This window comes from Kitasatospora sp. NPDC041917 (assembly GCF_055589745.1).
Genome location: NZ_JBVJBI010000014.1, coordinates 115,650 through 158,218, shown reverse-complemented (window position 1 = coordinate 158,218; position 42,569 = coordinate 115,650). Strand labels below are relative to the sequence as shown.

General features: G+C 73.4%; 35 protein-coding genes (1 of these 35 only partly in view). 15 read left to right on the top strand and 20 right to left on the bottom strand.

Annotated features, from left to right (window positions below):
- The coding region (locus tag ACZ6EM_RS19615; RefSeq protein ID WP_465772849.1) for a hypothetical protein at positions 1–221 on the bottom strand (221 nt) is incomplete at its 3' end.
- 357 nt (positions 222–578) lie between these two features.
- Between ACZ6EM_RS19615 and ACZ6EM_RS19610 the strand changes: the two genes are divergently transcribed.
- Entirely contained in the window at positions 579–1,859 is a 1,281-nt protein-coding gene (locus ACZ6EM_RS19610; protein ID WP_465772848.1) for a threonine aldolase family protein, read from the top strand.
- A 100-nt stretch (positions 1,860–1,959) separates the two neighbouring features.
- On the opposite strand, the gene ACZ6EM_RS19605 is transcribed toward ACZ6EM_RS19610, so the two are convergent.
- The 8 genes from ACZ6EM_RS19605 to ACZ6EM_RS19570 form a co-directional block, all read right to left on the bottom strand.
- Complete coding sequence (locus tag ACZ6EM_RS19605; RefSeq protein WP_452184134.1) at positions 1,960–4,305, bottom strand: immune inhibitor A domain-containing protein; 2,346 nt, start codon at positions 4,303–4,305, stop codon at positions 1,960–1,962.
- 344 nt (positions 4,306–4,649) lie between these two features.
- A complete protein-coding gene (locus ACZ6EM_RS19600) occupies positions 4,650–7,169 on the bottom strand; it encodes an ATP-dependent Clp protease ATP-binding subunit (protein ID WP_359910468.1) in 2,520 nt (839 codons plus the stop codon).
- Positions 7,170–7,818: 649 nt separating this feature from the next.
- Positions 7,819–8,172, bottom strand: a complete 354-nt coding sequence (locus tag ACZ6EM_RS19595) for a histone-like nucleoid-structuring protein Lsr2 (protein ID WP_359910471.1) — start codon at positions 8,170–8,172, stop codon at positions 7,819–7,821.
- A 91-nt stretch (positions 8,173–8,263) separates the two neighbouring features.
- A complete protein-coding gene (locus ACZ6EM_RS19590; protein WP_359910474.1) occupies positions 8,264–8,800 on the bottom strand; it encodes an amino-acid N-acetyltransferase in 537 nt (178 codons plus the stop codon).
- 11 nt (positions 8,801–8,811) lie between these two features.
- Positions 8,812–9,249, bottom strand: coding sequence for a BlaI/MecI/CopY family transcriptional regulator (locus ACZ6EM_RS19585; RefSeq protein WP_359910476.1), 438 nt, complete (start codon positions 9,247–9,249; stop codon positions 8,812–8,814).
- A 297-nt stretch (positions 9,250–9,546) separates the two neighbouring features.
- Complete coding sequence (gene lysX, locus ACZ6EM_RS19580) at positions 9,547–11,103, bottom strand: bifunctional lysylphosphatidylglycerol synthetase/lysine--tRNA ligase LysX (protein ID WP_359910479.1); 1,557 nt, start codon at positions 11,101–11,103, stop codon at positions 9,547–9,549.
- A gap of 96 nt (positions 11,104–11,199) precedes the next feature.
- The gene (locus ACZ6EM_RS19575) at positions 11,200–12,993 is read right to left on the bottom strand and encodes a hypothetical protein (RefSeq protein ID WP_465772847.1); all 1,794 of its coding nucleotides are present in this window, start codon (positions 12,991–12,993) and stop codon (positions 11,200–11,202) included.
- A 266-nt stretch (positions 12,994–13,259) separates the two neighbouring features.
- Positions 13,260–14,006 (bottom strand): hypothetical protein, encoded by a 747-nt coding sequence (locus ACZ6EM_RS19570; RefSeq protein ID WP_465772846.1) that lies wholly within the window; start codon positions 14,004–14,006, stop codon positions 13,260–13,262.
- A gap of 162 nt (positions 14,007–14,168) precedes the next feature.
- Between ACZ6EM_RS19570 and ACZ6EM_RS19565 the strand changes: the two genes are divergently transcribed.
- Together ACZ6EM_RS19565 and ACZ6EM_RS19560 are read left to right on the top strand one after the other, a co-directional pair.
- Positions 14,169–14,723, top strand: a complete 555-nt coding sequence (locus ACZ6EM_RS19565; protein ID WP_359910488.1) for a SigE family RNA polymerase sigma factor — start codon at positions 14,169–14,171, stop codon at positions 14,721–14,723.
- Positions 14,724–14,795: 72 nt separating this feature from the next.
- Complete coding sequence (locus tag ACZ6EM_RS19560; protein ID WP_401046971.1) at positions 14,796–15,719, top strand: hypothetical protein; 924 nt, start codon at positions 14,796–14,798, stop codon at positions 15,717–15,719.
- 7 nt (positions 15,720–15,726) lie between these two features.
- On the opposite strand, the gene ACZ6EM_RS19555 is transcribed toward ACZ6EM_RS19560, so the two are convergent.
- The 8 genes from ACZ6EM_RS19555 to ACZ6EM_RS19520 form a co-directional block, all read right to left on the bottom strand.
- Entirely contained in the window at positions 15,727–16,515 is a 789-nt protein-coding gene (locus ACZ6EM_RS19555) for a type III pantothenate kinase (protein ID WP_401046968.1), read from the bottom strand.
- A gap of 46 nt (positions 16,516–16,561) precedes the next feature.
- Positions 16,562–17,530: a carboxylating nicotinate-nucleotide diphosphorylase gene (gene nadC, locus ACZ6EM_RS19550; RefSeq protein ID WP_359910497.1), complete on the bottom strand. Its 969-nt coding sequence runs from the start codon at positions 17,528–17,530 to the stop codon at positions 16,562–16,564.
- Positions 17,531–17,534: 4 nt separating this feature from the next.
- On the bottom strand, positions 17,535–19,205 hold the full coding sequence (locus ACZ6EM_RS19545) for an L-aspartate oxidase (RefSeq protein WP_401046966.1): 1,671 nt from the start codon (positions 19,203–19,205) through the stop codon (positions 17,535–17,537).
- A gap of 15 nt (positions 19,206–19,220) precedes the next feature.
- Positions 19,221–19,670, bottom strand: coding sequence for an aspartate 1-decarboxylase (gene panD, locus ACZ6EM_RS19540; protein ID WP_465772845.1), 450 nt, complete (start codon positions 19,668–19,670; stop codon positions 19,221–19,223).
- Between the two features lie 78 nt (positions 19,671–19,748).
- Positions 19,749–20,654: a pantoate--beta-alanine ligase gene (panC, locus tag ACZ6EM_RS19535; protein WP_401046962.1), complete on the bottom strand. Its 906-nt coding sequence runs from the start codon at positions 20,652–20,654 to the stop codon at positions 19,749–19,751.
- Complete coding sequence (locus ACZ6EM_RS19530) at positions 20,655–21,632, bottom strand: Rossmann-like and DUF2520 domain-containing protein (RefSeq protein WP_359910508.1); 978 nt, start codon at positions 21,630–21,632, stop codon at positions 20,655–20,657.
- A gap of 111 nt (positions 21,633–21,743) precedes the next feature.
- Positions 21,744–22,433 (bottom strand): response regulator transcription factor, encoded by a 690-nt coding sequence (locus tag ACZ6EM_RS19525; RefSeq protein ID WP_359910511.1) that lies wholly within the window; start codon positions 22,431–22,433, stop codon positions 21,744–21,746.
- An 81-nt stretch (positions 22,434–22,514) separates the two neighbouring features.
- The gene (locus ACZ6EM_RS19520; protein ID WP_452178835.1) at positions 22,515–23,747 is read right to left on the bottom strand and encodes a sensor histidine kinase; all 1,233 of its coding nucleotides are present in this window, start codon (positions 23,745–23,747) and stop codon (positions 22,515–22,517) included.
- 129 nt (positions 23,748–23,876) lie between these two features.
- On the opposite strand from ACZ6EM_RS19520, the gene ACZ6EM_RS19515 reads away from it, so the two are divergent.
- Positions 23,877–24,893: an SAM-dependent methyltransferase gene (locus tag ACZ6EM_RS19515; RefSeq protein ID WP_380357496.1), complete on the top strand. Its 1,017-nt coding sequence runs from the start codon at positions 23,877–23,879 to the stop codon at positions 24,891–24,893.
- Entirely contained in the window at positions 24,890–26,059 is a 1,170-nt protein-coding gene (locus tag ACZ6EM_RS19510) for an NADH-quinone oxidoreductase subunit D (protein WP_465772844.1), read from the top strand. The genes ACZ6EM_RS19515 and ACZ6EM_RS19510 overlap by 4 nt, the downstream gene beginning before the upstream one ends.
- A gap of 53 nt (positions 26,060–26,112) precedes the next feature.
- Here the strand turns inward: ACZ6EM_RS19510 and ACZ6EM_RS19505 are convergent, their stop codons facing one another.
- Positions 26,113–26,949, bottom strand: a complete 837-nt coding sequence (locus tag ACZ6EM_RS19505; RefSeq protein WP_401055375.1) for a DUF3109 family protein — start codon at positions 26,947–26,949, stop codon at positions 26,113–26,115.
- Between the two features lie 298 nt (positions 26,950–27,247).
- Between ACZ6EM_RS19505 and ACZ6EM_RS19500 the strand changes: the two genes are divergently transcribed.
- The 8 genes from ACZ6EM_RS19500 (at position 27,248) to ACZ6EM_RS19465 (ending at position 38,605) form a co-directional block, all read left to right on the top strand.
- Positions 27,248–27,769, top strand: coding sequence for a hypothetical protein (locus ACZ6EM_RS19500; RefSeq protein WP_465772843.1), 522 nt, complete (start codon positions 27,248–27,250; stop codon positions 27,767–27,769).
- Between the two features lie 26 nt (positions 27,770–27,795).
- Complete coding sequence (locus ACZ6EM_RS19495) at positions 27,796–30,528, top strand: toxin glutamine deamidase domain-containing protein (RefSeq protein ID WP_465772842.1); 2,733 nt, start codon at positions 27,796–27,798, stop codon at positions 30,526–30,528.
- A gap of 735 nt (positions 30,529–31,263) precedes the next feature.
- The gene (locus tag ACZ6EM_RS19490; protein WP_401049491.1) at positions 31,264–32,490 is read left to right on the top strand and encodes an SUKH-4 family immunity protein; all 1,227 of its coding nucleotides are present in this window, start codon (positions 31,264–31,266) and stop codon (positions 32,488–32,490) included.
- 239 nt (positions 32,491–32,729) lie between these two features.
- On the top strand, positions 32,730–33,692 hold the full coding sequence (locus ACZ6EM_RS19485) for a Ppx/GppA family phosphatase (RefSeq protein ID WP_401049489.1): 963 nt from the start codon (positions 32,730–32,732) through the stop codon (positions 33,690–33,692).
- 606 nt (positions 33,693–34,298) lie between these two features.
- Positions 34,299–35,102: a sugar phosphate isomerase/epimerase family protein gene (locus ACZ6EM_RS19480; protein ID WP_380542246.1), complete on the top strand. Its 804-nt coding sequence runs from the start codon at positions 34,299–34,301 to the stop codon at positions 35,100–35,102.
- 46 nt (positions 35,103–35,148) lie between these two features.
- Positions 35,149–35,955: a class I SAM-dependent methyltransferase gene (locus tag ACZ6EM_RS19475; RefSeq protein ID WP_401049488.1), complete on the top strand. Its 807-nt coding sequence runs from the start codon at positions 35,149–35,151 to the stop codon at positions 35,953–35,955.
- Between the two features lie 140 nt (positions 35,956–36,095).
- On the top strand, positions 36,096–37,940 hold the full coding sequence (gene ilvD / locus ACZ6EM_RS19470; RefSeq protein ID WP_401049486.1) for a dihydroxy-acid dehydratase: 1,845 nt from the start codon (positions 36,096–36,098) through the stop codon (positions 37,938–37,940).
- 134 nt (positions 37,941–38,074) lie between these two features.
- Positions 38,075–38,605, top strand: coding sequence for a hypothetical protein (locus ACZ6EM_RS19465; RefSeq protein WP_359902722.1), 531 nt, complete (start codon positions 38,075–38,077; stop codon positions 38,603–38,605).
- Positions 38,606–38,622: 17 nt separating this feature from the next.
- On the opposite strand, the gene ACZ6EM_RS19460 is transcribed toward ACZ6EM_RS19465, so the two are convergent.
- Both ACZ6EM_RS19460 and ACZ6EM_RS19455 read right to left on the bottom strand, forming a co-directional pair.
- Positions 38,623–39,909 carry an SCO2583/SCO2584 N-terminal domain-containing protein gene (locus ACZ6EM_RS19460; RefSeq protein WP_465772841.1) on the bottom strand — a complete coding sequence of 429 codons (1,287 nt, stop codon included), beginning with the start codon at positions 39,907–39,909 and terminating at the stop codon, positions 38,623–38,625.
- 124 nt (positions 39,910–40,033) lie between these two features.
- Positions 40,034–40,483, bottom strand: a complete 450-nt coding sequence (locus ACZ6EM_RS19455; RefSeq protein ID WP_380542175.1) for a hypothetical protein — start codon at positions 40,481–40,483, stop codon at positions 40,034–40,036.
- Between the two features lie 168 nt (positions 40,484–40,651).
- On the opposite strand from ACZ6EM_RS19455, the gene proC reads away from it, so the two are divergent.
- Positions 40,652–41,479, top strand: coding sequence for a pyrroline-5-carboxylate reductase (proC, locus tag ACZ6EM_RS19450; protein ID WP_359902730.1), 828 nt, complete (start codon positions 40,652–40,654; stop codon positions 41,477–41,479).
- Between the two features lie 115 nt (positions 41,480–41,594).
- Positions 41,595–42,569, top strand: the 5' portion of a protein-coding gene (locus ACZ6EM_RS19445; RefSeq protein ID WP_401055143.1) for an MFS transporter. 252 nt of this gene lie beyond the right edge of the window; the window shows 975 of its 1,227 coding nt (coding positions 1–975); it begins with the start codon at positions 41,595–41,597; its stop codon lies off the right edge, out of view.

Below are 42,569 nucleotides of genomic sequence, written 5' to 3'. Positions count from 1 at the left end.
GCGGCGAGTGTGTGCAGCGGTGCGGCGTGGGTGCGGACGGCGTGGTCGAGCCGGGGCTGCCAGGCCGCGGCCTGGGCCGCCGCACGGGCGGCGAGTGTGTGCAGCGGTGCGGCGTGGGTACGGACGGCGTGGTCGAGCCGGGGCTGCCAGGCCGCGGCCTGGGCCGCCGCACGGGCGGCGAGCCGGCGCAGGGCCGGCGCCAAGGGCGGGACGTTGGACATCGCTTGCCGTACCTCACGGGTCGTACGAGGGCAGCACGAAGGGCCCGTTCGGGCGCGTGCTGAGCGGGGGACCACTCAGGTGTAACGGTCACCGAGCGGAGTCCCAAACGGGGTGACGTACTACGGCGTGTAGTCGGCGTGGCGCCGGAGATTCAAACCGATGGAGTACCGATCATGAGATCCGATCGTCCAGGCCCGTTCCGGCGCGCCCGCCGGTTCCCCCGGGCGCGCTACTACCGTCGGTCGTACCGGGCCGCGGGCCTGTGACCAGCGCCACGCGCGGCCCGGGTTTGGCGGGCTCGAACCGCTTTCGTGCGGACCGCTGACCGGTCCGGCCCGCTGCGGCACCATCGAGCCATGTATGGCAACAGGAGCGAAGACCCCGACGCCAGTGACCGCCCGAGCCTGCCGGACCGCCGCTTCGCCGCCCTGCGCGGCTGCGAGCGGCTGCTGTCCGGCGTCCGGCCGCAGAGCATCCGCGAACGCCTCGCCGACCTGGCCGGCCCGCTCCCGGAAGCCGGCCCCGGACCGGACACCGCTCCCGGACCGGACACCGCTCCCGGACCGGACACCGCTCCCGGGCCGGACACCGCTCCCGGGCCGGACACCGCCGCCGGGCCGGACGCCGTCCCCGACCTGGACGGCCGCCCGGACCAGTACGGCGACGGCGTGGTCCGCGCCCTGGAGCACCGGGTCGCCGGGCTGCTCGGCACCGAGGACGCGGCCTTCTTCCCGACCGGCACCATGGCCCAGCAGATCGCCCTGCGGATCCACGCCGAGGCGGCCGGCCCGCGCACCGTGGTCACCCACCCGCTGGCCCACACCGACCGGCACGAGCGGCACGCGCTCGGCGTCCTGTCCGGCCTGCGCAGCCTCTGGCCGACGACCGAGCCGCGCCAGCCCACCGCCGAGGAGCTGCGCGCCCTGGACGAGCCGTACGCCGCGCTCAGCCTGGAGCTGCCGCTGCGCGACGCCGGGTTCGTGCTGCCGGGCTGGGCGGAGCTGGTGGAGCTGGCCGCGGTGGTGCGGGAGGAGCACGGTGCGGCGCTGCACCTGGACGGCGCCCGGATCTGGGAGTCCGCGGTCGCCCTCGGCCGGCCGCTGCCGGAGGTCGCCGCCCTGGCCGACTCGGTCTACGTCTCCTTCTACAAGACGCTCGGCGGGATCAGCGGCGCCGCGCTGGCGGGTCCGGGCGGCTTCGTCCGCACCGCCCGGGCCTGGCGGCACCGCTACGGCGGGCAGCTCTACCAGCAGTGGCCGTTCGCGCTGGCCGCGCTGACCGGACTGGAGCGCGAACTGCCGCGGCTGCCCGGGTACGTGGCGCATGCCCGGACGGTCGCCGCGGCGCTGGCCCGGGCGTTCGCCGCCGTCCCCGGCGCCCGGGTGCACCCGGCCCCGCCGCACACCCACCAGTTCCAGCTCTGGCTGCCCCACCCGGTCGGCGAGTTGGAGGAGGCCGGACTGGGGCTGGCCGAGGACACCGGGATCGGGCTGTTCGGCGCCTGGCGCGCGGGCGGGCCGCCCGGGCTGTCGATGACCGAGGTCACGGTCGCGGCGCCCGCCCTCGACTGGACCGCCGCGGACGTCACGGTGGCGGCCGCCGCCTTCCTGGACCGGCTGGCGGCCGTCCGGGCCTGACAAAGCGTCCGGCCCGCCCCCGCGCGTTGCGGGGACGGGCCGGACGTGGAGTTGTCAGAGCTGCCTGGTCACAGGCCGATCGCTACCCGGGGGGTGACGATCAGTTGTCGACCGGGCGGACCCGGATCCAGGTCTCCAGGTAGTTCGAGGACTCGTTCTCGACCTCGATGCTGGTGCCCGTCTTCGGGACGTCGACACCGGCGTACTGGTTGTCCTTGCTCCACCACGACTTCAGGTCGTTGAACTCGTCGACGCCCTTGGCCTTCGGGATGACGGTCTCGACGCCGGCCTTGTGCAGGGTCAGCGGGGAGACGCGACGGGAACCGAAGGTGGAGTCGAAGCCCTGGACGCGCGGCTTCATCAGGGCGCCGTCGGACCACTTCAGCGGGGTCGGGTGCGAGTCGACCGGCAGGACCAGGCCGTGGCCCGGGTGGGCGCTGACGTTGTTGTCGGTCTGCGACTCGTCCCAGAACCAGATCAGCAGGCCGGGCTGGTACGAGTAGTGCTCGACCCAGCCCGGCTTGTCGGCGAAGCCGAAGTTGTACGGGCCGGTCTTCAGGGTCTGGTCGAAGGACACGTACTGCCGGTTCTCCGCGATGTAGTACTGCGCGTAGTCCTTGGTGTACGAGCCGCTGAAGCGGGAGAACCCGTCGGCCACCCAGCCGTTGTCACCGTTCTCGACGTCGTCGCTGAACACGGTGGCGCCGTCGGCGACGACCGCGACGTTGTCCAGGGTCAGGCCGCGGAAGTGCAGGCCGCCGTCGCTGGTGTGGCGGTAGCGGAACTTGATCTTCTGGCCCGCGAAGGCGTCCAGGTTGAACGACAGGTCGCCCCAGGCGGCCACCTGGCCGCTGAGGGCCGGACGGCCGTTCTCGCGCGGCAGGGCGGTGCCGTTCCAGGTGCCGTCCACGACGGTCCAGTTCTTGCCGCCGTCGGTGGAGACCTCGCCGAACGCGTAGTCGAAGTCCTGCTCCAGCTCGTACCAGGCCTTGGCGTTGATGCTGGCCTTGGCCTTGCCGGTCAGGTCGATGTCGCGGGTGAGCGTGACGTTCAGGTTGTCGGCGCTGCCGCTCCACCACTCACCGGTGCCGCCGAACGGCTTGTTGATGTCGGTGGTGATGCTCTTCTTCGGCAGGTCGACGATCAGACCCTGCGGCAGGTTGCTGTTGTACTCCGCCGGGCCGATGTGGTGGGTCGACTCGGTGCCGGCCTTGGCACGGTCCACCTTCAGCCAGCCGAGCTGGTACTTGCTCCAGCCGTCGAGGTCGTTCGGCATGTCGCCGATGCTGTTCTTGCCCTCGCCGAGCCAGGAACCGGAGGACATCAGCGACCAGAAGCCGACCGAGTTGTCGATGCCCTTGCCGGCGGTGTCGTAGAGGTCCGGCAGACCGAGGTCGTGGCCGTACTCGTGGGCGAAGACGCCGAGGCCGCCGTTCTCGGGCTGCATCGTGTAGTCGCCGATCCACAGGCCGCTGCTGCCGACCTGGACGCCGCCGAGCTTGTTGCCCTCGGGACCGGCCGAGCCCTGCAGGTTGCCGTAGACGTACGAGCGGTGCGCCCACAGGGCCTTGGTGCCCTGCTTGCCGCCACCGGCCGACTTGTCCTCGCCGGCGTGCACGATCTGGAAGTGGTCGATGTACCCGTCGGGCTGGTTGAAGTTCCCGTCGTGGTGCGAACCGTAGCGGTCCCACTGGTCGTACGAGGCCAGGGTCGCCTTGATCTGCGCCTCGGTCTGACCCTTGGCCTGCTGGTCCTTGTACCAGATGTCCACGGCGTCGCGGATCAGGTCCTGGGCGCTGGCGCAGACGTTGGAGCCGCAGTAGTCGGAGCCGTACCGGGCCTCGTTCCACGGGACGCGGACCCAGTCCTGGACCACGCCGTCGACCGAGTAGCGGCCCGAGGACTGCTTCTCGTAGTAGGTCTTCAGCGAGGGCTTGTCCTTGGCGAAGTACAGGTCCTGGTAGTGCTGCTGGTTGTAGTCGGCCTGCCACTGGGTCGAGTTGTTGGTGGCCGGGTCCGGCTTCTCGATCTCGTTGTGCTTGGGGCCGGCCTCGCCGCCGTACTTGACCTTGCCGTCCGGCGTCTTGGTGGTGTTGTCCACCTGGTCACCGAAGTCGACCAGGATGGTGAAGATCTTGTCCGTGCGCTCGCGGGCGAGCTCCACGTACTTGTCCTTGCCGAGCTTCACGCTGGTGCTGCCGTTGTGCTGCTCGACCTCGGCGGTGCCGTTGAGCAGCTTCTCGGTGGCGGCCTTCTGCTCCGCCTCCACCTTCGCCGTCAGCGGGCCCGGAAGGTTGTGCTCGGTGTTCTGGACGGCCTCGGCCGGGTCCCGCGGGACCGGGGCCGAGCCGGCGGCGACGGCGGTGCCCGGGAACAGGCCCGCGCCGAGCGTGACTATGACCGCTGCGGCCGTGGCAGCCGCAGCGGTTCTCCTGGTGCTCTTCAACGTTGTGACGTCCTCCCCGACCGGGGCCCAGCTCTTGGCCAAAGCCCGGCAAACCAAAATGAAAGACAGGTGGACGTCATTTGATACAAGCGTGCACAGAAAAGATAGACCTTGACCGTGACATGGTCACGGCGCTATGCTCCGCGACTCCCTATCACCTGACCGTCTGTCAACCGTATGTTGGTTAAAGCTCGCTGAGAAACCGAGCGCACCCGTACCAGCCCATGCGGAAGCCGCCGTCCCGGTCCGTACCGGTGCCGACCGCGGAGGGGCCGGAACGCACCGAGCCCCCGGCGCGAACGCCGGGGGCTCGGTGGCTGTGAAGTTGTCTGTTAAAAGTTGGGCTACTTCGTCAGGTCCGGACCGGACGAGGCGACCGCGGCCGGGGTGTCCGCGACGGCCGACTTCTCCTCGCCGCGGAAGGTGAACTTGGCCTCCTTGCCCTCACCGTCGACGTCGACGACGACGATGTGGCCGGCCCGCAGCTCACCGAAGAGGATCTTCTCGGAGAGGTGGTCCTCGATCTCGCGCTGGATGGTGCGGCGCAGCGGACGGGCACCCAGGATCGGGTCGTAGCCGCGCTTGGCCAGCAGCTTCTTGGCCTCGACGCTGAGCTCCAGGCCCATGTCCTTGTCCTTGAGCCGCTCGTCCACCTTGTCGATCATGAGGTCGACGATCTGGATGATGTCGTCCTCGGACAGCTGGTGGAACACCACGATGTCGTCGACGCGGTTCAGGAACTCGGGGCGGAAGTGCTGCTTGAGCTCCTCGCCGACCTTCGCCTTCATCCGCTCGTACCCGGTCTGGGTGTCACCCGTGGCCGCGAAGCCCAGGTTGAAGCCCTTGGAGATGTCCCGGGTGCCGAGGTTGGTCGTCATGATGATGACGGTGTTCTTGAAGTCGACCACGCGGCCCTGGGAGTCGGTCAGGCGACCGTCCTCCAGGATCTGCAGCAGCGAGTTGAAGATGTCCGGGTGGGCCTTCTCGACCTCGTCGAAGAGGACGACGGAGAACGGCTTGCGGCGGACCTTCTCGGTCAGCTGGCCGCCCTCCTCGTAGCCCACGTAGCCGGGCGGGGAGCCGAACAGCCGGGAGACGGTGTGCTTCTCGGAGAACTCGGACATGTCGAGCGCGATCAGCGCGTCCTCGTCGCCGAAGAGGAACTCCGCCAGCGTCTTGGACAGCTCGGTCTTACCGACGCCGGACGGGCCGGCGAAGATGAACGAACCGCCGGGGCGCTTCGGGTCCTTGAGGCCCGCACGGGTGCGCCGGATCGCCTGGGAGAGCGCCTTGATGGCGTCCTTCTGGCCGATGACGCGCTTGTGCAGCTCGTCCTCCATGCGCAGCAGGCGGGACGTCTCCTCCTCGGTCAGCTTGAAGACCGGGATGCCGGTGGCGGTGGCCAGGACCTCGGCGATGAGCTCCTCGTTGACCTCCGCGACGACGTCCATGTCGCCGGCCTTCCACTCCTTCTCGCGCTTGGCCTTGGCCTGCAGGAGCTGCTTCTCGTCGTCGCGCAGGGACGCGGCCTTCTCGAAGTCCTGCGCGTCGATCGCGCTCTCCTTCTCGCGGCGCACGTCGGCGATCTTCTCGTCGAACTCGCGCAGGTCCGGCGGCGCGGTCATCCGGCGGATGCGCATCCGGGAGCCGGCCTCGTCGATCAGGTCGATCGCCTTGTCCGGCAGGAAGCGGTCCGAGATGTACCGGTCGGCCAGGGTGGCGGCGGCGACCAGGGCGGCGTCCGTGATGGAGACCCGGTGGTGGGCCTCGTAGCGGTCGCGCAGACCCTTGAGGATCTCGATGGTGTGCGGCAGCGAGGGCTCGGCGACCTGGATCGGCTGGAAGCGGCGCTCCAGCGCGGCGTCCTTCTCCAGGTGCTTGCGGTACTCGTCCAGGGTGGTGGCACCGATGGTCTGCAGCTCGCCGCGGGCCAGCATCGGCTTGAGGATGCTGGCGGCGTCGATGGCGCCCTCGGCGGCGCCCGCGCCGACCAGGGTGTGCAGCTCGTCGATGAACAGGATGATGTCGCCGCGGGTGCGGATCTCCTTGAGCACCTTCTTCAGGCGCTCCTCGAAGTCACCGCGGTAGCGCGAGCCGGCCACCAGGGCGCCCAGGTCCAGCGTGTAGAGCTGCTTGTCCTTGAGCGTCTCCGGGACCTCGCCCTTGACGATCGCCTGGGCCAGGCCCTCGACCACGGCGGTCTTGCCGACGCCGGGCTCACCGATCAGCACCGGGTTGTTCTTGGTGCGGCGGGACAGCACCTGCATGACCCGCTCGATCTCCTTCTCGCGCCCGATGACCGGGTCGAGCTTGGCCTCGCGGGCGGCCTGGGTGAGGTTGCGGCCGAACTGGTCCAGGACCAGGGAGGTCGACGGGGTGCCCTCGGCGGGCCCGCCGGCCGTGGCCGACTCCTTGCCGCCGCCGGTCTGGTAGCCGGAGAGCAGCTGGATGACCTGCTGGCGCACCCGGTTGAGGTCGGCGCCCAGCTTCACCAGGACCTGGGCGGCGACGCCCTCGCCCTCGCGGATCAGGCCGAGCAGGATGTGCTCGGTGCCGATGTAGTTGTGGCCGAGCTGAAGGGCCTCGCGGAGCGACAGCTCCAGCACCTTCTTCGCCCGGGGGGTGAAGGGAATGTGACCGGACGGGGCCTGCTGGCCCTGGCCGATGATCTCCTCGACCTGCTGGCGAACGGCCTCAAGAGAAATCCCGAGGCTCTCCAGGGCCTTGGCGGCGACGCCCTCGCCCTCGTGGATCAGACCCAGGAGGATGTGCTCGGTGCCGATGTAGTTGTGGTTGAGCATCCGGGCTTCTTCCTGAGCCAGGACGACAACCCGCCGCGCGCGGTCGGTGAACCTCTCGAACATCGTTTATCGCTCCTCAGAGCGGTCGGGCAGTTCGGGGTCCGTCCCCGCCCTGTCCTTCCGCATGCTAGTCCCGCTCAGCGGCGCGGCCCACGGATTCACTCCCCGGTAGAGGAGCGAGATGCTGCGCGACCAGCCGACACCAATCCCAACCTGATGCTGGGAAACGGTGTTCCCGCAGGCGGGCCGGATGCACCGGATTCCGCTACGCCATCGGCGAACACGCGCCGCCGGGGCGCGGCCGGAACCGTCAGGCCGGTCGCACATACTGCCCCTGGACGGGCCGAAGAACCCGTCCACCTGCATTCATACCCGGTATCGGGGCGGTTCTCGCGCAGTTTCCGCGGTGGCGGTGTTCGCCTGGCGAGAAGTCGGGCCGTGGTGACGGCGGTTCAACGGCGGCCGGGGCCGGGTACGCCGTCCCGGGTGTCCTCGTTACCGCTTCGCCCTTACAGCGTTGCACAGCCCGTGATTGTTCCGCCGCCCGAGCCCGTGCCCGAGCCCGCGCCCCGCAGGCCCCCGGTACCGCGGCCCAGCGGGCACGCGCCGCGGGGCGCGGAGGAGACTCCTCCGCGCCCCGTGCGTGTGATGGCGGCGCCGCCTCCGGCCGCCGGGGCCCCGCACCCGCTCCGGCGGGCCTGCGGTGCCGGGATCAGGACGCGTTGGCCTTCTCGTAGGCCTCGCGGACGTTGCTCGGAACGCGGCCGCGGTCGTTGACCTCCAGGCCCTGCTCCTTGGCCCACGCGCGGATCTTGGCGGTGTCCGGGGCACCGCCGCCGGACGGCCGCGCCGCGGCGCTGCGGCCCGGACGACGGGCACCGGCGAGCCGGCCGCTCTGCTTGCGGCCCTTCTCCACGTACGGCGCCAGCAGACCGCGCAGCTTGTCCGCGTTGGCGCTCTTCAGGTCGATCTCGTAGGCAACGCCGTCGAGCGCGAACGTCACCGTCTCGTCCGCCGAACCGCCGTCGAGATCGTCTTCAAGAATGACCTGCACCCTCTGTGCCACGGGCTTCCCTTTCCGCTAAACGACCCATTGCCTAAGGAAAGGAAAGCGCCTTTCTCCGGAAAACACAAACCCTTGACCCGGGTGGAGCGGCTCAGAGGTGCAGCAGCATGCGCGAGTTGCCCAGTGTGTTGGGCTTCACCCGCTCCAGGTCGAGGAACTCGGCGACGCCTTCATCGTACGAGCGGAGGAGTTCTTCATAGACATCCGTAGCGATCGCCGCCGGGTCTGTCGTACCATCATCGGTTTCCTGGAGCTCGCCGATCTCGACGAAACCGTGTTTCGCGAAGAACGCGACCTCGAACGTCAAGCAGAAAATCCGACGGACGCCCAGCCAGCGTGCCGTCTGCACCAGCTTCTCCAACAGCAGGTGCCCGATCCCGGTGCCCCGGACGACCGGATCCACCGCGAGCGTGCGGACCTCGGCGAGGTCCTCCCACATCACGTGCAGCGCGCCGCAGGCCACCACCACGCCGTTGTCGTCGCGTTCCGCGACCCAGAACTCCTGGACGGATTCGAACAGTGTGACTGTGGGCTTGTCCAGCAGAATGCCGTCGCGCGAGTAGGTGTCGATGAGCCTGCGCACTGCCCGCACGTCCGTGGTCCGCGCCCGGCGGATGGTGACCTCCATGGTCCCGGACGTTATCGCGCCGCTCCCGGTTCCGTCGCACCGGTATCGGGTCCGTCGTCCGCGGAATCCGCCCCGGTCGGATCGGGCGGGAACAGAGCGGCCACCCGCAAGGCGTCCCGGAGCGCTTCGCGTTGCTCGGGGGACATCAGGCCGAAGAAGTGCACCAGGGCCGCCGCCGGATTGTCGCTGGTGGCCCAGGCGTCGTTCATCAGTGCCGCCGTGTACGCCTCACGCGAGGAGACCGGTTCATATCGATAGGCCCGGCCGACCCGCTCGCGGCGCAGCCAGCCCTTTCTGTGGAGCTTGTCCAGGACGGTCATCACCGTGGTGTACGCGATTTCGCGTTCCGACCGCAGATCCAGGAGAACCTCGCGAACCGTGACCGGTCGGTTCCACTGCCACACCCGGGTCATGATGGCGTTCTCAAGTTCGCCGAGTTGCCGGACCATAGTGCGGCCAGGATAGGGAGTGAATGGGGCAAATCTTGTGAAGTACGCCAAACCGGCGCGCCGCCACCCCCGGGAATCGGGAATGGCGGCGCGCCGGTCGTTCGGGGCGGCTGACGGCGTCGGTCGCGGGTTCCGCCCGCCGGTCCTCACGGGGCCTGCCGGCCCGCGCGGGATCAGTCGACGTCTTCCTTGGCCCGCTGGGCCCCGCCCTGGCTGCGGACGATGGCCCGCACCAGGAATCCGAAGCCGATCGCCATGACCAGCGGCGGCACGATCGCGCTGACGTAGTCCATCAGGTCACTCCTCCTCGGTCTTCTCCGCCGTCGCGGCGGAAGCCTTCGGCTCCGGCTTCACCAGCGGGAAGAGCACCGTCTCCCGGATGTTCTTGCCGGTCAGCAGCATGATCAGGCGGTCCACGCCGAGGCCGAGGCCACCGGTCGGGGGCATCGCGTACTCCAGGGCGCGCAGGAAGTCCTCGTCCACCTGCATCGCCTCGACGTCGCCGCCGGCCGCCAGCAGCGACTGGGCGGTCAGGCGGGCGCGCTGCTCGACCGGGTCGACCAGCTCGGAGTAGGCGGTGCCGATCTCGGTCCCGAAGATCACCAGGTCCCACTTCTCGGCCACGCCGGGCTGCGAGCGGTGCTGGCGGGTCAGCGGGGAGACCTCGGTCGGGTAGTCCTTGATGAAGGTCGGCCGGACGGCGTTCTCCTCCAGCAGGCGCTCGACCATCTCCAGCACGATCTGGCCGTGGCCCCAGTCCTTCTCGAACGGGATGCCGTGCTCGGCGGCCAGCTTGCGCAGCTCCTCGACGCCGGTCTCCGGGGTGACCTCCACGCCCAGGTGGGCGGAGATGCCCGGGTAGACCGCGACCTCCTCCCACGGCTCGGCCAGGTCGATCTCGTGCTCGACGCCGTGCGCGTCCACGCCCTTGATGACCGTGGTGCCCAGTGCGTCCCGGGCCGCGTTGACGATCGTCTCGCGGATCAGCTCGGCCTGGGTGTCGTAGTCGCCGTACGCCTCGTACGACTCCAGCGAGGTGAACTCCGGGTTGTGGGTGGAGTCCGCGCCCTCGTTGCGGAAGTTGCGGTTGATCTCGAAGACCTTCTCGGCGCCGCCGACCACCAGCCGCTTGAGGTACAGCTCGGGGGCGATGCGCATGTAGAGGTCGATGTCGTACGCGTTGATGTGCGTCTTGAACGGACGGGCGTTGGCGCCGCCGTGCACCGGCTGCAGCATCGGGGTCTCGACCTCGATGTAGCCGCGGTCCTCGTAGGTGCGGCGGATCGAGCGGACGACCTTGCTGCGCAGGTGCAGGATCTCGCGGGCCTCGGGGTTGACGATCAGGTCCACGTAGCGCTGGCGGACCCGGGCCTCCGGGTCGGTCAGGCCCTTGTGCTTGTCCGGCAGCGGGCGCAGGCACTTGGCGGTGAGCTCCCAGCGGTCCACCATCACGGACAGCTCGCCGCGCTTGGAGGTGATCACCTCGCCCTCGACGCCGACCTGGTCGCCGAGGTCGATGTCGGTCTTCCAGGCCGCCAGCCGCTCGGCGCCCAGCTTGTCCAGCGAGAACATCACCTGGAGGTCGCCGGTGCCGTCCCGCAGGGTGGCGAAGCAGAGCTTGCCGCCGGTGCGGGAGAGGATCACGCGGCCGGTGACACCGGCCCGTTCGCCGGTCGCGGTGTCCGGCTCCAGGTCCGGGTGCTTGGCACGCAGGTCCGCGATGGTGGTGGTGCGGGGGAATCCGACCGGGTACGGGTCGACGCCGGCCGCCCGGAGCCGGTCCAGCTTCTCGCGCCGGACGCGCATCTGCTCGGGAAGGTCGTCGGTCGCGGGAACAAGGCTCTGATCGCTCACCCCACAAGGGTAGCCAGCCACACACGGTGCTCCGCGCCGGGATTCCCGCGGGGGAGGCCGTGACGGCGGCCTCCCCCGGGGAACGGACCGCTCGGGTCAGCCGTTGCGGCGGGCCCGGAGCCGGCGGGCGGTGACCAGACCGGCGGCGCCGAGCACCACGGCGGCGGCGCTCGTCGCGGCCAGCGGCAGGGCGGCGGAGCTGCCGGTGGCGGCCAGCGGGCCGTCGGAGGTCCGGACGCTCCCGGTGCCGCCGGTGCCAGTGCCGCCGGTGCCGCCGGTGCCCGTGCCGGTCTCCCGGGCGGGGCTCGCGGAGTCCTTGTCGCTGAGGCCGGCCGGGACGACCGCGGTGGTCGGCGCGGGGGAGGGGTCGGTGACGGGCGCGGTGGTGGGCGTCCCGGTCGGGGCCGGGGCGGGGGTGCCGCCGGTGCCGGGGGTGGTGGCCGGGGTGGCCCGCAGGGCGACCTTCAGCAGGTCGTTGGCGGGGTTGCGGTCCCAGCTCATGACGGCGCTGGGGTGGCCCGGCTCGTAGGCGCTCGCCATGTTCTGCAGCGAGACCGTCGCGGTGAGCTCATCGGTGCCCGCGGGGACCGAGAGGGTCAGCTTGTGGGAGTTGGTGGCACCGGCCGGGATGAAGAACCCGCCCAGCCCCTCGCAGTTGAACTTGTTGAGCGGCTTGTCGGACTTCTGGCCGAGGACGTAGTCGTACGGCTGGCAGGTCGACGGCAGGCCGGTGACGGTGACCCCCTCCGGGAACTGCACCTGGAGTTCGGGCGCGCTCTCGCCGCCGCTGCGGTCCATGATCGAGGCCGGGCCGCCGCTGACGGCGCCGAGGGTGAAGGTGCCGGTGGTGCCGGAGGCGTCCGGTGCCCAGGAGCCGTTCACCGCGAAGTCGGCGCCGTTGTCGGCGAGGACCTCCTGCTCGGTGGAGTAGGCGTTCGAGTCGAGGCCGTCCGGGATCCCCTCGCCGGAGGTCGGCACCAGGGCGGCGGGAGCGCCGGTGCCGCGCTGGAACGACATCCGCCGGCGCAGGTCCGCAGCGCTGCTGCCGCTCGCTCCCTCGGCGGGGAAGACGGAGTAGCCGGCGAAGGCGTAGCGGGCGTCCGCGCCCACGGTGAGGTCGAGGCCGTTCAGCTTGACGGCCTGGCCGGGGGCGATCTCGCCGTCGATGGTGCAGATGCCGTGCACGGTGGGCATCGGGGAACCGAAGCCGTGGCCCGCCCAGTCGCCCTTGTCCTTCGCGTACTCGCAGTTGGAGGGCCAGGTGGCCACGTCGAGGCCCGGGGTCAGGTAGACCTCGACGACCGCCCGCCGGGCCGCGACCTCGCCGTGGTTGGCGAAGGCGAGAGTCGACGGGAGCGTGCTGCCGACCTTGACGTCACGCTGCTCCGAGGGCTCCTTGGGGCGGAAGCCGGCACCGCCGATCTCCACCCGGATGTCGGCCTCGGCGGTCTCGGCGCCGGGGGCGCTGAGGGTGGCGTGGACGGTGCCGGTGGAACCGGGGCGGACGCCCGCGACGGCGCTCAGCCACGGGTGGCTGGTGATGTTGATGTTCTCCAGGTCGAGGCGCCAGATGTCGCAGGTGATCACCTTGCCCGCGGTGGCGCAGCCCGGGACGCCGAGCGTGGCCAGCCCGTCGATGCCGGTGGTGTCGAACGCGAGTTTGGCGCCGGTCACGACGTCGGTGCCGGTCCGGCCGATCCGCAGGTGGATGTTCTCGCCGAACTGGGGCTGAGGGGCCGGCTGGGTCGAGATCTGGATCGTGCCGGTCGGGAAGATCCGGAGCTGGGTGCCGGCGGCGTGCGCCGGGACGGCCGCGGTGCCGGAGGCCAGGGCGGCCACGATCGTGGCCGTGCCCGCGCCGAGGATCCGGCGCGTGCGAGTCGAAAGCATGTGAATCCCCCGCGGTTGGAGTGGTGAGGCTCCGCACCCTAGGGATTGTTGAACGGGCGTCAACCCGGTTGATCAGCGGCCAATTCGCCCAGGACGGGATCGAACGGCCTGGTCATCGGGGTGAAGGTTATGAAGACGTGATCGACGGCGGCCGGCGGGATCGCGGCATTGTCGACACATGGACCGGCCTGCGGGCGATGGGCCGGCGCACGAACGGAGGGGAGACCGCGGTGGCGGTCTCCCCTCCGTTCGGCGGACGGGCCGGTTCAGCCGGTGCCGGTGGCGAGTTCGACGTCCTCGGTCTCCTCGGGGGACAGGTCGGCGGGCGGGGCGGGCCGGGCCGGGGGCTTGGGGCGGCGGCCGAACAGCTCGGCGGGGGTGGGCATCCGGTGCGGACGGGGCGGGGTCTTCGCGGCGGCGGGCTGCTCCGGGCGGGACTCGGTGCTGCTCATGGTGGTCCGTCCTCCTACGGGGGTGGGGTGACTGTGCGGCGGTGCGGCGGGGCTCGGTACGGCCACCAGGTGGCGGGGCTGCCCGGTGTGGAGGGCGAGCCGTTCGCGGACGGCGGCCTCGGCCAGCGCGTGGCAGCGCCCGGCCAGCCGGGAGCGGCGGGCCCGCTCGCCCTGGCCGCAGGGCTGGCGGCTCAGCCCGCGCAGCGCGGTGAGGTCCTCGGGGCCGGGCAGGTACCCGTCGGACACCGCGTCCTCCAGCCGTTCCAGGTAGCCGGGGGCGCTGCCGGGCAGGGCGGAGCGGTAGCGTCCGAGGTCGGCGAGCAGGAAGGCGCGCAGTCGGCCGCCCTCCTGGACGGCCTCGTCGATCGCCTCCGTCAGGCGCAGGGCGTCCTGGACGTCCTCCGCCCAGAGTTCGGCGCCCGGCCCGGCGAGGGCCGGCCGGTCGGGCCGGAGGTGGACGGGGACGGCGGGGTGCAGGGCTTGGGCGAGGGCTCGGCGCAACACGCGGACTTCGTCGGCGCTGAAGGCCATACCGCCGCGCGATCCGTGTGGCGTAGGCATGGGCTGACACTACGTGAGGAATATCCGATTTGTCGGTAACGTCGCGCCGAACCATCCATGTTCGGCCTGGTGAAAAAACCTTTCGCCGCCACCTGTAACGCCATCCGGGGGCCAGCTGGTCATCCAGGTGTCAGGGGAGAACGAGCGAGGGGGCCGGGCAGGATGCAACCGGACGGTCAGGGGAAGGCGTCCCGGGGCGGGCGGCGGGACGAGGACTTCCAGGCCTTCGCGGCCGCCCGCGCCAGACCGCTCTACCGGTCGGCCTGCCTGCTCGCCGGCGGGGACACCCACCTCGCCGAGGACCTGGTGCAGGAGGCGTTCGGGCGGATCTACGTCCAGTGGCACCGCACCTTCCCCTTCGGGGCCAAGCGCCGGATCGACAACCCGGCCGGGTACGCGCACACCGTGCTGGTGCGGGTCTTCCTCTCGCACCGCGGCCGCCGCTCCAGCGGCGAGCGGCCGGTCGACGCGGTGCCGGACGGCGAGGCCCCGCAGGGCGACCCGGAACTGCGGCTGGCCCTGGTGGACGCGCTCGGCCGGCTCGCGCCGCGCGACCGCGCGGTGCTGGTCCTGCGCTACTGGGAGGACCGCAGCGTCGAGGAGACCGCGGCGATCCTCCAGCTCACCCCGGGGGCCGTCCGGACCCAGTCCTTCCGGGCGCTCGGCCGGATCCGCGCGTTGCTCGGCGGCAGCCTCGACGAGCTGGCCGAGCGCTGAGCCGGCCGGCACGGCACGGCGACGTCTCCGCACTACTCACGTCAACTCGATTGGTAGAGAGGTTGGTTCAGCATGTCCGCTGAGCACGACGGGCCCGACGAGCGGTTCGAGCAGTCCTTCACCGAGGCCCTCGGCCGGGCGGGCGGGTCCTACGACGCCGAGGCCACCCGGCTGGTCGACACCGGCTGGTCGTACGGGCGCCGGCTGCGCCGCAGGCGGCGGATCGGCACCGTGGCGGGCGTCGCCGCGCTGGCCCTGGCCGGGGTGGGCGCGGCCGGGATCGGCAGCCTGCTGCCCGGGCCCGGCCCCGTGCCGAGCGGCCCGGCGTCCGCCGGCTCGGCCTCCTCCGGTGCGGCGGCGGGCCCGCCGGTCTCCGGCCCGGAGTTCCAGCAGATGCTCACCGAGCTGCTCCCGCCGGGGACGGTGCAGGTGGGCGAGGCGCGGGGGACCGAGAGCGACACCCCGCAGCTGCGGCTGGTGCTGGACGACGGGAACGGCCCGGTCCAGTACCTGTTCTGGATCATGCGCCGGGTCGGCGACACCACCTGCCCGCCCACGACGACCCCGGACGACACCTGCACCGAGGCCGACCTCCCGGGCGGTGAGCACCTGCGCATCTACCAGGCCGGGACACGCAGCGGTGAGCCGGCCGGCTCCAAGACCTGGTCCGCCAAGCTGTCCGGGACCGGGTACGAGCTGATGCTCCAGGAGTGGAACCGCAAGCCGCTGGACCAGGGCACGCCGATCACCCGCACCGACCCGCCGCTGACGCCGGACCAGCTCGCCGCGGTGGTGAAGGACCCGCGCTGGAAGAAGGTCGTGGCGGCCATCCCGAAGGACCCGCGGGCGGGCAAGCCGCTCCCGACCCCGCAGCCGGGAACGACTCGGCTCACCATCCCGGCGCCCGCGCCGACCGGCCTGACCACCCTGCTGCCCTCCGACGCGGTGGCGGGGGCCGCGTCGGCCCTGCCGGGCTTCCCGACCCCCGGCCGCTGAGCGCCGCTCAGCTCGCGGGGCGGTTGCGCTCGTACACCAGGCGCAGGCCGATCAGGGTCAGCCAGGGCTCGTGCACGTCGATGCTGGTGGCCTCGCCGAGGACCAGGGAGGCGAGACCGCCGGTGGCGATCACCTGGACGTCGTCCGGGTCCTTGGAGAGCTCCCGGGCCATCCGCTCGACCAGGCCGTCGACCTGCCCGGCGAAGCCGTAGAGGATGCCGGACTGCATGCCCTCGACGGTGTTCTTGCCGATCACGTTGCGCGGGCGGGCCAGCTCGATCTTGCGCAGCTGGGCGCCGCGGACGCCGAGCGCCTCGACCGAGATCTCGATGCCGGGGGCGATCGCGCCGCCGACGTAGTCGCCGCGCGCGTTGACGGCGTCGAAGGTGGTCGCGGTGCCGAAGTCGACCACGATGCACGGGCCGCCGTACAGGTGGTTGGCGGCCAGCGCGTTGACGATCCGGTCGGCGCCGACCTCCTTGGGGTTGTCCATCAGGACGTGCACCCCGGTTTTCACGCCGGGCTCCACGATCACCGCGGGGACGTCGCCGTAGTAGCGGCGGGTCACCTCGCGGAGCTCGTGGAGCACGGCGGGGACGGACGAGCAGATCGCCAGGCCCTCCACCGCGGCCTCCTTGACCGCGGTGTGGTTGCCCATCAACCCCTGCAGCAGCACCGCCAGTTCATCGGCCGTGCGGCGCGGATCGGTGGAGATCCGCCAGTGTTCCACCACGTCCTCGCCGTCGAACAGGCCGAGCGTGGTCTGGGTGTTGCCGACGTCGATGGTGAGGAGCATGGGCCGCTTTCTGCGAGTCGGGACGGGGCTGCGCGGGTCCGGACGGTCAGGCGCGCAGGTCCAGGCCGATGTCCAGGATCGGCGAGGAGTGGGTGAGCGCGCCCACGGCCAGGTAGTCGACACCAGTCTGGGCGACCTCGCGCGCGCTGGCCAGGGTCAGTCCGCCGGAGGCTTCCAGCTTCGCCCGGCCGGCCACCAGCGCGACGGCCTCCTTCAGCTGCCCGACGGTGAAGTTGTCCAGCAGGATCAGGTCGGCCCCGGCCTCCAGCACCGGCGTGATCTGCTCCAGGGTGTCCACCTCGACCTCGACCGGCAGCTCCGGGTACGCGGCCCGGACGGCCCGGAAGGCCTCGGCCACGCCGCCGGCCGCGACCACGTGGTTGTCCTTCACCAGCGCGGCGTCCGAGAGCGCCATCCGGTGGTTGGCGCCGCCGCCGCAGCGCACCGCGAACTTCTCCAGCGCGCGCAGGCCCGGGGTGGTCTTGCGGGTGTCCCGGACCACCGCGCCGGTGCCCTCCAGGGCGTCCGCCCAGGCGCTGGTCGCGGTGGCGATGCCGGACAGGTGGCAGAGCAGGTTGAGCGCGCTGCGCTCGGCGGTCAGCAGGTCGCGGGTGCGCGAGCGGACCGAGAGCAGCACCTGGCCGGCCTCGACCCGGTCGCCGTCCTCGACGTGCCGCTCGACCTCGAACTCCTCCTCGCAGACCAGCGAGACGACCGCCTCGGCGACCCGCAGGCCGGCCACCACGCCGGCCTGACGGGCGGTGAAGTCGGCGGTGGCGACGGCGTCGGCGGGCACGGTCGCCACCGAGGTGACGTCCTCGCCGCCGGCCAGGTCCTCGGCCAGTGCCAGGGTGGCGATGTCCTCGACCTCGACCGGGTCCAGCCCGGCCTGCTCCAGCAGCTCGGCCAGCTGCGGGTCCAGACCGGTCTCGTAGCCCTCGCCGTCGCCACAGGCGCAGCCGTCGCCGCAGCCGCCCTGGTCGGCCAGGGGGAGTTCCTCGTGGGAGTGGGTCATGGTTCTACTGCTCCTCAGGGGTGCTGACGGGACCGCCGGTGGCGGCGAGGGTGGTGATCAGGTGGCGCCGCCAGTGGGCGTCGTCGCGCTCGGGGAAGTCCTCGCGCCAGTGGCAGCCGCGGGTCTCCTCGCGCTGTGCGGCGGCCGCGACCAGGGCGGTGGCGACCAGCAGCAGGTTGGCGGCCTCCCAGGTCTCCACCCGGGGGTCGGCCGGCTTCTCCTCGGCGACGTGGGCGTAGGCCTGTTCGGCGAGGAGTGCGAGCCCGGCGGCGGTGTCGGCCATCGAGGCGGCGGAGCGCAGGATGCCCGCGCCGCGCGACATCAGCCGCTGGATCTCGGCGCGCGCCTCGGACGGGGGCAGCGGGACGGGCTGCGCGGCGTGCGCGGCGGCGACGTCCACCGCGCGCTCGGGCAGCTCGCCGGACCGGTTGCGGCCGGCCAGATCGGCGGCGATCCGCTCGGCGAAGACCAGGCCCTCCAGCAGCGAGTTGGACGCCAGCCGGTTGGCGCCGTGCACGCCGGTGCAGGCGACCTCGCCGCACGCGTACAGGCCGGGGACGGTGGTGCGGCCGTGCCGGTCGGTGCGGACGCCGCCGGAGGCGAAGTGCGCGGCCGGGGCGATCGGGATCGGCTCGGTGACCGGGTCGATGCCGTTGGCGCGGCAGAAGGCGAGGATGGTCGGGAAGCGCTGCTCCCACATCTCGGCGCCGAAGTGCCGCCCGTCCAGGAACATGTGCTGGGCGCCCTGCTCCTGCATGCGCCGGGTGATCGCTTTGGCGACGATGTCGCGCGGGGCCAGCTCGGCCAGCTCGTGCTGTCCGACCATGAAGCGGACGCCGTCCGCGTCCACCAGGTGGGCGCCTTCGCCGCGGACCGCCTCGGAGACCAGCGGCTGCTGGCCCTCGGCCTCCGGACCGAGCCAGAGCACGGTGGGGTGGAACTGGACGAACTCCAGGTCGGTGACGGCGGCGCCGGCCCGCAGGGCCAGTGCCACGCCGTCGCCGGTGGAGACCGCCGGGTTGGTGGTGGCGGAGAAGACCTGGCCCATGCCGCCGGTGGCGAGCACCACCGCGCGGGCCCGGACGGCGCCGACGCCGTCGCGCTGGCCCTCGCCCATCACGTGCAGGGTCAGTCCGGCGGCGTGGCCCGCCGCGTCGGTCAGCAGGTCGAGGACGAGCGCGTGCTCGATCAGCTCGATGTCCGGGTCGGTGCGGACGGCGGCGACCAGGGCGCGCGATATCTCGGCGCCGGTCGCGTCCCCGCCCGCGTGGACGATCCGGCGGCGGTGGTGGCCGCCCTCGCGGGTCAGCAGGATCTCGCCGTCCTCGCCCCGGTCGAACAGGGCGCCGGTGGCGATCAGCCGGCGGACGGCGTCCGGGCCCTCGGTGACCAGGGTGCGGACGGCCTCCTCGTCACAGACGCCGGCGCCGGCCACCAGGGTGTCGTCCAGGTGCTGTTCGGGGGTGTCCCCCTCGCCCAGGGCGGCCGCGACGCCGCCCTGGGCCCAGCGGGTGGAGCCCTCGTCCAGCACGGCCTTGGTGACCACCATGGCCCGCAGGCCGGCCTTGCGGACGTTGAGCGCGACGGTGAGGCCGGCGACCCCGGAACCGACCACGACCACGTCGGTGGTGGCGGTCCAGCCGGGGGCCGGGGCGGTGAGGCGGTGCGTGGACATCGGTGGGTGGCTCCTTCAGCGCGAGGCGGCGTCGGCCGCGCCGTTGCCGCCACCGTACGCCGCGTCGCCGCATAGCAGTCCGGTGCCCTCCTGGGCTTCGGCCGGGTCCCCGCCCAGGCCGGTGATCCGGTTCCGCTCGTCCACGAAGACGACCTTCGGCTCGTAGCCCTTGGCCTCGGCGGTGTCCATCTGCCCGTAGGCGATGAGGATGACCAGGTCGCCCGGGTGGACCAGACGGGCGGCGGCGCCGTTGATGCCGATCACGCCGGAGCCGCGCGGGCCGGCGATCGTGTACGTCTCCAGCCGGGCGCCGTTGTTGATGTCGACGATGTGGACCAGCTCGCCGGGGAGCAGGTCGGCGGCGTCGAGCAGGTCCTCGTCCACCGTGACGGATCCCACGTAGTGCAGGTCGGCCTGGGTCACGGTGGCCCGGTGGATCTTGGACTTGAGCATGGTGCGGAGCATTGCGGGTCACGCCTCCTGTGAGTGCATGCCGGAAGGGGGGTGGTGCCGGTGGTGCCGGTGGTTCAGCGGTTCAGCGGTTCAGCGGACGATGACGTGGACGTTGTCGATCAGGCGGGTGGCGCCCACCTTCGCGGCGACGGCCAGCACCGCCTCGCCCTGGAAGTCGTCCGCCGCCTCCGAGAAGTCGTGCGGGTCGATCAGGGCGAGGTAGTCCAGGGTGACGCCCTCGGCGCCGTCCAGGGCGGCCGAGGCGGCCTCGCGGACGGCCTTCGGGCCCTGCGCGGCGGCGTCCCGGCCCGCGAACAGGGCCTTGGACAGGGCGAGCGCCTGTGCGCGCTCCTGCTCCGAGAGGTAGCGGTTGCGCGAGGACCGCGCCAGGCCGTCCTCCTCGCGGACGGTCGGCACGCCGACGATCTCCACGTCGAAGTCCAGGTCGGCGACCATCCGCCGGATGATCGCCAGCTGCTGGGCGTCCTTCTCGCCGAAGAAGGCGAAGTCCGGGTCGGTGATGTGCAGCAGCTTGGCGACCACGGTCAGCACGCCGTCGAAGTGGCCGGGCCGGGTGGCGCCCTCGTAGCGCTCGCCCATCGGGCCGGCCGCCATGCGCACCTGCGGCTCGCCGTTCGGGTAGACCTCCTCGACGGACGGCGCGAAGACCACGTCGGCGCCGTTCTCCTCGGCCAGCCGCACGTCCTCGTCGAGGCTGCGCGGGTAGCGCTCCAGGTCCTCGCCGGCGCCGAACTGCAGCGGGTTGACGAAGACCGTCACCGCGACCCGGCCGTCCCGGCCGACCTGCTTGCGGGCGGCCCGGATCAGCGCGGCGTGGCCCTCGTGCAGCGCGCCCATGGTCATCACGACGGCGTTGTCCACCGGCTGCTCGTCCGGCCAGAACGCGGCCTCGAATTCGTCCACGGTGCGGGTCACGACGGCCCGGTGGACCTTGGGCGTCCGCTGGGGCTTGTTCGACTGCTTACCGCGTGCCATCTAGCGCTTCTCCTCGTTCAGTACGTCCAGCAGCGCCGCCGCCGACGTTTCGTCGATCGTCCCGTTGGCGAGCGCCCGCTGCGCGGTGGCGCGGGCCATCGCACGGTAGGCCGCCGGGATGTCCGGGGACACCGTACTGAGCTGCGCCAGGTGGCGCCGCACGGTGCCCGAGTCGCCCCGGGCGACCGGGCCGGTGAGGGCCGCGTCGCCGGAGCGCAGGCTGTTGTCCAGGGCGGCGCCGAGCAGCGGGCCGAGCATCCGGCCGGGCTCGGCGACACCGGCCGTGCGCAGCAGGTCCATCGCCTGCGCGACCAGGGTGACCAGGTGGTTCGCACCATGGGCGAGGGCGGTGTGGTAGAGCGGGCGGACCTCCTCGGGCACCCACTCGGGCTCGCCGCCCATCTCCACCACCAGCGCCTCGGCGACCGGCCGCAGCTCCTCGGGGGCGGTCACGCCGAACGGGCAGCCGGCCAGCCGGGCCAGGTCCACCGAGGTGCCGCTGAAGGTCATCGCCGGGTGCAGGGCCAGCGGCAGCGCCCCGGCCCGGGTGGCGGGTTCCAGGACGGCGACGCCGTGCGCGCCGGAGGTGTGCACGAGCAACTGTCCGGGGCGGACCGCGCCGGTGGCCGCCAGCCCGGTCACCAGGTCGGCCAGCGCGTCGTCCGGCACGGTCAGCAGCACCAGGTCGGCGGCGGCCAGCACCTGCGGCGGGGTGACGATCCGCACGCCCGGCAGCAGCGCCTCGGCGCGGCGGCGGGAGGTGGCGGACACCCCGGAGGCGGCGACCACGGTGTGCCCGGCGAGCTGCAGCGCCGCGCCCAGCGCGGGCCCGACCCGGCCGGTGCCGACCACGCCGACGGCCAGCCGGGCCGGGCGGTTGCCGGGGTCGCCGGGAGCACCGAAGACCTGGTCGCCGAGACCGTCGGCGAGCGGGGCGAACTCGCCGGAGTCGGCGAAGCCGGACGGATTCACGTCCACCCTTGTCCTGCCTTGTCCTGAATGACCGTTCCAGTCCACTCGACGGGTACCGGACGTACCGCCCCAGTCTACGGGCGCGCCCGAACGCCGGAGCGGATACGCCTCGGCGGCTCAGTCGGTGGCCCCGGCCCGGATCAGCCCGGCCTCGTACGCCAGCACCACGGCCTGGACCCGGTCGCGCAGGCCCAGCTTGGCCAGGATCCGGCCGACATGGGTCTTCACGGTCGCCTCGGAGAGCACCAGCCGGGCCGCGATCTCGCCGTTCGACAGCCCCTGGGCGACCAGCAGGAACACCTCCCGCTCGCGCTCGGTCAGCGGGCCGAGGACGTCCGAGCCGGGCGCGCTCTGCGGAGTGGGCAGCACCTCGGCGAAGCGGTCGATCATCCGGCGGGTGGTGGTCGGGGCGACCACCGCGTCCCCGCCGTGCACCGCGCGGATCGCGGCCACCAGCTCGGTCGGCGGGACGTCCTTGAGCAGGAAGCCGCTGGCGCCGGCCTTGAGCGCGGCGAAGGCGTACTCGTCCAGGTCGAAGGTGGTGAGGATGAGCACGTGCGGGGCGTTCGGCAGCGGGCTGCCGTCCTCGGCCAGGCAGATCCGGCGGGTCGCCTGCACGCCGTCCAGCCGCGGCATGCGGACGTCCATCAGGATCACGTCCACCTCGGTGCGCCGCAGTTGCTCCAGGGCCTGCGCGCCGTCGCCCGCCTCGGCGGCGATCTCGATGTCGCCCTGCGACTGGAGGATCATCCGGAAGCCGGTGCGCAGCAGTTCCTGGTCGTCGACGAGCATCACGCGGATGGTCAAGGTGGGACTCCTTGGGGGGATGGACGGCGGACGGGGGGCTGGGGACTGGACGGGGCTGGGGGCGGTGGCTGGACGGAGGGGCTAGTGGGCCGTCCTGAGCGGCAGGACGGCGCGGATCCGGAAGCCTCCACCGGGGCGGGGGCCCACGTCGAGGCTGCCGCTGACCATGCCGACGCGCTCGCGCATGCCGATCAGGCCGTGGCCGAGACCGTCCACGCCGCCGGCGGCCAGCTGCTCGTCGGTGCTGCCACGCCCGTCGTCCTCCACCAGGACGGCCAGCTCGCGCTCGCCGAAGTCGACCGCGACCCGGGCGTGGACGTCGGGGCCGCCGTGCTTGCGGACGTTGGTGAGCGCCTCCTGGACGATCCGGTAGACGGTCAGCTCGACGCCGCGCGGCAGCTCGCGCGGCTGCCCGGAGGTGGCGTAGTCCACGTCGAGTCCGGCCGTGCGGACCTGCTCCAGCAGCTCCGGCAGCTCCTCGACGCCCGGCTGCGGCACGTACTCCTCGGCCTTGGTGTCGGAGGTGCGCAGCACGCCCAGCAGGCGGCGCATCTCGACCAGCGCCTGGCGGCCGGTGGAGGCGATCGTGCCGAGCGCCTCCTTCGCCTGCTGCGGGGAGTTGTCCAGGACGTACGCGGCGCCGTCGGCCTGGACGATCATCACCGAGACGTTGTGCGCGACCACGTCGTGCAGCTCGCGGGCGATCCGGGCCCGCTCGGCGGCGACCGCCACCTTGGACTGGGCGTCCCGCTCGCGCTCCAGCCGGGCGGCGCGGTCCTCCAGCTCGGTCAGGTAGGCGCGGCGCACCCTGGTCAGCCGGCCCCAGGCCCAGCAGAGGATGAACGGCGTGCTCATCAGCAGCGTGATCAGCGCCGCCTCGCCGAAGGTGTACGGGCGGGTGTGCGCGTCGCCCGCCCGGTCGAAGACCGTCTTCACCGGCTTCATCTGCCAGAACACCAGCGGCCCGGCGGCCAGGCCGGCCACCAGGGCCAGCCGGGAGGTCCACTTCTGGCCGAAGGCGGCGCCGGTGTAGGCGAAGACCAGGTAGGCGATCGAGGAGCCGCCCGGCGACACGTTCGCGACCACCTGGCCGACACCGATGCCCGCGGCGGCGGCCACCGTGAGGTCGGGGTAGCGCCGCCGGAAGACCATCAGCAGCGGCAGCAGCACCGCGACCAGGATCGAGGCGTCGAAGCGCCAGCCCTCGTCGAGGGAGGCGTCGTTCGGCAGCAGGCCGAAGAACAGCACCATCGACGCCCAGGCGGCGTCGACCACCATGGGGTGACGGCGGAGCCAGGCGTTGAGTCGATGCACGTGTCCAGCGTAGGCAGTCGCCCGGCGTGCCCAGGTCCGCCGGTAGGGCGATCCGTCCTACTCCGTAGGTCGGAGAAGCACCTGATCCGATGGGGAGGGGCGATCCGGCGCCGGGTAGCGTCCCACCCCATGACTTGGATGCGGTGGGCGCCCGCCATGGAACAGGCCCTGTACGACCCCGGGCGGGGCTTCTACCGCAGGCCGGAGGGCCCCGCCGGGCACTTCCGCACCTCCGTGCACGCCTCGCCGAGGTTCGCCCGTGCGGTGGCCCGGCTGCTGCTGGAGGTTGACGCGGCCCTCGGTCGTCCGGAGGAGCTGGCCCTGGTCGACCTGGGGGCCGGGCGGGGCGAGCTGCTCACCGGCGTCCTGGCCGAGCTGCCCGCGCAGGTGCTGGCGCGGCTGCGCCCGTACGGCGTGGAGATCGCCGACCGCCCGGCCGGACTGCCGTCCACAGCCCTGTGGACGGACGAGCCGCCGCGCGGGGTGACCGGGCTGCTGTTCGCCAACGAGTGGCTGGACAACGTCCCGCTGGACGCCGGCGAGGTCGACGAGGACGGGGTGCTGCGCTACGTCGAGGTGGACACCGCGACCGGGGAGCAGCGGCTCGGCGAGCCGGTGTCGGAGGCCGACGCGGCCTGGGCCGCCCGCTGGTGGCCGGTCGCGGAGCCCGGCGAGGTGGTGGAGTTCGGCGGCCCCCGGGACGCCGCCTGGGCCCGGGCCGTGGCCGGGCTGGAGCGCGGCCTGGCCGTCGCCGTCGACTACGGGCACACCGCCGGGCGGCGGCCGCCGTTCGGCACGTACGCCGGCTTCCGCGACGGCCGGGAGGTGGCCCCGGTGCCGGACGGCTCCTGCGACGTCACCGCGCACGTCGCGCTGGACGCCGTCGCCGCGCCCGCTCTCCACAGCCTGTGGACAACCCAGCGGGAGGCCCTGCGCGCGCTCGGCGTGAGCGGCGGGCGCCCGGCGCTCGCGCTGGCCACCAGCGACCCGGCCGGCTACCTGCGGGCGCTGAGCGGGGCGGGGGAGGGGGCCGAACTGACCGACCCGGGCGGGCTGGGCGGGTTCGGGTGGCTGGTACAGGCCGTCCGGATGTCGGAACCTGCGAGCCTGGCGCCCCTGCCGGGATGGCAGACTCTGGGGGCATGAGGGAGACCACGGTCGGCATCGGGGCGGGAGCCGAGAACTTCACCGGCGCGGCGGGCACCACCGACATGGTGCTCAACATCGGCCCGCAGCACCCGGCCACCCACGGCGTGCTGCGGATTCGGATGCTGCTCGACGGCGAGCGCATCGTGAGCGCCGAGCCGGTGATCGGCTACATGCACCGGGGCGCCGAGAAGCTGTTCGAGGCCCGGGACTACCGGCAGATCATCATGCTGGCCAACCGGCACGACTGGCTCTCCGCCTTCTCCAACGAGCTCGGCGTCGTCATGGCCGTCGAGCGGATGCTCGGCATGGAGGTCCCCGAGCGGGCGGTGTGGATCCGCACCCTGCTCGCCGAGCTCAACCGGGTGCTCAACCACCTGATGTTCCTCGGCTCGTACCCGCTGGAGCTCGGCGGGATCACCCCGGTCTTCCACGCCTTCAACGGCCGCGAGGACCTCCAGCACGTGCTGGAGGAGGCCTCCGGCGGCCGGATGCACTACATGTTCAACCGGGTCGGCGGCCTCAAGGAGGACCTGCCGGCCGGGTGGCTCGGCCGGGTCCGCACCGCCGTCGCCACCGTGCGCTCGCAGCTGCCGGTCTTCGAGGACCTCGTCCTCGGCAACGAGATCTTCCGCGCCCGCACCGCCGGCGTCGGCATCCTCACCCGTGCACAGGCCGAGGCGTACGGCGTCAGCGGCCCGATCGCCCGGGCCAGCGGCCTCGACCTCGACCTGCGCCGCGACGAGCCGTACCTCGCGTACGGCTCCGAGGAACTGCGACAGGTGCTCACCGTGGTCACCCGCGAGGAGGGCGACTGCCTGGCCCGCTTCGAGTCCCTGCTGGAGCAGACCCTCAACTCGCTGGACCTCGCCGACGCCTGCCTCGACAAGCTCGCCACGCTGCCGCCCGGCCCGGTCAACCAGCGGCTGCCCAAGGTGCTCAAGGCGCCCGAGGGCAGCACCTACGCGTGGACCGAGAACCCGCTCGGGATCAACGGCTACTACCTGGTCTCGCGCGGCGACAAGACGCCGTGGCGGCTCAAGCTGCGCTCGGCGTCCTTCAACAACGTCCAGGTGCTGACCGAGCTGCTGCCGGGGACGCTGGTCGCGGACATGGTGGCGATCCTGGGGTCGATGTTCTTCGTGGTCGGCGACATCGACAAGTAGCGACAAGTAGGGCGGTGCCGGCGGGCGGGGGCGGTGCCGACCGGTGGGGCCGGTCAGTCCTTCGCCGGTCGGTCCTTCTTCGACTTCCTGACCGGGTCCGCCGGGTGCGGGGCCACCCTGCGGTCGCCCTTGGTGGCGATCCGCTCCTCGCACAGCCGGGCCAGCACCTCGTACCCCTTCCGTCCCATCAGCTCGGTGAGCTCGGGGCGGTAGCTGACGTACACCGCCTCCGCGCCCTGGTGCGCCGCCGGGGCACCGGTGCACCACCAGTGCAGGTCGTGGCCGCCCGGGCCCCAGCCGCGGCGGTCGTACTCGCCGATCGTGACCTGGAGGTAGCGGGTGTCGTCGGGCCGGTCGATCCAGTCGTAGGTGCGGCGGACCGGCAGCTGCCAGCAGACGTCCGGCTTGGTCTCCAGCGGCTCGCGGCCCTCCTTGAGCGCGAGCGCGTGCAGCGCGCAGCCGGCCCCGCCCGCGAAGTCCGGGCTGTTCACGAAGATGCAGGCGCCGCCGACCCGGCGGGTCTGGCGGTCGCCGTCCTCGTCCAGCATGGTGATGCCGCCGTCGGACGTGATCCGGCCCTTGGCGTCGGTGCCCTCGGCGAAGTTCTCCCACAGCTCGGGGGTCAGCCGGGCCGCGTGCCCCAGGACGCGCTTCTCGTCGTCCTCGTCCGAGTAGTGCGCGCCGAGCGTGCAGCAGCCGTCCGACTCGCCGCGGCCCTCGCGGATGCCGTGGCAGCCCTGGCCGAAGACGCAGGACCAGCGGGAGGTCAGCCAGGTGAGGTCGCAGCGGAAGACCTGCTCCTCGTCGGCGGGGTCGGCGAACTCGACCCAGGCGCGGGGGAAGTCGAGCGGGACCTCGTCGCGTGGGATCTCGCGCCGCAGGGTCGGCATCGCGAGATCGACGGGGGCGGGGGCGGGGGCGGCCTCGGGCTTCGCCTTGGACTTCTTCTTGGACGTTTCTGCTGGTGCCACCCGGCAAGGGTAGAGCTTTCGGCGGCGGGAGCGCGGTGGCGGGACCGGTGACGGGGCACGAAGCGGGGCACGAAGCGGCGGGACCGACCGGCGTGAAGGCGGGGTGAAGAGGTCCGGCGGGCCCTGCGGGCGGGTCCGGGGGCGGGCCTACGATGGCGGCCGGTCCGCCACGGGCCGCTACGGGGCCGCTACCGGCCCGTGACGGGGAGGTACGGGGATGGCAGGCGGCAGCACCGGGGCGTCCGGCCGCGCGGGCGGGGAGTTCGTCCTCAAGCCGTGGGAACTGCACGGCGAGGGGCGGGAGTTCGAGAAGCTCGGCGGCGAGCTGGCGAAAGCCGTCACCGCCCTGGAGCAGGGCCTCGCCGCGCTCGGCGCGCCCTGGGGGACGGACCGGCCGGGCAGCGGCTTCGCCGCCGTGTACGGGCAGGCGCGCGGTGAACTCGTCGGCGGGCTGCGCGGGTTGGCCGGGAGGGTGACCGGGGTCGGGGCCGGGCTGCACACCATGGCCGCGCGGACGGCCGACGCGGACAGCTCGGCGGCGAGCGGGTTCGGGGCGACGGCGGTGCCGGGGGCGGCAGGTTCGGCGGTGCCGGGTGCGGCGGCAGGTGCGGCGGTGCCAGGGCCGGCGGCGGTTCCAGGGGCGCCGGGGGCCTCGCCGGTGGCGCCCGCGGTGTACTCCGCGGCGCCGGGGGCAACCCCGGGGGCGGCTCCCGCCGTCCCCAAGGACATGTCGGTCTGACGGACCCGGCTCGAAGGGGGAAGCGCGTGTCCCGGAAACTGCCCGAGGAACTGGTCCCGGTGCTGGCCCGGACCGGCCAGCAGTGGCCGCAGGCCGACGAGGAGGGCCTGCGCAGGGCCGCCGGGGTCTGGCGCGAGTTCGGCAAGGAGGCCGACCGGCTCACCCGCCGCTGCGGCGAGTCCGTCCGGCGGGTCACCGCCGACAACTCCGGCCACGCGGTCGAGGCCTTCGGCACGTACTGGCAGAGCTTCAGCGCCGGCGGCAAGGGCCACCTGGACGACGCGCACAGCGCGGTCGGGCTGGTCGCCGGGGCCTTCGACACCGCCGCGCGCGCCGTGGACACCTGCAAGGCCGAGATCGTCGTGACCCTGCAGCAGCTCGCCGCCGACCTCCGGCACGCCGAGGAGCAGGCGGCCAAGGCCAAGCAGACGGCCGCCGAGGTCGCCGCGGCGGCCGACAGCGACCCGGCGCGGAGCGGGGTGGTCGGCGGACTGGAGAAGGCCGTCGGCGGCTTCGCGTCCAAGCTGAGGAACACCGCCACCGAGCAGGTCGCGGCGGGCGTGGCGGCCGTCGCCGTCGAGGCCGCCGGGCTGAAGATCGGCGGACTGCTCGCCGAACTCGGCCGCGCCATGAAGGACGCCCTGTCCGGCGTGCTCAAGGAACCGGCCGCCGTCGCCCTGCTGAAGCTCGGCACCGCACAGGGGACGGGGATCACCGCCGCCTCGTACCGCGGCGGCGCGTTCGACCCGCTCGCCGCCGGGCTGCCCGCCGCCCTCGGCGAACCGGGCGTGCTCGGCGCGGACGGCTCCGGGCTGGTCCTGCTCGCCGGGAAGGACGGCAAGCCGCTGGTCGGCGTGCCCGGGCTGACGGTCAAGGTGGACGAGCACGGCACGCCCGTCCTCGGCCAGGACGGGCAGCCGGTCATCCTCCGCGCCGACGGCACACCGGTGGCCGACGCCACCGGGCTGCTGGTCGTCCCCGGGCCGGACGGCAAGCCGGTGGTCGGGGTGGCGGACCTCGCCGTCCGGCTCGACGAGCACGGGCAGCCGGTGCTCACCGACGAGAACGGCAAGGCGGTCCGCGGGGTGCCGCTCGCCGGGCTGACGCCGGGGGCGGACGGGCCGGGGGGACCGGGTGGGCCGGATGGGCCGGGGGGTGGCAAGCCCGGCGGGCCGGCGGACCCGAGGACGCCGGGCGTGGTGACGGTGGCCTCGGTCGCGGTGGCGGATCCGGGGGCGGTCGTCGGTGGGCCGGCCGCGGCCGTCGCGGCGAACGTGACGGCCGGGGTGTCGGCGGGGGCGTCGGCGGGCGGGGCCGGGGGCGGGTACGCCGCCGCCGGGGGCCCGCCGGGGCAGCACCGGGCGACAGGGAGCGGGGGCGGTGACTGGTCGCCACCGGCGTCGTCGGCGCCGTCCGCGGTCGCGCCGGTCCGGCAGGGCGGCGGGCCGGCGGTCCGGGCGGCCGGGGACTACCCGCTCCAGGCGCCCGCGGCCTCCGTGCACGGCGGTGGCGGTGGCGGTGCGGGTGGTGCGGGTGGTGGTGGCGGAGGTGGGCCGGTGACCGTGCGGACGGACTCGGTGAGTGCGCCGACCGCGCCCGTCACCGCGCCGTCCGCCGGCGGCCCGGCGGGCGGCCCGGCGCCGGACGCTCCGCCGCCGGTCCGGCCGGTCGCAGTGCCCGGGCAGTTCGGGACTCCGGTGTACGGCGGGTACCAGCCGGCCGGGCCCGTCGGCACCGTCGGGCCCGGGCCGCTGGCGGGCGCCGCCGGCGGGCCCGTGAACGTGGCGGCGCCGTTCGGCAGCGGTGTCGGGGCGGGCGGCGGGCCGGCCGTCGGTGGGCCGGCCGTCGGGGGGCCGCAGCCCGGCGCGCCGGTGGCCCGGACCCCGGCCGGTGCGGCACCGCACCCGGTCGTCGGACCGCCGCCCGTCCACGCCGCGCCGCCACCCCCTGCCGCACCCCCGATCGTCGGGACCACCCCGGTGATCGGCCGGCCCGAAACCCACCCGGTGGAGGCCCGGAGGCGGGAGAACGCGGCGGGACTCGCCGACCCGACCCTCGCCTGGGGCGCGGTCCCGGTCGCGACCGCCCACGCGATGGCCCTCCAACTCGCCCTGCGCGCACGGCGCGGAGCCCGGCCGGACGACCCGGCGGTCCGGCCGCGCAGCATCGCCGACAGCCGTCCGTACGGCCTGCCGGGCGGGCTCGCGCCGGTCGACCCGCAGCACCAGGCCGAACTCGAACGCCGCGCGCCCCGGGACGAGGACGGCCTGCCCGTCCGTCACCCCGACCCGGCGGCCGGCGGCTGGGCGGAGGCCGTCAACGACGGCGGCTTCCGCGAACCGGGCCGGGCCAACAACAGCCTGGAGATCGCCCTCTCGGCGGTCGAGTGCCACACCGGCCGCCCGACCTGCGCGGCCCCGCGCATCCCCACCGACGGCGACGCCGGCGAACGCGGCGGCCGGGACCGCGCCGAACGCGAACTCGGCTCCCCCTTCCGGGACCTGGGCGACGGCGGCCGGGCCTTCGACCGCCTCGCCGACGACCTCCGCCGCGCCGGCCACGGCTCCCAGGCGCTACTCCTCACCCTCGACGCCTACGGCCGTCCGCACGCCTGGAACGCCGTCAACCACCAGGACACCGTCACCTACCTCGACCATCAGCTCGCCCGCCGGGCCCCCACCCCCCTCCACCCCGCCACCCACGGCCTCTGGGCCATCGCCCTCACCCCCGAAGGCCGCCCCCTCACCCCCACCCCCTGACCCCCCAGTGCAGGAAGTCGGCCCGTCCGACTTCCTGCACTGGGGGGTCAGGGTGCCCCTCGGAAGGGGAGGAAGCGCGGAACTGGGAGCGGTGCGCAGGAAGTCGACCAGGCCGACTTCCTGCGCGGCGGCCTGCCGCGCTGGCCCTCGGCGGTGGAATGCGCGGTAGCGGGAGGGGTCCGCGTGGGGAGTCGACCTCGCGGACTTGCCGCACGGTGGAATGCGGGGCAGTGGAAGGAGCCCGCGTGAGAAGTCGGCCCGGCCGACTTTCTGTGTGCATTCGGGATGGCTGGGTTCGAGTCTGGCAGAAATATGTAGACCGACCGACATATTCGTCGCCGGTGATGCGTGAGAAGTCGGCCGGGCCGACTTCTCACGCGGATCCGGTCCGGGCGGGCTTGGGTCTGCGCGTGAATATGTAGACCGGACGTCATATTCGTTCTTCCGGGGCCGGTCGCCGGGCGGCAGGGGATGTGGACGCCCGCGTGGGAAGTCGGCGGGGCCGACTTCTCGTGCATGAGGGGGTGCGCTTCCGGTGCTTGGTGCTTGGTGCTTGGTGCTTGGTGCTTGGTGCGGGCGTGGGGCGCGGGCGTAGGGTCGCGGGTCGGGCCGGGATGGGCGGCGGGGAGTGGACGGGACGGGGGTGGCCGGGTGATTTCGCGGGCGCAGGCGGTGGAGGCGGGGCACCGGTGGGTCAACGGGGATCTGCCGCAGGGGGCCGGGACGGTGCGGCGGGTGTGCACCCACGAGTTCGAGCTCGGCTGGGTGGTGTGGGCGGAGCCCGCCCGGCTGGTGGTCGACCCGCGCACGGGGGAGCGGCGGGCGCCCGAGGAGGTAGGGGCGGCCTGTGCCGTGGTGGACCGGGAGAGCGGACGGTTCACGGTGTGGCCCTCGGTACCGGTGGACGAAGTGGTCGGGCTGTACCGGGACTTCGTGGGCGCCGGCGGCTACGATCCGACCCTCCCGCCGGCGACCGGCCGGGGTGCCCGGGCCGAGCTGACCTACCGGGACGACACGGGTGAGGAACGGTCGCTGGCCCTGCGCTCCGCGGCGGGCCTGCCGCACCCGGCGTTGCGCGGCTGGTGGTGGCTGCGCGAGCAGGGTGTGGCGGCCGAGGACGTGCTCGCCGTCCGGACCGACCTGCGGATGAGCGCCCTGCCCGGCGGCTACTGGTCGTACGCGCTGACCGCCGAACTGCCCCATGCCCGGATCGACTTCGAGCTCCCGTACGGCCCGCGCTTCGACCACCGGGCCGCCGCCGTACGGGCGCTGCCCGCGTCGCCGGACGGTCCGGTCCGCAACCGGGTGCCCTTCCCCCGCGCACCGGGCGGGGCACACCCGGCGGGCGAGGCGGCCGACGAGTCCGACAGCGCGCTCGCCGCCCGGCTCGCGGAGCGGTTCGGCCCGGCGGGCGTCCAGCGCTTCGAGCCGGCGGACGTCGCCCGCGCCGAACTGCCCGGGGACGCGGCCGCGCTGCTGCTGGCGGTGGGCGTCCCGGTGGCGGTGCCGGGGCTCTTCGCGCTGCACCACCCGGGCACGGAGGCGATCGCCGACGGCACCCGCCAGGGCACCGTCCTGCCCCAGCTCGCCGCGCAGCTGGCCGAGTCCGGGCGCGGCACCCGGGCGGCCGAGCGGGAGCGCCTGGCGCTCGCCGGGCAGTTGGTGCTGGGGACGGACGGCTGGGCGCTGCTGGCCCTCGGCCCGGTGGACGGCGCCGTCCGGGCGGTGGACCCGGACTACGCGACCGTCCGTCACTGCAATGAGAGCCTGCGCGCCTTCGTCCGCTGCCTGGAGGTGTTCGCCGGCTGGTGGCCCGTTCTGCGCGGGCTCGACCCGGTGGCCGCGGGTGGGGCGGTGGACGTCCTGCAACGCGCGCTGGCGGAGGTGGACGGCACGGTGTTCGCGGACCCGGAGAACTGGTGGGCCGTCATCGTGGAGCAGCTGTGGGACGGCCTGTTGTGACGGTCGGCCGTCACAACAGGTCGGCCGTCACCGGTACCGTCGCCCACCCGCACCGTCGGTACCGTCGCCCACCCCGCCGGCACCCTGCCCGCCCGCGCGGCCACTGAGCGCCCGGACGGTCCGGGCGCGGACGACCCGGGACGCCGGATCGCCGTCGGTCCCGCCGCCCGGTCCCGGACCAGCGCGAATACCGTCACACCCCCTCTCACCAGGGTCCGCATCGCGTAGCGTGGAGAGTTATGCGACTCGGTGTGCTCGACGTAGGTTCCAACACGGTCCACTTCCTCGTGGTGGACGCCCATCCGGGCGCTGCCCCGCTGCCGGCCTACTCGCACAAGGCCGAGCTGCGTCTGGCCGAGCTGCTGGACGCGGACGGCGCGATCAGCGCGGCCGGCGTCGAGCGGCTGGTCGGCCATGTCGCCTCCTCGCTGCGGGTCGCCGAGGACAAGGGCGTCGTCGACATCCTCCCGTTCGCCACCTCCGCCGTGCGCGAGGCGGCGAACGGCGAGGAGGTGCTGCGCCGGGTGGCCGCCGAGACCGGCGTCGAGCTGCGCGTGCTCTCCGGACAGGACGAGGCCCGGCTCACCTTCCTGGCCGTCCGCCGCTGGTTCGGCTGGTCCTCGGGCCGGCTGCTCAACCTGGACATCGGCGGCGGCTCGCTGGAGATCGCCTGCGGCCTGGATGAGCAGCCGGATGTCGCCTGCTCGCTGCCGCTGGGCGCCGGCCGGCTGACCGCCCGCTGGCTGCCGGGCGACGTCGCCGACCCGGAGGTGCTGCGCGAGCTGAGACGACACATCCGGGCCGAGCTGGCCGCCGTGGTCGGCGAGATCAACCGTCTCGGCCCGCCGCGGCACGCGGTCGCCACCTCCAAGACCTTCAAGCAGCTGGCCCGGATGACGGGCGCCGCCCCCGCCGACGCGGGCCCGTACGCCGACCGCCGGCTCACCCGCAGCGGGCTGGCCTCCTGGCTGCCCCGGCTGTCCGCGATGACCGTCGCCGAGCGTGCCCGGATCCCCGGCGTCTCCGAGGGCCGGGCCAAGCAGCTGCTGGCCGGGGCGCTGGTCGCCGACGCCGCGATGGACCTGTTCGGCCTGCAGGAGCTGGACGTCTGTCCGTGGGCGCTGCGCGAGGGCATCATCCTGCGCCGCCTGGACGCCATGGACAGCCCGGCCGACCGCCGCCGCCCGGCGCTCACCCCGTAACCCGGCCGCGCCCGAACGCCGGCGTCGATCGACCGCGGCCGGGTCAACGTGCCGATGGTCACTGCGCCGGTCATCCCGCCCCGTTCGCAGCGTGCTCCGCTTACGCTGTCTCCCGTGGTGCAACCAGCGGGCGAGGACGGAACGCAGGAGGGCCGCACTCCCGGGAGCGGGCAGTCGCGGTCGGACGGTCCGCGCCGCCGGCTCGGCAAGGCGGTCGCGGGCGCCACCGCCGCCCAGGCCGCCAAGCAGGCCGCGAAGGCCGTCAAGGCCGCCCAGCGCACCGCGAAGACGGCAGCGGCGAAGACCGCGAAGCCGACCGCGGCGGGTCCGGCGAAGACGGCGAACACGGCGGACACAGCGAAGACGGCCATCGCACGGAAGCGCACCGCACAGCAGCACACCGCGCAGCAGCCCGCCACCGGGAAGAGCACCCCGAACAGAGCCGCCGCGAAGCCCGTCCCGAAGGAGACCCGCACCGCCCGGGCCGCCGGCGCCGCCAAGGCCGCCGTCCAGTCCGTCCGCTCGGTCAAGGCCGCCAAGCGCGACGCCGCCCGCCCGCCGCTGCTGCGCACCACCGACCGGCTGGTGCTGCCCCGGCACCCGGCCCTGCACATCCCCGACACCAAGGTGGTGCTGTCCACCGCCTCGGTGTACCCGGCGAGCACCGCCGTGGCCTTCGAGCTGGCCGCCAAGCTCGGCTACGACGGGGTCGAGGTGATGGTCTGGAACGACCCGGTCAGCCAGGACATCGACGCCCTGCGCCGGCTCTCCGACGCCCACCGGCTGCCCATCCTGGCCGTGCACGCGCCGTGCCTGTTGATCACCCAGCGGGTGTGGACCACCGACCCGTGGACCAAGCTGGTCCGGGCCCGGGCGGCGGCCGAGAAGCTGGGCGCGAGCGCGGTGGTCGTCCACCCGCCGTTCCGCTGGCAGCGCCAGTACGCCAAGGAGTTCGTCGAGGGCATCAACCGGATGGCGGGCGAGACGGACGTCCGCTTCGCCGTCGAGAACATGTACCCGTGGCGCTACCGCGACCGCGAGATGCTCGCGTACGCGCCGGGCTGGGACGTCACCGACGAGGACTACCGGCACTTCACGATCGACCTCTCGCACGCCGCCACCTCCCGGATCGACACCTTCGCGATGGTCGAGCGGATGGGCGACCGGCTCGCCCACGTCCACCTGGCCGACGGCAGCGGCTCCGGCAAGGACGAGCACCTGATCCCCGGCCGCGGCAAGCAGCCCTGCGCCGAGCTGCTGGAGCACCTCGCCCGCACCGGTTTCGACGGCCACGTGGTGCTGGAGGTCAACACCCGGCGCTCGGCCTCCCCCGCCGAACGCGAGGCCGATCTGGCCGAGGCCCTCGCTTTTACCCGCTTGCACCTGGCCACCCCCTCGCGCGTACGCTGAGCCGTCCGGCCGGATCGGGCGCGAACCGCCCTACCGAGGGGGAGAAGTGACGAACGATCAGAACGCAGGCGGGGCCGGCGGCTTCAGTGAGGTCCGCAACTTCCGCGAGCTGGCCGGGAGCTTCGGCGCGGTGGCCGCCGCCTACGACCGCGGCCGCCCCGGCTACCCGGAGGGGCTGTTCGACGAGCTGGAGCGGCTCTGGGGCCGCGGGCTCAAGGGCGCCCGGGTCCTGGACGTCGGCGCCGGCACCGGCATCGCCACCCGTCTGCTGGCCGCCCGCGGCGCGGACGTCGTCGCGGTCGAGCCCTCCGCCGGGATGGCCGCGCAGTTCCAGGCCGTCTCGCCGGACCTGCCGCTGGTCCGCGGCGTCGGCGACGACCTGCCGTTCCACGACGGCTCCGCCGACCTGGTCACCTACGCCCAGGCCTTCCACTGGACGCATCCCGAGAAGTCCGTCCCCGAGGTGCTGCGGGTGCTGCGGCCGGGCGGCGCCGTCGCGGCCTGGTGGAACGTCTTCGACGAGAGCGTCCCGTGGGTGCGCGCCCGGGACGAGCGGTTGTGGGCGGCGCTGTCGGGCCGCTACCACGGCTACCGCCGGATCGCCGAGCTGACGGTGCCCTTCGCCGCCGCCGGGCTGGAGGTCTCCCGTGCCGAGCTGCGCTGGCAGCGGCAGGTGCCGGTCGAGCAGGTGGTCGACAACCTCACCTCGCGCTCCTACTTCGCCTCGCTGGACCCCGAGCGGCGCGAACCGCTGCTCGCCGCCGAGCGCGCGGCGCTGCTGGCCGAGTTCCCGGACGGACAGGTGGTCGAGCCGTACGTCCTGGACCTCACCGTGGCCGTCAAGCGGGACTGACCGGGGAGGCCCGCCGCCTGCTCGCATCGCGGACGGAGCGTCCGCCGGCCGGACGGCGGGCGTAGGCTCGGTACCCACAGCGGCCCCCGAACCCTCCCAGCAGCGGGGTGCCCGCGAGAGCCCCGAAGGAGTGGAGCACAGTGCCCGAGCTGAGGTCCCGTACGGTCACCCACGGTCGCAACATGGCAGGCGCCCGGGCGCTTCTCCGGGCGGCCGGCGTAGCCCGCGAGGACTTCGGCAAGCCGATCATCGCGGTCGCCAACTCCTTCACCGAGTTCGTGCCCGGGCACACCCACCTCCAGCCGGTCGGCCGGATCGTCTCCGAGGCGATCAAGCGGGCGGGCGGCATCCCGCGCGAGTTCAACACGATCGCCGTGGACGACGGCATCGCGATGGGCCACGGCGGCATGCTCTACTCGCTGCCCTCGCGGGACCTGATCGCCGACTCGGTCGAGTACATGGTGAACGCGCACTGCGCCGACGCCCTGATCTGCATCTCGAACTGCGACAAGATCACCCCGGGCATGCTGATGGCCGCGCTGCGCCTGAACATCCCGACCGTCTTCGTCTCCGGCGGCCCGATGGAGGCCGGCAAGGCCACTCTGGTCGACGGCACCGTGCGCAAGCTCGACCTGGTCGACGCGATCTCCCAGGCGGTCAACGAGAACGTCTCCGACGAGGACATCGCGATCATCGAGGAGAACGCCTGTCCCACCTGCGGTTCGTGCTCCGGCATGTTCACCGCCAACTCGATGAACTGCCTCACCGAGGCGATCGGCCTCTCGCTGCCGGGCAACGGTTCGGTGCTCGCCACCCACACCGCCCGCCGCGCCCTCTACGAGGACGCCGGCCGGACCGTCGTCGAGATCACCAACCGCCACTACGGCCAGGACGACGCCTCGGTGCTGCCCCGGGCGATCGCCACCCGCGCCGCCTTCGAGAACGCCATGGCCCTGGACATCGCCATGGGCGGCTCGACCAACACCATCCTGCACCTGCTCGCCGCCGCCCAGGAGGCCGAGCTGGACTTCGACCAGCGGGCCATCGACGCGATCTCCCGCAAGGTGCCCTGCCTGTCCAAGGTCGCGCCGAACGGCTCGTACTACATGGAGGACGTGCACCGGGCCGGCGGCATCCCGGCCATCCTCGGCGAGCTGTACCGGGGCGGTCTGCTCAACGAGGACGTCCACACCGTGCACGCCGACTCGCTCGCCGAGTGGCTCAAGACCTGGGACGTGCGCGGCGGTTCGCCCTCCGCGGAGGCCGTCGAGCTGTGGCACGCCGCCCCCGGCTGCGTCCGCTCCGCCGAGGCCTTCTCGCAGTCCGAGCGCTGGGAGTCGCTGGACACCGACGCCGCCAAGGGCTGCATCCGCAGCGTCGAGCACGCCTACTCGGTCGAGGGCGGCCTGGCCGTGCTGTACGGCAACCTCGCCGAGGACGGCTGCATCGTGAAGACCGCCGGCGTGGACGAGTCGATCTGGACCTTCAGCGGCCCGGCCGTCGTGGTCGAGTCCCAGGAGGACGCGGTCGAGGCGATCCTCGCCAAGCGGGTCAAGGAGGGCGACGTCGTCGTCATCCGCTACGAGGGCCCCAAGGGCGGCCCGGGCATGCAGGAGATGCTCTACCCGACCTCCTTCCTCAAGGGCCGGGGTCTGGGCAAGGCCTGCGCGCTGGTCACCGACGGCCGCTTCTCCGGCGGCACCTCGGGCCTGTCCATCGGCCACGCCTCCCCGGAGGCGGCCTCCGGCGGCACCATCGCGCTGGTCGAGGACGGCGACACCATCGCCATCGACATCCCCGGCCGCCGGATCTCCCTGGAGGTCCCGGAGGAGGTCCTGGCGGAGCGCCGCCGGGCCCTGGAGGCCGCGGGCGGCTACCGGCCGAAGAACCGCGACCGGCAGGTCAGCCAGGCCCTGCGCGCCTATGCCGCGATGGCCACCTCCGCCGACAGGGGCGCCGTCCGCGACGTGTCCAAGCTCGGCTGACCCGGCCGGGCCCGCACGGAACGGCACCGGGCCCGCACGGAACGCCGCCGGGCCCGCACGGAACGAGGAGGAGCCGTCCCACCGGCCGGGACGGCTCCTCCGCCGTGTGCGGCGGTCGGGTGATAATCGACGGCGTGAGCGAGCAGCCCCCCACCCCCGCCCCCACTCCCGTCGGCGCCCCCGAGCCGGAGCCGATCCGCTGGTTCGGCACCAGCTGGCTGAACCGGGACAACGGCTACTGGCCGCGCCGGGTCGCCGTGTCGATCGGCGCCCTGGTCGCGGCGGCCGCCGTGGTGCTGCTGCTGCGCTTCGGCATCGAGGGCATCGCCCTCTCCGACAACGGCACGTTCCTCAACGGGCTGCTGACCGCCGCCATCGCGGTCTGCTCGATGATGGCCGTGCGGCGCACCTGGAAGGTGCTCACCGAGGGCAAGGACCAGCTGACCGGCTGGATGGCCGAGGAGAAGTCGCTCGGCGCGGTCTGGCTGATCGGCGGGGCCGGCTCGCTGCTCGCCTACTTCGCCCGCAGCCTGGTCGAGGCCCCCGGCGAGGCGGTCCGGCGGGCCGCCTACGAGCGGGCCGTCGCCCAGTACGAGAAGCGCCAGGCGGGCCGCAGCCGCCGGCCCGACGCCAAGGCGCCGGGCCGGGCCAAGCGCAAGCGCTGACGCCTCCCGATCAGGCCCTAGGTCCGGCTGACGCTGCCGCACTGGTCGGCCGGGGTGATGTCCTTGCTCCGGTCGTACGGGTCGGTGGTCGGGCCGCTCGGTGCCGGGTCGTGGCTGGTGAACTGCTGGAACTGCGGGTGCAGGAAGCCGTCGTAGACGTCGCAGGCACTGTTGCCCGCGTCCCACTGGGTCTTGGCGAACACCAGCTTCTTCGCGTCGACCTTGTAGTGCTTCGGGTCGTAGAAGCGGACGTCGTCGACCTTGCGCACGATGGTGCGGGTCGTCCAGGTGTCGCCGTTGTCGGTGGCGGCGGCCCGGGTGACCAGGCCGACCGGCTTGGCGGTGCCGCCCGGCGCGGTGTCCGGGGTGCGGCGGGACGAGGCCAGCTTCTCCGCGTCCGGGCCCGGCTGCAGCGGGTAGACGAAGGTGAAGTCGGTGTGCACCAGCACGCCGCCGTCACCGTCCTCCTCGAAGCTGATCCGGCCCTGGACCTTGACGGTGGTGCCCACCAGGGCGGCCTCGCGCGGGTCGAAACGGGTGAACCAGCTGGTCGGGTCGGTCTCCTTGGCGGGGTGGTCGAGGGCGGCGACGGCGTTGGCCCGTTCCTGGCGGTCGAGCATCGCCAGGGCGGCGTCCGGACGGGCCCCCGCGATCACCCGGGGGTCGAGGTTGGAGGCCGTCAGGTAGTCCTTGACCGACTGGAGCTGGGCGGCGACCTCGTCGGCCGAGAAGACGCCGACGGCCTTGGCCTCGGGCAGCACGAAGGCCTCCGGGCCGTTCGGCCAGCCCTCGGCGGGGGAGCCCTTCCAGGGGTGGTCCACGGTCGGCTGGTCGTCGGGGGTGGCCGGCGGTGCCGAGGTCGGCCTGGCGGTCTCCGGGGCGACGGTGGGAACCGGGGCGGCGGAGGAGTTGTTCCAGACGTGGTCCGAGAACCATGTGCGCAGCCCGTCGACGTTCAGGACGGAGAGCACCACCGCGACGGTCAGCACCACGAGCACCGGTGCGCGCCAGCCGCGCCGGCGCGGGCGGGGGCTGCCCCACGGGTCGAGCGCGGCGGGCTTCGGCTTGCGCCCGAACCGGCCCTTGGGCGCGGACGGGCCGTCGTTGACCGAGCGGCGGCCGCCCGGGTCGACCGGCGGGGTGTGCTTCCACCGGGCGGACAGCATGCGGGTGCGCCCGCTCTGCTCCTTGACGGTGGCCCCGCGGACGAATTCCTCGTCCAGGACGAGGCCGGCGAACGGGTCCTTCCCGCCCGCCTCGCGGCCCGTCTCGGGGCGCGGTTCCGGATCTTCGGCTGTCGGCATCGCGCCAGTATGCCGACAGGGTGTGACGATCCGTTGATCGGGGGCACACTTCGTGGTGAACGCGTGTGCGTGATCCGTGGGATCGGTGTCGTTTGTCCGGAAACGGGCAGGTCGCGGGTGGCCGTCAGCCCTTGCCGCGGGCCTGCTTGACCGACCCGACCACCCCGGCGATCGCCAGCAGGAGGCCGGCCGGCAGCAGCGAGAGGAAGAAGGCGCCGAACAGGCCCTCGTCGCCGAGGAACAGCTGGGCCAGCGTGTTCAGCGCCAGCAGGCCGCCGGCTGCCGGGAGCGCTGACTGCCACGGGTGCTCGTTCGCCCAGCGGCGCAGTCGCCGGTCGGTGGTGTCGCGCCGCAGTCGGCCGCCGACGGTACCGACCAGGAAGAAGAAGAACAGGCCCCAGCCGGCCGGTGAGGCCAGCATGCTCAGCGACCAGTTCCCGGAGATCGCCTCGATCCCCAGGGCCGTCGCCCCCACCACCGCACCGACCCCCGCGGCGGTCCGCCACGGGCCCACGGTCGCCGAGGCGACGGCGAGTTGCCGGTTCTCACGTCGGGACATTTCGTCGTGTGCCATGACTCCACGGTGCGCTCCCCGGAGCCGGGAGGCCATAGGGGAAACCCCCGAGTTCTCTCCCTAGGGGCAAGGGTCGTTCGGGTCCGTGGCGACCACGGGTCGGACGGTCCCCGCGTGTGCCGGTGGGCGGTGCGAGGATGGCCGCAGTACCGAGGCAAGGAGCGGACGATGGGCAGCAGCGCAGCACACGGACAGAAGATCGCCTTCCTGGGCACCGGCAAGATCGGGGAGGCCCTGCTCTCCGGTCTGCTGCGGGCGGGCAAGGATCCGGCCGATGTCCTGGTGACCGCCCGCCGCCCGGAGCGGGCGGCCGAACTCGCGGCCCGCTACGGCGTGGTGGCCGTCTCCAACGCCGAGGCCGCCAAGCTCGCCGACACCCTGATCCTGGCGGTCAAGCCGCAGGACATGGGCGCCCTGCTGGAGGAGCTGGCCCCGCACGTCGGCGCGGACCGGCTGGTGATCTCGGCCGCGGCCGGCGTCCCCACCGCCTGGTTCGAGGAGCGGCTGGCGGCCGGCACCCCAGTGGTCCGGGTGATGCCCAACACCCCGGTCCTGGTGGACGAGGGGATGAGCGTCATCTCGGCCGGTTCGCACGCGGGGGAGGAGCACCTGGTGCGCGCCGAGGAGATCTTCAGCTCGGTCGGCAAGGCGCTGCGGCTGCCCGAGTCCCAGCAGGACGCGGCCACCGCGCTCTCCGGCTCCGGTCCGGCCTACTTCTACTTCCTGGTCGAGGCGATGACCGACGCCGGCATCCTGCTCGGGCTGCCCCGGCAGGTGGCGCACGACCTGATCGTGCAGTCGGCGATCGGCGCCTCGGTGATGCTGCGCGACTCCGGCGAGCACCCGGTGAAGCTGCGCGAGGCGGTCACCTCCCCGGCCGGCACCACCATCGCGGCGATCCGCGAGCTGGAGAACCACGGGGTGCGGGCCGCGCTGCTCGGCGCCCTGGAGGCGGCGCGGGACCGCTCCCGGGAGTTGGCCTCCGGCGGGAAATGACCGCTGCGCGACCCCTCCCGTAATCGCGGCGCACCCCCTACGCTCTCGCCAACATCGTCCTACCGGTCGGTAGCGAGGTCTGCGAGGTCCGTGTGGAGTCCGCCTGGAGGTCCGCTTGAGTGCCGCACCGTCCGCACGGCCCGTCCCGTCCCCCGCGGCGCCCGGTCTGCGCGTCGGGCGGGCGGCGCTCGCCGTCAGCTTCCTGCTCCAGGGCGTCACCTTCGCCCTGCTGGTCACCTGCATCCCGGAGATCCAGCACCGGTACGGGCTGAGCGACGGGCTGCTGCCGGTCTTCCTGGCCGCGGTGCCGGTCCTGGCCGGGGTCGGGTCGATCGTCTCCGAGCAGTTGGTGAAGCGCACCGGCGCACGGACCGTGCTGCGGGTGGTCCAGCCCGCCGTCTGCCTCAGCCTGGCGGCCGCCGGACTGGGCGGCACGCTGTGGCAACTTGCCCTGGCCCTCGGCGCGTTCGGGCTGCTGGTGGGCGCGCTGGACGCGAGTATGAACATGCTTGGGGTGGGGCTCCAGCACCGCTACGGCCGCTCGATCATGATCGGCTTCCATGCGGCGTTCAGCCTCGGCGGCATCCTCGGCGCGGCCCTGGCGGGCCTCGGCTCGCACTACGACCTCGGGCTGCCGGTGCTGTTCGGCACGGCCGCCGCGGTGATCGCCCCGCTCGCCCTGCTGACCGGCGGCCTGCTCGCCGGCCCGGCCGAACTCGGCGACGCCGTCCGGGAGGCCGCGGAGGCCGCCGCCCGGTCCGTCCCCTGGCGTCCGCTGCTGCCGCTCTGCCTGGCGATGGCCTTCGCGTACATCGCGGACGCCTCGGTCTCCAACTACAGCGTCAAGTACCTCACCGACGGGCTGGGCAGCCGGGAGGACCTCGCCAAGCTCTCCTACCTGGGCTACATGGTCGCGATGCTGGTCGGCCGGGCACTGGGCGACCGCGCGGTGCAGCGCTTCGGCGCCGTCCCGGTGGTCCGTACCGGTGCCGCGCTGGCCGCGCTCGGCTTCGGGCTGGCCGCGGTCGCGCCCGACGCCTGGGCGGGCATCGCCGCCTTCACCGTGCTGGGCTTCGGCATCTGCGCGATC

What these genes read in the sequence shown, in the direction of transcription:
- ACZ6EM_RS19610 (WP_465772848.1), top strand. Translation starts at nt 579, where the DNA reads ATGTATGGCAACAGGAGCGAAGACCCCGACGCCAGTGACCGCCCGAGC.
- ACZ6EM_RS19600 (WP_359910468.1), bottom strand. Translation starts at nt 7,169, where the DNA reads ATGTTCGAGAGGTTCACCGACCGCGCGCGGCGGGTTGTCGTCCTGGCT.
- ACZ6EM_RS19590 (WP_359910474.1), bottom strand. Translation starts at nt 8,800, where the DNA reads ATGGAGGTCACCATCCGCCGGGCGCGGACCACGGACGTGCGGGCAGTG.
- ACZ6EM_RS19585 (WP_359910476.1), bottom strand. Translation starts at nt 9,249, where the DNA reads ATGGTCCGGCAACTCGGCGAACTTGAGAACGCCATCATGACCCGGGTG.
- ACZ6EM_RS19575 (WP_465772847.1), bottom strand. Translation starts at nt 12,993, where the DNA reads ATGCTTTCGACTCGCACGCGCCGGATCCTCGGCGCGGGCACGGCCACG.
- ACZ6EM_RS19570 (WP_465772846.1), bottom strand. Translation starts at nt 14,006, where the DNA reads ATGCCTACGCCACACGGATCGCGCGGCGGTATGGCCTTCAGCGCCGAC.
- ACZ6EM_RS19565 (WP_359910488.1), top strand. Translation starts at nt 14,169, where the DNA reads ATGCAACCGGACGGTCAGGGGAAGGCGTCCCGGGGCGGGCGGCGGGAC.
- ACZ6EM_RS19560 (WP_401046971.1), top strand. Translation starts at nt 14,796, where the DNA reads ATGTCCGCTGAGCACGACGGGCCCGACGAGCGGTTCGAGCAGTCCTTC.
- ACZ6EM_RS19555 (WP_401046968.1), bottom strand. Translation starts at nt 16,515, where the DNA reads ATGCTCCTCACCATCGACGTCGGCAACACCCAGACCACGCTCGGCCTG.
- nadC (WP_359910497.1), bottom strand. Translation starts at nt 17,530, where the DNA reads ATGACCCACTCCCACGAGGAACTCCCCCTGGCCGACCAGGGCGGCTGC.
- ACZ6EM_RS19545 (WP_401046966.1), bottom strand. Translation starts at nt 19,205, where the DNA reads ATGTCCACGCACCGCCTCACCGCCCCGGCCCCCGGCTGGACCGCCACC.
- panD (WP_465772845.1), bottom strand. Translation starts at nt 19,670, where the DNA reads ATGCTCCGCACCATGCTCAAGTCCAAGATCCACCGGGCCACCGTGACC.
- panC (WP_401046962.1), bottom strand. Translation starts at nt 20,654, where the DNA reads ATGGCACGCGGTAAGCAGTCGAACAAGCCCCAGCGGACGCCCAAGGTC.
- ACZ6EM_RS19515 (WP_380357496.1), top strand. Translation starts at nt 23,877, where the DNA reads ATGACTTGGATGCGGTGGGCGCCCGCCATGGAACAGGCCCTGTACGAC.
- ACZ6EM_RS19510 (WP_465772844.1), top strand. Translation starts at nt 24,890, where the DNA reads ATGAGGGAGACCACGGTCGGCATCGGGGCGGGAGCCGAGAACTTCACC.
- ACZ6EM_RS19505 (WP_401055375.1), bottom strand. Translation starts at nt 26,949, where the DNA reads ATGCCGACCCTGCGGCGCGAGATCCCACGCGACGAGGTCCCGCTCGAC.
- ACZ6EM_RS19500 (WP_465772843.1), top strand. Translation starts at nt 27,248, where the DNA reads ATGGCAGGCGGCAGCACCGGGGCGTCCGGCCGCGCGGGCGGGGAGTTC.
- ACZ6EM_RS19485 (WP_401049489.1), top strand. Translation starts at nt 32,730, where the DNA reads ATGCGACTCGGTGTGCTCGACGTAGGTTCCAACACGGTCCACTTCCTC.
- ACZ6EM_RS19460 (WP_465772841.1), bottom strand. Translation starts at nt 39,909, where the DNA reads ATGCCGACAGCCGAAGATCCGGAACCGCGCCCCGAGACGGGCCGCGAG.
- ACZ6EM_RS19455 (WP_380542175.1), bottom strand. Translation starts at nt 40,483, where the DNA reads ATGGCACACGACGAAATGTCCCGACGTGAGAACCGGCAACTCGCCGTC.
- proC (WP_359902730.1), top strand. Translation starts at nt 40,652, where the DNA reads ATGGGCAGCAGCGCAGCACACGGACAGAAGATCGCCTTCCTGGGCACC.